The 57671-nt window shown below is 56.7% G+C and carries 49 protein-coding genes and 7 pseudogenes (2 of these 56 only partly in view); 17 read left to right on the top strand and 39 right to left on the bottom strand.

Annotated elements, in window-relative coordinates:
- The 4 genes from psiB to HA50_RS27745 all read right to left on the bottom strand — a co-directional run.
- Window positions 1-185: the 5' end (the start) of a conjugation system SOS inhibitor PsiB gene (gene psiB / locus HA50_RS27760; RefSeq protein ID WP_158087460.1), read on the bottom strand. The gene continues 310 nt to the left of window position 1, outside the view; only the first 185 of its 495 coding nucleotides appear in the window; it begins with the start codon at window positions 183-185; the stop codon falls past the left edge of the window.
- 46 nt (window positions 186-231) lie between these two features.
- Window positions 232-2175, bottom strand: a complete 1944-nt coding sequence (locus HA50_RS27755) for a ParB/RepB/Spo0J family partition protein (protein WP_084880007.1) — start codon at window positions 2173-2175, stop codon at window positions 232-234.
- A 71-nt stretch (window positions 2176-2246) separates the two neighbouring features.
- Complete coding sequence (ssb, locus tag HA50_RS27750) at window positions 2247-2795, bottom strand: single-stranded DNA-binding protein (RefSeq protein ID WP_084880005.1); 549 nt, start codon at window positions 2793-2795, stop codon at window positions 2247-2249.
- A complete protein-coding gene (locus HA50_RS27745) occupies window positions 2776-3063 on the bottom strand; it encodes a hypothetical protein (protein WP_420851476.1) in 288 nt (95 codons plus the stop codon). Before HA50_RS27745 ends, ssb begins: the two co-directional genes overlap by 20 nt.
- A gap of 65 nt (window positions 3064-3128) precedes the next feature.
- On the opposite strand from HA50_RS27745, the gene HA50_RS31585 reads away from it, so the two are divergent.
- Window positions 3129-3290: a hypothetical protein gene (locus HA50_RS31585; protein ID WP_167379261.1), complete on the top strand. Its 162-nt coding sequence runs from the start codon at window positions 3129-3131 to the stop codon at window positions 3288-3290.
- A 331-nt stretch (window positions 3291-3621) separates the two neighbouring features.
- On the opposite strand, the gene HA50_RS32245 is transcribed toward HA50_RS31585, so the two are convergent.
- From HA50_RS32245 to HA50_RS27700, 9 genes are all read right to left on the bottom strand, one after another.
- Window positions 3622-3732, bottom strand: a complete 111-nt coding sequence (locus HA50_RS32245; protein ID WP_084880002.1) for a polymorphic toxin type 17 domain-containing protein — start codon at window positions 3730-3732, stop codon at window positions 3622-3624.
- An 18-nt stretch (window positions 3733-3750) separates the two neighbouring features.
- Window positions 3751-4023: a YrhB domain-containing protein gene (locus HA50_RS27735; RefSeq protein ID WP_084879999.1), complete on the bottom strand. Its 273-nt coding sequence runs from the start codon at window positions 4021-4023 to the stop codon at window positions 3751-3753.
- Window positions 4023-5846: a VENN motif pre-toxin domain-containing protein gene (locus HA50_RS31915; RefSeq protein WP_084879997.1), complete on the bottom strand. Its 1824-nt coding sequence runs from the start codon at window positions 5844-5846 to the stop codon at window positions 4023-4025. The genes HA50_RS27735 and HA50_RS31915 overlap by 1 nt, the downstream gene beginning before the upstream one ends.
- Window positions 5827-5910: a hypothetical protein gene (locus HA50_RS32240; protein WP_420872893.1), complete on the bottom strand. Its 84-nt coding sequence runs from the start codon at window positions 5908-5910 to the stop codon at window positions 5827-5829. Before HA50_RS32240 ends, HA50_RS31915 begins: the two co-directional genes overlap by 20 nt.
- A gap of 327 nt (window positions 5911-6237) precedes the next feature.
- On the bottom strand, window positions 6238-6486 hold the full coding sequence (locus tag HA50_RS27720) for a hypothetical protein (protein ID WP_084879994.1): 249 nt from the start codon (window positions 6484-6486) through the stop codon (window positions 6238-6240).
- Window positions 6487-6596: 110 nt separating this feature from the next.
- Window positions 6597-7019 (bottom strand): hypothetical protein, encoded by a 423-nt coding sequence (locus HA50_RS27715; RefSeq protein ID WP_084879991.1) that lies wholly within the window; start codon window positions 7017-7019, stop codon window positions 6597-6599.
- A gap of 128 nt (window positions 7020-7147) precedes the next feature.
- Window positions 7148-7417 (bottom strand): hypothetical protein, encoded by a 270-nt coding sequence (locus HA50_RS27710; RefSeq protein WP_084879989.1) that lies wholly within the window; start codon window positions 7415-7417, stop codon window positions 7148-7150.
- On the bottom strand, window positions 7407-19166 hold the full coding sequence (locus HA50_RS27705; RefSeq protein WP_158087459.1) for a hemagglutinin repeat-containing protein: 11760 nt from the start codon (window positions 19164-19166) through the stop codon (window positions 7407-7409). Before HA50_RS27705 ends, HA50_RS27710 begins: the two co-directional genes overlap by 11 nt.
- A gap of 12 nt (window positions 19167-19178) precedes the next feature.
- Window positions 19179-20843: a ShlB/FhaC/HecB family hemolysin secretion/activation protein gene (locus tag HA50_RS27700; RefSeq protein ID WP_084879984.1), complete on the bottom strand. Its 1665-nt coding sequence runs from the start codon at window positions 20841-20843 to the stop codon at window positions 19179-19181.
- A 412-nt stretch (window positions 20844-21255) separates the two neighbouring features.
- On the opposite strand from HA50_RS27700, the pseudogene HA50_RS32085 reads away from it, so the two are divergent.
- A pseudogene (locus HA50_RS32085) lies at window positions 21256-21345 on the top strand (DNA polymerase V subunit UmuD); the annotation flags it as partial.
- Window positions 21346-21395: 50 nt separating this feature from the next.
- Here the strand turns inward: HA50_RS32085 and HA50_RS27695 are convergent.
- From HA50_RS27695 to HA50_RS27675, 5 genes and pseudogenes are all read right to left on the bottom strand, one after another.
- Window positions 21396-22295, bottom strand: coding sequence for a Kdo hydroxylase KdoO (locus HA50_RS27695; protein ID WP_084879981.1), 900 nt, complete (start codon window positions 22293-22295; stop codon window positions 21396-21398).
- A gap of 292 nt (window positions 22296-22587) precedes the next feature.
- Window positions 22588-23406, bottom strand: a pseudogene (locus HA50_RS27690) (integrating conjugative element protein); the annotation flags it as partial.
- 11 nt (window positions 23407-23417) lie between these two features.
- Window positions 23418-24389: a TIGR03756 family integrating conjugative element protein gene (locus HA50_RS27685; protein WP_084879978.1), complete on the bottom strand. Its 972-nt coding sequence runs from the start codon at window positions 24387-24389 to the stop codon at window positions 23418-23420.
- Window positions 24386-24793 carry a TIGR03757 family integrating conjugative element protein gene (locus tag HA50_RS27680; RefSeq protein ID WP_084879976.1) on the bottom strand — a complete coding sequence of 136 codons (408 nt, stop codon included), beginning with the start codon at window positions 24791-24793 and terminating at the stop codon, window positions 24386-24388. Before HA50_RS27680 ends, HA50_RS27685 begins: the two co-directional genes overlap by 4 nt.
- A gap of 167 nt (window positions 24794-24960) precedes the next feature.
- On the bottom strand, window positions 24961-27387 hold the full coding sequence (locus HA50_RS27675) for an ATP-binding protein (protein ID WP_084879973.1): 2427 nt from the start codon (window positions 27385-27387) through the stop codon (window positions 24961-24963).
- A 129-nt stretch (window positions 27388-27516) separates the two neighbouring features.
- Here HA50_RS27675 and HA50_RS27670 point away from each other — a divergent pair, with 129 nt between their 5' ends.
- Both HA50_RS27670 and HA50_RS27665 read left to right on the top strand, forming a co-directional pair.
- Window positions 27517-27750 (top strand): PerC family transcriptional regulator, encoded by a 234-nt coding sequence (locus HA50_RS27670; protein WP_084879970.1) that lies wholly within the window; start codon window positions 27517-27519, stop codon window positions 27748-27750.
- 15 nt (window positions 27751-27765) lie between these two features.
- Window positions 27766-28191, top strand: coding sequence for a GNAT family N-acetyltransferase (locus HA50_RS27665; protein ID WP_084879968.1), 426 nt, complete (start codon window positions 27766-27768; stop codon window positions 28189-28191).
- A 96-nt stretch (window positions 28192-28287) separates the two neighbouring features.
- Here HA50_RS27665 and HA50_RS27660 read toward each other — a convergent pair whose 3' ends face one another.
- The 11 genes from HA50_RS27660 to HA50_RS27610 are packed head-to-tail and all read right to left on the bottom strand — an operon-like array spanning window position 28288 to window position 36556.
- Window positions 28288-28692: a hypothetical protein gene (locus HA50_RS27660; protein ID WP_084879965.1), complete on the bottom strand. Its 405-nt coding sequence runs from the start codon at window positions 28690-28692 to the stop codon at window positions 28288-28290.
- Window positions 28689-31502, bottom strand: a complete 2814-nt coding sequence (locus tag HA50_RS27655) for a conjugative transfer ATPase (RefSeq protein WP_084879962.1) — start codon at window positions 31500-31502, stop codon at window positions 28689-28691. The genes HA50_RS27660 and HA50_RS27655 overlap by 4 nt, the downstream gene beginning before the upstream one ends.
- Window positions 31502-31918, bottom strand: coding sequence for a TIGR03751 family conjugal transfer lipoprotein (locus HA50_RS27650; protein ID WP_084879959.1), 417 nt, complete (start codon window positions 31916-31918; stop codon window positions 31502-31504). The genes HA50_RS27655 and HA50_RS27650 overlap by 1 nt, the downstream gene beginning before the upstream one ends.
- Window positions 31911-32165, bottom strand: a complete 255-nt coding sequence (locus HA50_RS27645) for a DUF7446 family protein (protein ID WP_084879956.1) — start codon at window positions 32163-32165, stop codon at window positions 31911-31913. The genes HA50_RS27650 and HA50_RS27645 overlap by 8 nt, the downstream gene beginning before the upstream one ends.
- 10 nt (window positions 32166-32175) lie before the next feature.
- Window positions 32176-33696, bottom strand: coding sequence for a TIGR03752 family integrating conjugative element protein (locus tag HA50_RS27640; RefSeq protein WP_084879953.1), 1521 nt, complete (start codon window positions 33694-33696; stop codon window positions 32176-32178).
- Window positions 33693-34601 (bottom strand): TIGR03749 family integrating conjugative element protein, encoded by a 909-nt coding sequence (locus tag HA50_RS27635; RefSeq protein WP_084879950.1) that lies wholly within the window; start codon window positions 34599-34601, stop codon window positions 33693-33695. Before HA50_RS27635 ends, HA50_RS27640 begins: the two co-directional genes overlap by 4 nt.
- Entirely contained in the window at window positions 34601-35245 is a 645-nt protein-coding gene (locus tag HA50_RS27630) for a PFL_4703 family integrating conjugative element protein (protein WP_084879947.1), read from the bottom strand. Before HA50_RS27630 ends, HA50_RS27635 begins: the two co-directional genes overlap by 1 nt.
- The gene (locus tag HA50_RS27625; RefSeq protein WP_084879945.1) at window positions 35242-35616 is read right to left on the bottom strand and encodes a TIGR03750 family conjugal transfer protein; all 375 of its coding nucleotides are present in this window, start codon (window positions 35614-35616) and stop codon (window positions 35242-35244) included. Before HA50_RS27625 ends, HA50_RS27630 begins: the two co-directional genes overlap by 4 nt.
- Window positions 35617-35625: 9 nt before the next feature.
- Window positions 35626-35991 (bottom strand): TIGR03745 family integrating conjugative element membrane protein, encoded by a 366-nt coding sequence (locus tag HA50_RS27620; protein ID WP_084879942.1) that lies wholly within the window; start codon window positions 35989-35991, stop codon window positions 35626-35628.
- A gap of 11 nt (window positions 35992-36002) precedes the next feature.
- Entirely contained in the window at window positions 36003-36248 is a 246-nt protein-coding gene (locus HA50_RS27615; protein ID WP_084879939.1) for a TIGR03758 family integrating conjugative element protein, read from the bottom strand.
- Window positions 36239-36556, bottom strand: coding sequence for an integrative conjugative element protein, RAQPRD family (locus tag HA50_RS27610; protein ID WP_084879938.1), 318 nt, complete (start codon window positions 36554-36556; stop codon window positions 36239-36241). Before HA50_RS27610 ends, HA50_RS27615 begins: the two co-directional genes overlap by 10 nt.
- A gap of 259 nt (window positions 36557-36815) precedes the next feature.
- On the opposite strand from HA50_RS27610, the gene HA50_RS27605 reads away from it, so the two are divergent.
- Both HA50_RS27605 and HA50_RS27600 read left to right on the top strand, forming a co-directional pair.
- Window positions 36816-37880 (top strand): HNH endonuclease signature motif containing protein, encoded by a 1065-nt coding sequence (locus HA50_RS27605; RefSeq protein WP_084880302.1) that lies wholly within the window; start codon window positions 36816-36818, stop codon window positions 37878-37880.
- Window positions 37881-37889: 9 nt separating this feature from the next.
- Entirely contained in the window at window positions 37890-38396 is a 507-nt protein-coding gene (locus tag HA50_RS27600; RefSeq protein ID WP_084880299.1) for a YrhA family protein, read from the top strand.
- 162 nt (window positions 38397-38558) lie between these two features.
- Here HA50_RS27600 and HA50_RS27595 read toward each other — a convergent pair whose 3' ends face one another.
- From HA50_RS27595 to HA50_RS27550, 10 genes and pseudogenes are all read right to left on the bottom strand, one after another.
- Window positions 38559-39320 carry a TIGR03747 family integrating conjugative element membrane protein gene (locus HA50_RS27595; RefSeq protein WP_084879937.1) on the bottom strand — a complete coding sequence of 254 codons (762 nt, stop codon included), beginning with the start codon at window positions 39318-39320 and terminating at the stop codon, window positions 38559-38561.
- Entirely contained in the window at window positions 39301-41424 is a 2124-nt protein-coding gene (traD, locus tag HA50_RS27590) for a type IV conjugative transfer system coupling protein TraD (protein ID WP_084879936.1), read from the bottom strand. The genes HA50_RS27595 and traD overlap by 20 nt, the downstream gene beginning before the upstream one ends.
- A gap of 128 nt (window positions 41425-41552) precedes the next feature.
- Window positions 41553-41927, bottom strand: coding sequence for a hypothetical protein (locus HA50_RS27585; RefSeq protein WP_084879935.1), 375 nt, complete (start codon window positions 41925-41927; stop codon window positions 41553-41555).
- A gap of 15 nt (window positions 41928-41942) precedes the next feature.
- Window positions 41943-42587, bottom strand: coding sequence for a restriction endonuclease (locus HA50_RS27580; protein WP_084879934.1), 645 nt, complete (start codon window positions 42585-42587; stop codon window positions 41943-41945).
- Window positions 42587-43117, bottom strand: coding sequence for an integrating conjugative element protein (locus HA50_RS27575; RefSeq protein WP_084879933.1), 531 nt, complete (start codon window positions 43115-43117; stop codon window positions 42587-42589). Before HA50_RS27575 ends, HA50_RS27580 begins: the two co-directional genes overlap by 1 nt.
- Window positions 43114-43725: a lysozyme family protein gene (locus HA50_RS27570; protein ID WP_084879932.1), complete on the bottom strand. Its 612-nt coding sequence runs from the start codon at window positions 43723-43725 to the stop codon at window positions 43114-43116. Before HA50_RS27570 ends, HA50_RS27575 begins: the two co-directional genes overlap by 4 nt.
- A complete protein-coding gene (locus HA50_RS27565; protein WP_084879931.1) occupies window positions 43704-44417 on the bottom strand; it encodes a TIGR03759 family integrating conjugative element protein in 714 nt (237 codons plus the stop codon). The genes HA50_RS27570 and HA50_RS27565 overlap by 22 nt, the downstream gene beginning before the upstream one ends.
- Window positions 44418-44434: 17 nt before the next feature.
- On the bottom strand, window positions 44435-45292 hold the full coding sequence (locus tag HA50_RS27560) for a plasmid transfer protein (protein WP_084879930.1): 858 nt from the start codon (window positions 45290-45292) through the stop codon (window positions 44435-44437).
- Window positions 45293-45462: 170 nt separating this feature from the next.
- A pseudogene (locus HA50_RS31910) lies at window positions 45463-45633 on the bottom strand (DapH/DapD/GlmU-related protein); the annotation flags it as partial.
- Between the two features lie 668 nt (window positions 45634-46301).
- Window positions 46302-47435 carry a tyrosine-type recombinase/integrase gene (locus HA50_RS27550; protein ID WP_084879928.1) on the bottom strand — a complete coding sequence of 378 codons (1134 nt, stop codon included), beginning with the start codon at window positions 47433-47435 and terminating at the stop codon, window positions 46302-46304.
- 461 nt (window positions 47436-47896) lie between these two features.
- Here HA50_RS27550 and HA50_RS31310 point away from each other — a divergent pair, with 461 nt between their 5' ends.
- The 11 genes and pseudogenes from HA50_RS31310 to HA50_RS27510 form a co-directional block, all read left to right on the top strand.
- Window positions 47897-48154 (top strand): hypothetical protein, encoded by a 258-nt coding sequence (locus HA50_RS31310; protein WP_139811059.1) that lies wholly within the window; start codon window positions 47897-47899, stop codon window positions 48152-48154.
- 324 nt (window positions 48155-48478) lie between these two features.
- A pseudogene (locus HA50_RS31905) lies at window positions 48479-48643 on the top strand (integrase); the annotation flags it as partial.
- 255 nt (window positions 48644-48898) lie between these two features.
- Window positions 48899-49372, top strand: a complete 474-nt coding sequence (locus tag HA50_RS27545) for a DotD/TraH family lipoprotein (protein ID WP_084879927.1) — start codon at window positions 48899-48901, stop codon at window positions 49370-49372.
- The gene (locus HA50_RS27540; RefSeq protein ID WP_084879926.1) at window positions 49369-50214 is read left to right on the top strand and encodes a type IV secretory system conjugative DNA transfer family protein; all 846 of its coding nucleotides are present in this window, start codon (window positions 49369-49371) and stop codon (window positions 50212-50214) included. The genes HA50_RS27545 and HA50_RS27540 overlap by 4 nt, the downstream gene beginning before the upstream one ends.
- Window positions 50189-51349, top strand: coding sequence for a plasmid transfer ATPase TraJ (gene traJ / locus HA50_RS27535; protein WP_420851477.1), 1161 nt, complete (start codon window positions 50189-50191; stop codon window positions 51347-51349). Before HA50_RS27540 ends, traJ begins: the two co-directional genes overlap by 26 nt.
- A pseudogene (locus HA50_RS27530) lies at window positions 51346-51632 on the top strand (conjugal transfer protein). The gene traJ and the pseudogene HA50_RS27530 overlap by 4 nt, the downstream one beginning before the upstream one ends.
- 155 nt (window positions 51633-51787) lie before the next feature.
- Window positions 51788-53146 (top strand): annotated as a pseudogene (locus HA50_RS32235) (DUF5710 domain-containing protein); the annotation flags it as partial.
- A 979-nt stretch (window positions 53147-54125) separates the two neighbouring features.
- Window positions 54126-55763 carry an LPD7 domain-containing protein gene (locus tag HA50_RS32230; RefSeq protein ID WP_244193697.1) on the top strand — a complete coding sequence of 546 codons (1638 nt, stop codon included), beginning with the start codon at window positions 54126-54128 and terminating at the stop codon, window positions 55761-55763.
- 29 nt (window positions 55764-55792) lie between these two features.
- Entirely contained in the window at window positions 55793-56134 is a 342-nt protein-coding gene (locus HA50_RS27520; protein WP_139811081.1) for a conjugal transfer protein, read from the top strand.
- A 10-nt stretch (window positions 56135-56144) separates the two neighbouring features.
- Entirely contained in the window at window positions 56145-56846 is a 702-nt protein-coding gene (locus HA50_RS27515; protein WP_084879924.1) for a DotI/IcmL/TraM family protein, read from the top strand.
- Between the two features lie 10 nt (window positions 56847-56856).
- Window positions 56857-57671, top strand: a pseudogene (locus tag HA50_RS27510) (DotH/IcmK family type IV secretion protein); it runs 185 nt beyond the window's last position.

Raw genomic sequence — 57671 nt, 5'->3', positions numbered from 1 at the left:
ACCGGGAAAATGCCGCCCAGTTCATCCGAGTATTCACTACTGATATTCCATCCGTATGGTGTTCTGAGGTCCTGCATAACACTGCAGGTCAGTTTCCAGCGCATATCCAGTCCACCAGCGTGATAATCCTCAAAATCGAAGGGTGTCATAGACCTGATAGCATCTGCCGTAATGATTTTATGCACGATCATCTCCTTACTGCCACCCCGAAGTGCGGGGCGGCACGCGTTATCAGTCAGCATCCGCCAGACTGGTCACAGGGTTCGCTTCTGTACCTGCTTCCGTTGAGACAAGCCCCTGCATCCAGACCGGAACCCAGCGGTTATCAGCCATCATCGCTTCCGCCTGTTCAGCCGCATCTCCTTTCTTCATTTTCACCACATTGCTGGCGGCATCCGACAGTCCTGCCTCAGTAAGCGCAGCCTCTATCTGTGACTTTTTAAGAAGGATGAAAAAGTTATCTTTTGTCGGCTGCCACCAGTCGCGCAGATGAAATCCCAGAGAGTTTTCCAGTGCATCCAGCCTACTGTGGCGTGTATAGCTGTATTGACGCGTCTGCACACCGTCAAGGCTACATGCCGTACAGAAACTCATGAGTGACTTCAGCTCGTGTTCACTGATGAGAAATAACGAGGTGGCATCCTTCGTCCAGTCCTCCGGCAGCAATGCTGAAAGACGTTCCTTTTCCTGCATCAGCGCCAGATAAGCCGCACCAGACTTCCCTGAGGGCGCAGTCTCCGTCAGTGTGTGGTGCGAGCATTCGAGACTGACTGTGGCAGGTTTTGCAACCGAGGCATTGCCGAATACGCTCAGACACAGCGTCCAGGTCAGCAGGGCAATCGCCTTCTCCGGTTGCTGCATCAGTGCAGCCTGAACGGCGAGAGTGCGTTCGGACGACATTTTAGTCAGCAGGGGCGCACAGATTTCATCGACGGGTTCGGGCTGCCGGTGATGAGTAACAGGAACAGCAGCTGCCAGCTCTGCAGGATCAGGCTGCTCCCGTTTCTTCACACCACGCTGCACATGCACCTCACCCTGGCACCAGGAGACCACAACGCCGCTCTCCGCTTTCTGTTCCGGCGACCAGCCCCGGACTCTGGCCGCGCATTCAATGGCCGCGACCTCGGATTCGGCAGCATCGTCATGTTCACCATCCTGTGCCTCAATTTCCTCCAGTCGCTGCCGCTCCCTGTCTGTATATACTGAAGCTGGCGTATCCTGGATGCGGTAAATCTTCGCGTCATCACCATAGTGGCTGATTGCACTCATACGCGCTGTACACCATCCCCAGCCCTCCGCTTCAAGAAACCCGTCAGCTACATACTGAAGTTTCCCGAGCAATGCGGTATCGAGGACCAGCGCATCAACAAAGCCTCCCTGTTCATCACTGAACAGATCCGTTCTGATCTCACTGTGGCTGAATGCAGTTTCACCCACAAAGCGGAATTTAGCGCAGTCTGTAGACACTTCCCCCGAGAGGATCAGCGAGCGGATTACGCGGACTTCCGGTACACCATTCCAGGCAGACTCGCAGGCCGCGTCATAAACTCTCAGCTGATCGGTGTGATCACTGACCAGTGCGAGCGCCTGGCAGTGCTCCGACGTAATTTCCCCTTTTGCCAGTGACTCAAGAATGGCAGGAGCCAGTCCGCCCAGCTTCAGCATGCGCTGAACATGGCGGACACTGTATCCCAGCAGATCACCGATCTGTGCGGGTGTTTTCCCTTCTGTGGCGAGTTCCCGGAAGCCCGTAATCTGGTCATACGGGTGCATTTCCTTACGCCTGCCGTTTTCGGTCAGGGAAGCGACGCGCGCCAGCTCCCGTGGGATAACCTTGTAAGCAACCCATTCATGTTCCGGGTCCACTTTACCTTCAGCAACCAGCAGCCCTATGGCTCTGGTACGCCCTCCCCCCGCGATAACCTCCAGTTGCCCGTCACTGCATTCAACCACGATCAGATTCTGCAGCAGGCCAACAGCCAGGATCGTATCTGCATAACCCCGGATTTCCTCATCGGTATGTGGGATCCTGCGGGTGTTAATTTCCCCGATAAACAACTGCGTGTAACGGGCATAGCGCACCTCGGTATTTTCAAGGGCGCTAACCAGTGCATCAGAGACAACCTCATCTGTTTTTCTGCGTGTATTTTTCTTCGCTGATTTTGAAAGTGACATTGTTGATTCCTCACAAAGATGAATGGCGATCAGACCCTGGCGACATGACTACGCCGCCAGGGATGGAGTTATCAGAACGGGATCCCGTCAAGTTCATCCTGTGACGGCCAGTCACCCTGCGGATTCAGTGGCAGCGGAGCAGGTTGCGCAGCGGCATTTCTGCCCTTTCCGCGTGTTTTCTTCCTGGCAGGTGCTGCAGGAGTTGCCTGACCCGCAGGTTTTGGGGAAGCAGCAGGCTGGCTGGCCTTTTCATCGTTCTGGCTGTTCTCCCGACGACTACCCAGCAGTTGCAGGGTACCGTTGTGCCCGATGATGACTTCAGTGGCATAACGGACAATCCCATTGCTGTCTGACCAGTTGCGGGTGCGCAGCTGACCCTCCAGATAGACCTGAACTCCCTTACGCAGATACTCGCCGGCGATATCGGCCAGCTTTCCGAACACCACCACACGATGCCATTCGGTATGTTCCCGGATTTCTCCACTCTGCTTATCACGCCAGGTTTCAGCCGTTGCCAGGGAAAGCTGGGCAACCGTACCGCCATTCGGCAGATAACGAATTTCAGGATCCTGCCCCAGGAAACCAACCAGAATCACTTTGTTAATTCCACGTACTGTCATGATGAATCTCCTTAATCAGATGCGCTTTCGTCTTTAAAACCTCATCATCCGTTGAGTTTCCGGAGCTGCGGTTTTGACGTTTTGCGGGTACCGGCTTTTCGGTTCCCTCTGGTACTGTCATCACCCGTTTGAGAACCTTCGCCGCAGGGGCGTAAACCGGCACCGGCGGAGGCAGACGTCCGGGGCGCGGGGAAAAAATTTTCCGGTCTGGAGCCTGCGGAATGCCGGACAATATTTTCAACGCGTTCACTTCACCCTGGACGGCCACGACGACTGTGCCTGTCTCAGCCCCGGCGACAGGGACTTAAACGGGGGAAAGGCAACGGAGGAAGAATGAGCAGGGACTCGCCGCAACGACGTAAAGCGCAGTCGCGAAACGGCGTTGCACCTTACAGCCCGGCAGGGTTGTCGCCGGGATGCAGGGAGCGCAGGCAACGGCGCGACAGAGCGGCGCATCTGGTACAGATGCTGTTAGCGATAAGGGTTGGTCAGTAATGAAAACCAGGCATATTTCTGCTGATCGGCTGGGACAGGAATCAGTGCTCGTACCAGGCACTGCCTGAGATGAGAACTGAGCGTAACATCCGAAATAACGTGACCTACAGCTCGCAGATAAAAAGGGGATTCTGTTATTTAAAAGGGTGCAGTTCGACATGTTGACCATTGTTGGCAGAAAGCCACCGTCGTACTGCTCAGTCGGTTTCTGGCTGCTTTTATAGCCGCAGCTGAGGTGCAGCTGGCATGGTAATACCAGCAGGTAGTACAGTCATGGGAAACGGTGCATACAGATTTCCGCAATGCCAAATTTAACAAGACTGCTGCTTTGTTAACCTAACTGAGCTTTACCTGTTCGTGATAACTGAACAACCCATTCAAATTCCTGGGTTGCTGTGCGGGATGGTCTCTTCACCCATACATTCCCGAATTTGGGAAGAATGTATCCAAATCGCGTAGATTATTTATTTTTTAGATCTTCATAATCCTTCAGATATTTCTCTAATGGATAAGCGGTTCCTAAACAATGAACATCACCATTATCTTTATCAACTATAAATGGTGAATTTCCTGCCAGCTGCGAGGAAAACTCACCTGTTTCAAGATATTTTCTTGATTCGTAGCAAAAAAAACAGCCCTCAGAGAATCGACCGTGAAGTGTAATAACAACGGGTATGTCATAATCTTTAAGATAGGCTAAGGCCTTATCCATTGCATTTTGGTAGTTAATCATTAATTTGTCCTCAGCAACTGAAATGATTGAAATTGACTAAGGTCTGCAGGTTTTCCAGTTTGACCATCCAAATATCTAACTGTGCCATTTTGATTGACAACATTAAAAACGTGTCCTGGCTGCCCTGCCCCATACGATCCAAAAACAATACCCCTGGCGCCAGAACCAGCAGAGTCCATTTGTTGCGTAATCATATCTGATGAAGAAACATATTGAAATTTCGACCCATATTGCTGTTCTAAAACTGATAATGGAACACCTTTAGTAGAGTTTATAGGTAAGGCAGATGCAGGATTACCAGGATTGACATTTTTGATGCTCCCTGCGGTTTCTTCAGCAGAACTTGGGCTGGCTGAAGCTTTCACACCTGGCATCAGCCCTGTATCAATAGCCTTGCCGCTACCTATACCCGTAAGACCACCGCTGATGTATATCGCACCAAGCTGATAGCCCACTGCTGTTTTCGCCGCTTCCTCACTCATTCCCATACGGACATAGCTGGCAACCATACCGTTATACAGCTGCTGTGTCTGCCTAGCTTCGGGGCTGGTTCCATCCAGCAGAGCCTGGATCTGCTGAAAACCCGCCTGCGCTTCCTTCGGATTCTGATAAGTTGCCTGTTTATCCAGTGCATCCTGGCGGGCCGCTGTACAGGCTGAGTCTGCTCCACCCAGACAGGCATTTATGAGCGCCTGGCTGGTTTCTGCGTCCTTACGGTTAAGTGCATCACGTTCCTGCTTTTCTTCCGGAGTCAGGTTCTGCTTGAGGTTAAGATAGGTCTGAAGGCTCTTCTCTGAGCTGCTCAGATAGTTATTTTCAACCGCATTTTTCCCGGCTACGGCACCCGTTCCTGCACCCAGCGTCGAACCCGATGCCAGACCACCTGCCAGCCCCGCCGCAATCTGGCTCAATGCGCTGACCGTCTGTTTCTGACTTTCGGTGAGGTTGGCCGGATCCTGTCCAGGATACATCGACTTCACTATGGCCCTGGCTATCAGCTCACCACCGGCCGCGCCGGCGGCACCTGCAGCGGCACTGTTCCCCGCCAGCTGCGCCAGCACCGCCCCCGCCACCGCATGGGCCATGGTGTTCGCCACCACGTTGACATCCTTTGTGCCGTCGGCGTAATAGGTAGTCGTCTTCTGTTTGATTTCGTTGGCGATATACGGTGCCATCGCCCCGCTGGCTGCTGCACCAATATTTCCGGCGCTCAGCCCGCCCAGCGCCCCGGCCACCGCGCTCGCCACCATCGAGTAGGTCCCGCCGGTGCCCCAGTCTGCCGCCACCACCTTGTACGCCGGGTCAGCCAGTACTTTATCGTGCAGCTCTGCCTGCGACAGTGTGGCGTAATTCGGGTTCTCCTTAAGCAGGCGGTCCGACACTTCTTTTTCTGCCGCGTCAAGTTTGTAGGCGCTGACGTCCCCCGCCACCTTTCCGGACAGTTCCTGTACGCCCTGGGCGAACGCCATCTGGTTTTCGACTTTCTCTTTGTCGAAAATCTTGTCGATATGCCCGTTGGCGCTGTCGGTGTCACGGCTCAGCCCCGCCACGTCCTGGGTCTGGTTCTGCGTATAGCGCACCGTTATCGTGCCGTCAGCCACCGCGGAACGGGTGGTGCCGGAGGCGCTGCCCGACATATTCACCAGCGCCGGTAAAGCGGAGGCGGTGGATTGCTCTCCCGGCTTCTGGGTGCTGTCAAAGCTGCCGCTGAAACCGAACGAGGCGCTGCTGGCGTGGTACTCGGCATGGTTACCGATGCTGTCCCAGCCAAGAGTGCCGGTGGAGAAGGTGTTATTAGCTGCATCAGCCGTGGAGGCAATCACCGCCCACGCTCCAGCCGGATGATGAGTTGCTGCTCTTCTGGTCGGTGTTATTGCTGGCCGCTATCAGGTTCAGATCGTGAGCGGCTACCAGGGTGACATTGGTGAAAGCATTTTTTTTCTAAGACGCTAGAGTCCTTGGAATGTGTAAGCGCTTGACACAAAACGTGTCTAGGAACCATTGCTTACGTTTTCTCTCGAAGTGCTACTGGACGAAGAGGCTGAGTGCATGCCACGCAAGTGTAGAACAGCGTCATGCTGGATCCGCTGGGCGTTCGAGTCCGGGCAGAAGAACGAGGTGATCACCGGGCCGGGGCAGATGATCATCCGGCTGGCAACTGAAGGGTAACTGACTGATAAAAAAGTAATCCCGGCTCAATAGCCGGGATCTTTTTTAAATTAAGCCAAGGTTTTCAGGCAGTTCTCTAACATATTCTCTTTTATCGCCGGTATATTCTTTAGATATACTTCGAAAAGTGTTAGCCAGATCATTTCTATCCTGCTCCTCCATGAGCTGTAGTTCGGAAGCCATTTGTTCTAAGGCTTCTACAGCCAAGTCAGGATCAAGCAACTCTTCATTTGTAAACTCCAAAAACACAGCAAGATCTGCAATAACTTTCACAAGTTTAATATTGTTATTCATTGACGACTTTTACCTCAATATTTTTAATGCCTAATTCATCGAACATTTTTTGTGCCCGATTCACTTGAGCTTGATTAGGAACTTCCCATCGACCAGTCATCCCATTATTTTTAAGGGCTTCCGACTGACGAACAGGTGGTCGTCTTCTGTTTGATTTCGTTGGCGATATACGGTGCCATCGCCCCGCTGGCTGCGGCACCCAGGTTACCGGCGCTCAGCCCGCCCAGTGCGCCTGCCACCGCGCTCGCCACCATCGAGTAGGTCCCGCCGATGGCCCAGTCTGCCGCCACCTTACCGGCCAGTTCCTGCGCGCCCTGCGCAAACGCCATCTGGTTTTCGACTTTCTCTTTGTCGAATATCTTGTCGATATGCCCGTTGGCGTTGTCGGTGTCACGGCTCAGCCCCGCTACATCCTGCGTCTGGTTTTGCCTGTCCGGCACCGCCGAACGGGTGATATCGGAGGTCCGACATGTTGACCATTGCCGGCAGAAAGCCACCGACGTAATGCTCAGCCGGTTTCTGGCTGCTGCCATAGCTGCAGCTGAGGAGTTCCGGGACCCTCGAACTTAAGCAAGGCCAACTGGCTATACGACGATAAGCTGAAGAGTACTGACAGGCAAAGAAGACCCCGGCTCAATGGCCGGGGTTTTTAGTTTTATATCTAACGATATTGGGCAGGGATGCTCTTTAATTGTTCATCTAAAGACCATCCTGTTGGTTTTTCCTTTTCTCTGAACCAGATAGCACCTTTTTCAATCCATTTCTCTCGATATTTTTTTAAGGCGTTAAGATTCATATCTTCATAACCAAATTCAACACCGCAACAATCACATATTTCATAGCTAGGAGTTAAACCATCGCTTCCCCAAGGAGGTTCTAGTTGTTTAGCACCACACACCCTACATATATTCAGTTCATTACTATTGTGCATTGAAGTAATCCATATTTGTTTTAAATCCATGTTCGGCAGGATCTGGCCTAAACATCGTTTTTGGCACTCCATCCGCCGTTTTTACAGCAAAAGTATTTGTTTTAGGATTATAGAATACCGTATCACCGTTTGGCCGTACTTTCGACAAAGTTCCTTCCGGTGGATTATTCACAAAGTCATGAGTTGCATCGACATATTGCTTTGCGTTCTGTAACTCCGGGAACTCTACTTTATGTTTATCCCAATGCCCATAAGCGTTTGAGACAGGGTCGTCCTTTTTGGTTTCCGTCCAAATTTGAGTATCTTTATCTTTTCCACTGGTCTGAGCATCATTGCTACGCCCATTCTCCTCATCCTCCGGTCCCCAGCCCCCAGGCGTTCCTGAACCACTCCCGCCCAGCTCCGCTTTCTCTTCATCACTCAGATTTGCACCAACGTTAGGGGCTGACTCACCGTCTTTATCCCCGTTAAGCGCATCTGCGATGGCTGCTCCAGCCGCTGCACCGGCACCTGCCGCAGCCATCCCTGCCCCACCCATCACCGGCTTACTCATATCAAGCGGGTTACTCAGGCAGGTTACCGTGCTGCACAGCGCATTATTCTCAACCGCATTCTTCCCGGCCACAGCCCCGGTCCCTGCACCCAGCGCTGAATCCGATGCCATCCCCCCGGCCAGTCCTGCCGCAATCTGGCTCAGTGCGCTGACTGTCTGTTTCTGGCTCTCAGTCAGGTCTTTCGCGTCGGTATTCGGGTACATCGATTTCACAATCGCATTCGCAATCAGCTCACCGCTGGCCGCGCCGGCGGCACCTGCTGCAGCGCTGTTCCCCGCCAGCTGCGCCAGCACCGCCCCCGCCACCGCATGGGCCATGGTGTTCGCCACCACGTTGACATCCTTTGTGCCGTCGGCGTAATAGGTGGTCGTCTTCTGTTTGATTTCGTTGGCAATATACGGTGCCATCGCCCCGCTGGCTGCGGCACCCAGGTTACCGGCGCTCAGCCCGCCCAGTGCGCCTGCCACCGCGCTCGCCACCATCGAGTAGGTCCCGCCGGTGCCCCAGTCTGCCGCCACCGCCTTGTAGGCCGGGTCAGCCAGCACCTTATCGTGCAGCTCTGCCTGCGACAGTGTGGCGTCATTCGGGTTCTCCTTAAGCAGGCGGTCCGACACTTCTTTTTCTGCCGCGTCCAGTTTGTAGGCGCTGACGTCCCCCGCCACCTTACCGGCCAGTTCCTGTACGCCCTGGGCGAACGCCATCTGGTTTTCGACCTTCTCCTTGTCGAAAATCTTGTCGATATGCCCGTTGGCGCTGTCGGTATCACGGCTCAGCCCTGCCACGTCCTGGGTCTGGTTCTGCGTATCGCGCACCGTTATCGTGCCGTCAGCCACCGCCGAACGGGTGGTGCCGGAGGCGCTGCCCGACATATTCACCAGCGCCGGTAACGCGGAGGCGGTGGATTGCTCTCCCGGTTTCTGGCGGCTGTCAAAGCTGCCGCTGAAGCCGAACGAGGCGCTGCTGGCGTGGTACTCCGCATGGTTACCGATGCTGTCCCAGCCGAGGGTGCCGGTGGAGAAGGTGTTATTGGCCGCATCGGCGGTAGAGGCAATCACCGCCCCGTTAAGCTGGGTATGATTACCGGTGAAAATGTCATAGCCGCCGTTCCCGGCAAACAGGCCGCTCTGGTCACCGACGCTGGCGTATTCGCTGTTGATTTTGCTGGTGCTGGCACTCACCCCCACCGAACCGCTCGGGGTGCCGAAGGTCACGCTGAAGCCGCCGCTGGCGCTCTGCTGTTTACTCTGGTAGTTATCGATATCCTGCAGGCTGGTTATCGTCAGATTATTGCCCGTATCCGCGACGATGCGGTTGCCCAGCGCCTGTGCGCCGGCGAGCAGCGTGTCGTTGCCGCTGCTGAGCGCCAGGGTGTCGCTGGCGTTAACGCGGCTGTTGACGTATTCGGTGCTGTTGCCGTTTTCTGACCCACTGGCCACATAGCCGCTGGCCTGCACGCCAATTCCGATCTTCTGACCATAGGAAATATGCCCCCCGACGCTCCAGCCAGACGAGGAGTTGCTGCTCTTCTGGTCGGTGTTATTGCTGGCCGCTATCAGGTTCAGGTCATGGGCAGCGGCCAGCGTCACGTTGCTGCCGGTGATGCCGCTGCCCGCCATGTTCAGGTCGCCACTGCTGCCATTCGCCCCTGTGGCGATTACGCTGACGTCACCGCCGCCGCTAAGAGAACTGCCGCTGACGGTGTTGCTGCTGTAATCCGAGCTGGACTGGCTTTTGCTGGCCCCGACGCTGAGTGAAATCGTGATCCCGGCGTCTTTCAGGTCACCTTTAGCCAGCGCGGTGGCGGACTGCGTTGCTCCTTTCCCCAGCGCCCAGCCGGTCTCCAGCATCTTCACGGCATCCAATGCCTTCAGGCGGTCATTCCCGGCCTCGCTGGCTTCCTTCGCCTGCGATCCCAGGGTCAATAGCGCATCAGTAATCGGGCTGCTGATCTGTAACGTCAGGCCGCTCTGCTTCTGCTCATACGACTGATGACGCGTCAGGGTATCGTTACCCGGATCGATGGTGACGGATCCGCCCACCAGGGTGACATTCTGCTTCGCGATGACATCAGAACCGGCGACATGGGCATCATTACCGGCAACCAGCGTGACGTTGCCGCCGGTGCTGCCGACCGCGCTGGCGCTCTGACTCTGGGTGGTGCCGTCCTGCTTCAGCTGCTGACGGGAAGAGGCACTGCCAAAGGTCACACCGAGGCCGCCCCCGCTGAACATGCCGCTTTTCTTCGTTTCGCTCAGACGGTAGCTACTCTGTTCTTCTGTGGCGGCGGTGATGCTGAGGTCATGACCGGCTTTCAGGCCGGTATCGCTCTCGCCCACCACCGAAGATCCTTTCACCGTCAGGTCGTTACCGGCCACGATTGAGACCTGGTCGCCACTCAGCTGTGAGGCTTTCTCCGTGGTGGAACTGTCCTCCGCAATGGTATGCGTGGTTTTTTTACTGAAAAGGCTCTTTTTGGTTTTGGTCGCTTCATCGTACGAATAATCACTCTCCGTCGCGGTGGTGATATTCACATCATGTCCGGCGTTCAGGGCAAGGTCGCCCGTGGCGTTAACCTGCGCGGCCCGGGTGGTGATATCCCGTCCGGCAGCGATGCGGGTGCTTCCGCCGCTGGCAAGCTCCGTGCCTTCCTGCGCGACGTCCTGCCGGATACTGACGCTCTGATGGCCGTGGTTTTCGCTGTAAGTGCTGGTCTGCTGCGCGTTCAGATTTACGTCGCGTCCGGCGCTGAGTGACGCATCTCCCGTGGCGGAGAGCTGTGCGGCCTGAGAGTTAAGGTCGCGGCCAGCGCTGAGCGACAGGTCAGCACCGCTGCTGACCACCGTGCGGGTGGCGTTGTTGTTATCGGTTTTATCGCTGCCGCTGGTCTGATGGCTGCTTTTATCCATCGTACTGAGGCTGAGGTCATTACCCGCCGTCAGGCTGGCATCTCCCTGGGCAGCGATCGCGCTGCCAGCCACCGTCAGGTCATGGCCCGCATAGGCTGCCAGATCGCTGCCTGCGCTGACTTCACTCGCCTGGCTGTCGCTGTTCTGGGTGCTGCCGTTCTTCGTGGTTTTACTGGTGCTGAGGGCATTACCACTGATGTTGAGATCGTTCAGCGCCACCAGTTGCAGGTCGCTGCCCGCCGTCAGCTTCGCGCCGGTGTTGTTGATGTCGTTACCGGCACTGATCGACAGCCCTTTGCTGGCGGAGATACTGGCAACATCACCGGTCTGAGTCTGGCTGAAGGTCAGCTGTGAGGTTTTGCCGCTACTGACGGGTGCTGCCGTCCACTGCTGCGCCTGGGTGACGTTATTGATATCACCGCTGACCGAAGCCAGCGCCACCGTCTGCCCGGCGATTGAGGAACCGATGTTATTGATGTCGCCCAGCGCGCTCAGTTGCAGGCTGCCGCCGGAGCTAATCAGCCCGGCACTGAGGTTATCCAGCGAGGTGCGGCTTTTCGCCGCCAGCTGGGTTTGCGCCTGCAGGGTACTGCCGCTGTTTACGATATGCCCGGCTTCGAGGTTCACGGTGTTACCGGCAATCACGCTGCCATCCGCGACGGTAGTGTCATCCGGGGACAGGTACAGTTTCGGGACCAGCACCGTCTGGCCGTTTACCGTGGTTTTTTCCCACCAGACGATACTTTTCGTCAGCCCGGCGACCTGATCCGGCGTCAGGCTGACGCCGAACTGCAGCCCCAGTCCCTGCTGCTGTTCCGCGGCATTGTCGAGCAGATACTGCATCTGCGCCAGGTCAGAGCCGGTGCCGCCGACATAGCGCTGTCCGGTCTGGCTGAGCACCGCGTTGCTGACATAGCGGGTATCAAAGGCGGCATCGCCGAGGAATTTATAGTCGGTGTCCGGTGCCAGATTCAGACGGTTCAGCAGATACGACGAGCCAAGAAACTGTGCCGGATCGGTATACACAGCCGCAGTTTCCGTCCGGGGCGTCGTACCGGGGGTGCCGACTGGTACCACAGGCGCGGTCACCTGAACCGAAGGATTTATGTTCTGTAAAACAGGGGTTGTCACCTGAGCCGTTTCAGCGGAAGAATCCAGCGTCAGTCCCGTGCCGGCCGGGGTGGATTTCTGCTCCAGGGTTGAGACAGCCGTTGCCGGTTTTGCCAGGTAATCATTCAGCGCATTAAACAGCGACGGATCGGTTTTCCCCACGCTGCCGAGCTGCGGGTTGGTGGTGATCAGATACGGGCTGGAAGGGTCCTGACTCGCCACAAACAGGCCATTGTTGCCGGTGGGCAGCGGGTAAGCGGTCAGGGCCGCGCCCTGGTTGCCGATTTGCTGCAGGGCATTGCTGACGGAACTGTTCCACTGCACTGACCCCACGACCAGATTGTTATCTGCTGCCAGCTGCTGGCTCTGCGTGCCGCTGACCGGCTGCAGGGCAGTAGTGCCGTTCAGGGTGGGTGCGCTGAGGGTATGCGTTAATCCGCCCGCGTTGGCCGTGGTGGTGGTATTGCTGATGTTATTGCTGAAGCTGGCGTTAACCGCGCCACCGGCCTGAATGACGGCGCGATATCCTTCGCCCGTGGTGGTGGTTTCATATTCCGGGGTGCCGGTCAGGTAGTAATCAAAACTGGCGTTATACGCCGTGCCCTGATAAACCTTACTGCCCTGCTGAGTGTCGAATGAGTAAGTCAGGTACTCCTGCTGCACCGAGGGTTGCCAGGACTGGTTATTCAGCTCGCTACCGGACAGCGAAATATCCTGCCCGGCCAGCAGGTTACCGGCGAGGTTATCCAGCGTATCGGCCGCCACGCTGAGGTTGTGGCTGGCAGCGATACGCCCTGCGCCACCGCTGGCCGTAACCGTAACCGTTGAGGTGCCGACCAGATAACGCTTCTCCAGCCCGCTATCCACCGGTTTGACATAGTTGCGGGTGACATTGACGCCGTTGTTCTTGCCGTCACTGCCCTCATGCGTGGTGACAGAGTAGGCTTCCAGTTCACCCGGCGCAAAATCGGCGTTGTAGAGCTTTATTTTGACCGGACTGCCCGCTGCCGGGCTGTCTGCTGCCTCCGTGGTGCCGGACGCCTCCAGCCCGTCACGCTGATTCAGCAGATGCCCGGTGTTAATGGTGATATCGCCGTTGGTGGTTTCGATATTGCCGGAGTTATTCACCACCTCCGTGCTGGCGTTGCCCGCCGCGTCTTTCTGCATCCACAGGCTGTTGCCCGCCAGGATATCGCCACGATCATTGTGCAGCTGGTCGGCCAGCAGCTGCATGTTATTTCCCGCGTACAGCAGCGCGTTGTTATACAGCTGACCCGGTGCCGACATCAGGACGTTCCCCGCCGCACCGACAAAACCGTAGTTGCTGAGCTGCCCCTGGCTGGTCAGACGAATATCTCCGCCCGACTGCACGCTGCCGCTGTCATTCAGGGTGATACTGGCGGCATCCACACCAACCGTTCCATTGCCGCCCTGCAGCTGGCCGTTGTTGACCATATTGCCGCTGGCGCTGAGCTGGATACCGTTGCCCTGCAGGGTGCCGAGCACGTTCAGATCACCCAGGGTGCTCAGACTCAGGGTCTGCCCGGCGGCCAGGGTGCCGGTCTGGGTGAAACCCGAGGCCAGCTGTAACGTCATATTCCCCAGCGCCAGCAGGCTGCCGGACTGATTCAGCTCAGGCGTGTTCAGCGTCAGGTCTCCGGCGCTGAACAGGTTGCCGCCTGCCTGGTTGTCGGTGTTGCCGAGATCCAGCGCGAGTAACTGGCTGCCAAACAGGGTGCCGCTGTTATGCAGCGCGTTCGCCGTCAGGTGCAGACGGTCGCCCTGCAGCTGTCCCTGATTACTGGCCTGGTCCACATTCAGCGTGCTGTCACCCTGGCCGGTCAGCGTGCCGCTGTTGTTCAGGCTGCTGCCGGTGAGCGTCAGCCCCTGCGCCTGCAGGACACCGCTGTTGGTCAGCACCGGCGCAGCAAGCGTCAGGCGATCGCCGGTCAGCAGGGTTCCCTGGTTGTTGAGGTTGCCGGAGAACGTCAGCTGACTTACGCCATCGCCCTGCACCTGCCCCTGGTTCAGCAGCGATTGTGCGCCCAGACTCAGGTTGCCCTGGCTGCGCAGCGTGCCGCCATTCAGATTGCTGACCGCGCCCTGGAGAGTCCCGGTCAGGTTTTGCTGCCCCTGCATCTGCCCGGCATTGGTCAGGCTCCCGGCGTTCAGGGTCAGGTTTTCGGCCTGAACCGTGCCGCTGTTGGTGATACCGGTCGCCGTCAGCGTGCCGGTGCCGCCGCTGAGCAGCGCGCCGCCCTGCTGATTCTGCAACTGGCCGCTGAGCGTGGCGGTCAGTGCACTGACCCCGGTCACTTTGCCGCTGCTGATCAGCGTGTCTCCCTGCAGGCGCAGGTTGTCCGCTGCCCAGTTGCCCTGATTATTCAGGCTGGCCGCCTGCAGGACAGCCAGGCCGCTGGACACAATGCTGCCCTGCGCCTGAGTATTGAGCGCGCCGCTCAGGCTGAGATCGGCGAGCGTGGTCGTCTGGATAGTTCCGTTAAGATCCAGCTGGCCGGCATGCAGCGTGGTGCTGTCCGCCTGCCAGCTGCCGTTGCTGGTCACGTTCCCGGCGGTGACGTTCAGCGCCCCCCGGGTCAGCATGCTGCCGGAGGTGGCGTTAGTCAGATCCTGCTGCAACTGCGCCGTCAGCGCCTGCAGGCCAATCAGGTTGCCGCTGTTCTTCGCATCGGTGCCATTCAGCGCCAGCGTGTTGCCCTGAATCTGTCCCTGGTTGGACAGATGCGTGACATTGACCGTGCCTGTTTTTTCACTCAGCAGCTTACCGCTGTTGTCCAGCGTGGCGGCCCCTGTCGTGATATCACCGGATGACAGCAGGCTGCCGGTGTTGCTGAGAACGCCCTGCACCTGCGCATTCAGCCCGGCAGTGCCCAGCAGCGTGCCGCCGTTGGTCAGGCTGTTGCCGCTCAGGTTAAGCTGCCCGGCCTGCAGACGGCCCAGGTTTTGCGTATTACCGGCATGGACATCAAGCGTCCCGGCTGACAGCAGCTGCCCCGGGGCACCGTTACTCAGGGTGTCGGCACTGAACGTGGCGCTGCCGGTGCCCTGCAGTAACCCGTTATTGGTAATGTTGCCAGCCGTGACGCCCAGGATCTGCGTCGCCAGCGTCCCGTTATTGATGACCTCTGGCGTGGTCAGTTGTGCATTCCCGGACGCGGCGATCACCCCGGTCTGCTGGTTAGTCAGGCTGTTGCTGGCGCTGATGCCCAGATCGCGGGTGGAAATGGTCCCCTGATTGACCAGCGTCTGGCCTTCCAGGTTCATCTGGTTCTGCGCCATCAGGCTGCCCTGCTGCTGCAGGGTATCGGCCTGAATATGCAGGCCGTCATCGGCGGTAATTGCCCCGCTGTTTGTCAGCTCACCGGCATGAATGTCTACCTTATCGGCTCCGAGCGCGGCGGCGCTGGTCAGCGTGCCCGCCTGCAGCGTGAGCGTACCCGGCGTGACCAGCCTGCCGCCGAGATCGGCTGTTCCGGCCGCCGTGATCCCCAGCCGGGTTTTCCCCTGTGTCTGGGACGCCCCGCCGGTGGTCAGCTGCTGAGCGTCCAGCGCCATGCTGCCATCGGCGGAGAGGAAACCGTTAAGGCTGGCGCTGGCGGCACTGACGCTGACATCCCCGCTGCTGCTCTGCACTGAACCGGCCCGGCTGGTCAGTGATGTTGCGTTAATGTCTGCGCCCTGCGTCCCGCTCAGGCTGCCGCCCAGCTCCGCCTGTGCCGTTTGCAGTGTCAGTCTGCCATCGGCAAGCAGCGTACTTGCGTCACCTGTCGTGACGCTGTCACGCACGTTCAGCGCCAGATTGCCGCTGGTGCCGGTCAGCCCCTGGTTACTGAGCTGGTTCAGCGTCAGCGTCTGGTCAGCGCCGGACTGTGCCGTGCCGTTATTGCTGAAGACATCACCGGTCAGCTGCTGGGTGCCAAGCGACTGCAACAGGCCATTATTGGTTAGTGTGGCAAAGCTGAACTGCCCGTTGCGATTCGCCGCCAGCGTGCCGTTGTTGCTGAAATTCCCGGAGGTGAAGTTCAGGTCACGCCCGGCAATCAGGCTGCCGGACCACTGGCCGTTGTTCGTGACGGTGGCCTGCACATCATTCTGTGCCGAGGTTTTACCGCCCTGCGCCGCATTCAGCACATCGGCACTGAGGGTAAGATTGTTGCCCGCGCTGGTGGTGCCATCGAGCTGTAGCTGGCTGGCAGTTAACTGCATATCGCCGGTTGAGGACAGCGCACCACTGCCGGTTACCTGCAGCGCATTTCCGCTGGCGTTGAGCGTCTGCCCCTCCAGCGCCCCTGCCAGAGTGGCGGTGTGGGCGGCTGCGAGTGATAACGCCTGGTCGCTGTGCACGCTGCCCTGCGAGCCGACGGTAAAGTCAGTCGCCTTCAGGTCTGCGTTCCCGCCAGCAGACAGCTGCCCGTTGAGCGTCTGCTGTGCCGCACTGAGCTGAATATCGCCGAGGCTGGTGATCTGTGAATCCTGCCCGGCCTGCAGGGTATCCGTATTCAGCGTCAGGCCGTTTTTACCGGTCAGCGCACCGCTGACGGAAGCCTTCCCGCCGTCAATGCTCAGACGATCGCCCGCGAACAGCGACCCCGCTTCCCCCTGAGTCAGCTGATCGGCAATCTGCAACCCCAGTCCCTGCTGTGAACCGACCAGCCCCTGGTTATCGAGCGTGCGGGTGGTGATATGCTGCGCGCCGCCCGACTGCATTTTGCCGCTGTTGCTTAGCGCGTCTGCGTTCAGCGTCTGCGTGCCCTGCGCCTGAATCAGCCCGCTGTTGGTCAGCTGCTGCGCAGTTAGCTGCGTATCGCCGGCGGCGGCAAGCTGACCGTTGCTGGTAAAACCGCTGGCATCCAGTCCCAGATTGCCGCCCGCCGTCAGGCTGCCGTTCCACACGCCATTGTTCCCGGCGCTGACCTGCGCATTACCGGTCGCGTATGTCTGTGCGCCGCTGCCGGAACTGAGCGAACCACTTACCAGATGCAGGTTTTGCCCGGCGCGCAGGTTACCGTTCAGCAGGGTGCTGCCGGTGGCCCGGAGATCCGCATCCGTGCCTGACTGCAGCTGTGAACCGGCAGCCGTGGTCAGCTGCCCGAAACGTCCGGTCAGCGCGCCGTCACCGGAGATCAACCCGCCCAGCTGCGCGCTGTCGGCGGTCAGGCTCAGGTCACCCGCGCTGGCCAGGGAGAAATCATCAGTGGTGCTGAGGGAACCAAAACTGAACTGGCTGTTCTGCTGCCCGCTGATGGTGCCCGCCAGTGTCGCCTGCCCGGCGTTGATCCCCAGCGCACCCCGGGCCGCGATCACGCCATTGGTACCCTGCGTCAGCGTCTGGTCGGCCGTCAGCTGCAGTGCACCGTCCGCACCGAGGGTGCCGTTGTTGTCCAGGGTGCCCGCCTGAATCTGCTGCGTCCCCGCCGCCTGCATCTTCCCGCTGTTATTCAGCGTCGTTGCCTGCGTCGTCTGCGTCTGTGCCTGCAGCGTGCCGGTGTTAGTCAGGGTATCGCTGAGGATGTGCTGTGCCCCGTTCGAAAGCAGGGTTCCGCTGTTGTCCAGCGTTGTGGCGTTAGCTGTCTGGGTTTGTGCCTGAAGTGTACCGCTGTTATGCAGGCTGCCGGCCCGGATGTCCTGTGTGCCGGTTGCCAGCATTTTCCCGCTGTTATCCAGCGTTGTGGCGTTAGCTGTCTGGGTTTGCGCCTGAAGTGTGCCACTGTTATGCAGGGTGCCGGTCCGGATGTCCTGTGCTCCACCTGCCAGCATGTCCCCACTGTTGTCCAGCGTTGTGGTCTGAACTGCCTGGCTCTGCGCCTGCAGCGTACCGCTGTTATTCAGGGTGCCGGATTGTATTTGCAGCGCTCCGGTTGCCAGCAGGGTTCCGCTGTTATCCAGCGCTGTAGCCTGAACCGTTTGCGTCTGTGCCTGGAACATGCCGGTATTGGTCAGGTGCTGAGTCGTCAGATTTGCATTCCCGCTGGCGGCGAACAGCCCGTTGTTCGTGAGGTCCCCGGCGTTCAGTTGCAGATCTTTCTCCGCCGTCAGGCTGCCCTGCCACTGCCCGTTATTACCCGCCGTCGCGCTGATGTTGCCTGCCCCCGTCACCCGGGCGCGAGTGCCCGAGGTCAGTTGCCCGGCGGCCAGCGTCATGTTGCCTCCGCTGCTCAGCTGGCTGTCCTGCACGGCAAGCTGTCCCTGGCTGCTGAGGCTCAGGTCACCGCCCGATTGCTGGGTGCCCTGCAGAGCAATGGATTGACCACTGGCGGAAAGCTTGCCTGCTGAACTGGCGTTGGCCAGCGTCAGTTTTCCGCTGGCGTCGATTTGCATATCGCCGACCGAAGCATTCAGGTTACCGAGATTGACGCCGACACCCTGCTCACTGGAGACCAGGTGAATACGATTGGCATACATGCCGCCCAGTGCACCGGTATCCACCGCCACTGAGGGCGCCGGGCCTGTTCCGGCAATTGCCGTGACAGAACCATCCGCCCCGACCCGGTTGGCCCCGGCAGTGACTGACAGATCCTTCGCATAGATCCCGGCATTGATCTGTGTAGCGCGGGCGACAATCGACACCGCATCCGCACGGCTGCCGTCCAGACCCTGGCCTTCGATCGTCACCGAACCCTGGGTCACCTCCAGCGCGGCCAGATTGCCGCTGGCATCCAGCTGCGGTTTACCGGTGGTCAGCGTCACGTTCGGGGTATTGATAAAGCCGCAGCCGTTACAGGTAATGCCATAGGGGTTGGCGACCATCACGCTGGCGGCTTTCCCCGCCACTTCGGTATAACCCTGCAGCTGAGAACGGCTGGCACCGGTCACTTCGTTGATGATGGCCTGGGCTTCATGTCCGGCGGTCAGATTTGGGTTGTTCTGGATCAGGCCGCCGAGCTGGGTCTGTGTGAGCTGGCCGGTGGCGTTGTTGAGGATCAGCCCCTCAGAACCGACGTTGTACTGCTGATACTGATTATGGGAGACGCCCGCCTGATTAGGGGTGGCGATATTAACCACCGGCACACCATTACCTGCCGCGTCCATCTGCGTACCGGGTGTCACGGGCGTGATGGCCGCCGCCGCGGCCGGCAGCATTGGCTGCACCGCAATCAGGTAGCAGACCAGATAACTCAGGGCGCGGCGGGAACGGGAGACAGGCTGGCGATCGTCCATAATCATGACCTCTTAGAAAACCAGCCCGATACGGGCATAGATACTGACGTGATCCGGATGCAGATAACCGGGATAACTCAGCGGGATGCCGAGCGTGTACTGGGTGTAGAAGTATTTATTGCGGGTGCTGAGGCCCACCGCACTGCCCCACAGCGTGCCGGTGGATTCGCGGTCCTGCGCATCACTTTTCAGCCAGCCGCCATCGACGGCGGCCAGGGCGCTGATTTCGCCCATCACCGGCAGGGTAAACAGGCTGTAATTCAGTTCATTGCGCAGGTAGCCACCGCTGTCGCCGGACAGATACTGTTCTTTAAAGCCGCGCACCGAACTTTCACCACCGATTGTCAGGCGTTCGCTGCCGTACAGCCGGTCCGGTGACCACTGGGCGTAAAGGCTGCTGAGCCACCAGAGTTTGCTGGTCACCGGGCGCTGGAAGCTGGCACTGATGCTCCATTTGCGGAACTCCGCTTTGGGTAAATCACCGGTTTTACCCGCGTCGCTTTCAGCCTCAAACCACGGCATACCCCGGCTGAACGTCGGATTCAGGGTGGCGATACCACCGAAGATTTTCTGGGTATGGTTGATACCGAACTGGATGCTGGTGATTTTGCGGCTGCTGCTTTCCAGAAGTGTGTCGTTGAGGTAGTTACGACTGGAATAATGGTTCAGTCCGAGCTGCACGCCGGTTTTGATATCGCCATTGCGGAACAACACCCAGGAGCCATTGAGGCGATGCGCAATGTTGTCGCCCGAGCTGAACCAGGTGAAGCCGTTATTCACGAAGTTGCTGTGGTAGTTGCTCCAGCTGTAGCTGTAATCCAGCAGGCCATAGCCATAAGGTACGCTGACCCCGGTCTGCAGGTTCTGTGCGTCACGCCAGTCACTGAAGGCACTGCTGCGTCCGCCGCTGACAAACCAGCGATCCGCCAGACCCAGCAGGTTATTCCCCACCAGTGAAGCAGTGAGCTGGCCGACGCCGGTACTCTTCTGCCCGCTGTTATCAAAGCCGAGTGACGCGCTGAGGGGAAATTCCGGATGTTCGGTCAGGTTCACCACCGAATAACCCACTCTGGGGGACGGCAGAATTTCAATCTGTACCGGGGTGCTGCGCACGCGGTTAATCTGCTCCATACCCTGCTCAATATCACGCAGGTTGAGGATCCGGCCCTCAAGACCGGGAAAGGCCATCGCCAGCATTAACGGATGTTTACCGTCGAGACGGATGGCATCTAATTTCCCTTCCAGTACCGGAATAATTAACTGCCCCTGCGACAGGTCCTGCTCGCTGATAAATGCCCGGCTGGTGATATAGCCGCGCTGCATATACCAGTCAGAAATGTCATGCACCAGCGAATTAATTTTTGCCAGATTCAGACACTGATTAATATAAGATGCGGTGAGTGCCTGTTGCTGTCGGGTTGATATCAGCGTGGTATTGCGGATCTCAATATGGTGAACAGGAAAACAGGGGCCAGCCTGGCCTGAAGCCGCCGCTGACGTGCTCTGCGGCGACACGGCCTGCGACAGTGCATCGCGCTGCTGCTGGTCCTGTTGCAGACGTTGCTGCTGCTGAGTCTGAATAAAATCACGGTCGCCGGGTGTTAATGGTGCGGCTACACTGTTTACAGATATCAGCATGACGCCCAGCGCCAGCCACTTCCCTGTTTTTGCCATCATCGTCGAAAGGTTTAATTAATCTGATTGTAAAGTTTGTGTAAGCAAGGAGAAGCAGAATAACACTTAAACAATCAGTTTATTCCTGGTCTGCCGGGAAAAACGATAAAGCGGGAAATATTTGAGTTACCGATAAACAGAGCATCAGGTTAAGGCAAATATTCAGATGTAATGCTTGTTGTGGGGATATCTTAATGAATCCAGAGGATGAAGGCTGGCAAATCAGATAAGCCAGACCGATACAATCTTCTCCCCGAGGTGGCCATTTTTAGCAGAACTCATCAGACTGAGAGGTTGTCTGCTGAGTCATGGTTCTAACCTAGCCGATAAAACAACCATATCCTGTCCTCAGTAACACCCATGTCAGATTAAATTCCCTTCCCTGACAATCTCTTCCTGAAAAGTAGTTTAACCAGACTTGATCGATTTACTCGTTCAACGGCCCAGCGCGACTTATTTCATTAAGCTCAGTAGTGATTCGATGATTGACGACAGGATCACTGATTCCGGCGAATGGCCAATTATGGCCGAAACAAGTCGGAATCAGCGGTCAAATTAAATCAACGGTTTATGCAGTAAAGACTCTAGTATCTTCAGTGGTGCATTCTTTGGTTCCTGCATGGCGTCCACCGGCAAAAGGAAAGTTTGTTCCAGCATAAATTGTCCGCCCATAGCGGCATGCGGCGTCCCATCTGAAAAACAGATCCAACTGCTACCGGAAGGAAATTCGATCGCAACCTGGGGACCGTTCTTCTGATAATCAGCATCGGCTTTCATTGCATCGTGAAGTTGCAGCATTAAATGGTCGTAGTGACTACGCAGGCTTTTGGTTATCCCGAATGTGTATTGCAGCCTGCTGAGTAACGGAGAGTAACCTTTCAGGCGCGGTAGAAATCGTTGTGCAAGTGTCGGGAACGTTTCCCCGACCCGCCACGAACGATTTTCTGCTGTGGGGTTAATATTAGTGAAGATACGCAGAATACGTTCGCCGTAATTAGGCCGCGAAGGGAACGCATCTACGTGCAAGCGACGGTCGTCTTTACGCCATGAGGTGTTTTGCGTCCATTCTTTTACCGGATGCAGACGCAGGCTATTAGTAGGACTATGTAGTTTTTGCTGATATTCGGGAAGGATCGCCGCAATCAACTGAAGACAAGCCTGATAATGCCGCTGCAGGAGTAGACTAATAGCTGGCTCGTGTATCGCCGTCGCCACCCCGGCAAGTTTATTTTTTAGCGGTTGGTAGCTAATGTTTTTACGTTTCGGATCAACCAATGCCGGGTCAAGTAATAGCATCTCCTCATCTGTCAGCGAAAAACTAAGGTTGGGTAAGAAGATGACTTTACCTTTCTCAAGTGCATCAACGGCCGACATCGAGGACTCTGTATCGCTGCTCCAATGACCAAGAGGTAGTGAATAAATAGCATTATCATAATTAGTTGTTATTTCTGACATAGTTAGATCCTTGCTCATTTAGCACACACAAATTACACCATTTTAAAATGCGCGTTTATAAATTAGTGCGATTTGAAATCAGATTAAGTTTTCATCTACACCCAGAACATTTGTCCCAATGTTTTTGGGCATTAAAGATATCAATTCAAATTTATTTGAGGGATCTCTTCTTTACGCATCAGGTCTCGTTACGTACCTTTTATGTAGAGTTTGGTAGCATTGACCTGCCCACAGTTAAAAACGATTTTCCTCAAGTCTTCAGTCTACATTCTATTCCCTTACTAGCTAGCTAGACTTTTACCACCGCAGCGGCCGCATCATCGGACGACGGCCAGCGCTGACAGACGGTGCCGTTGCAACTGGCGGAACCCACGCTGCTGTTGCTGGTCACTGGCAGGCTGTTCATCATGTTATAACCGGCTTTCGCCAGGTCACGGGTGGGCTGGATGGCCTGCTGCCCCTTGCCACCACGCTTCTGGCCGCCGACCCAGGTCACACCGTCTTCACCAGTGGCCTTCTGCAGCTGCTGGTCACTGGAGACCGCATCCCCGCCGCTTGAAGCCACAATATCCTTGTACTCCTCGGATACAGCAGCCTGCTGCCACTTGCTGCCCAGCGTGTAATCGGCCAGTTTTTTTGACATATTCTGGCAATTTAGCAACGCTTTGTCGTAGCTGAGCCCCGCCTGCAGCACCCCGTTGGTGAGCATTTCATACAGCCCCGGGTTGGCACGCTGTATGGCCATTGCCGGCATGCTCATGACCGCGCCGGTCGCGCCCTGAATCACATTGCCCATCAGGTCCTTAAAGCCGCTGGTGATACCGTTGAGCTGGTTGCCTACGGTGGTTTTCAGGTCGAAGTTGCCGCACATGAGGTCACTGCTCCAGCCGCCGTTCAGCCCTAAACGCGACATGTTGCTGCGACTTGGCGGCGGGGAAATCACCGAACCGCCACCAATGGAATAAAAAAGACCGTCATTGATGGCACCGCTCACCGAGGCACCCTCCGACGAGAGCGACGTATCGACGGCCAGAGCCGGCAGGGAGATAACAGAGAGAAGCGCGAACGCCGCCAGGGGGCGGCGCAGTCGCCGCAGATGATGCTGTTTCATCAGAAAAATCCTCAGGAGAAATCGGTGCTGTAAAGGAAGGTCTGGCCACGTCGCTTGCAGCAACTGTAGGGCTGCCAGAGTGCCCAGGCGTAGTTGCCGTCTTCGGCCGTCTGTCCGCCGGTGTCGGGGAATACCGCGCAGCTCTGCGACAGCTCAGGTGAAAGGCGCTGCCACTTGTGATTTTTTGTACCGGTGTTTTCCTGCACGGGTTCGGGTGGCCAGTAACCCGGCGAACGCTGGCCGGAGAGCGGGTTGTAGACATGTAACTGCCCTTCACGGGTGATGATGTCAGCCACCCGCTGTACCACGACGGCTGCCGATTTGTAGCTGTCGGTCTGGGTGACAAAGCCGCTGCGGGGGTAAACGTTGCCCCACATATCGCCGCCGGTCGTGCTGCCGATTTCACGCTGACCGGGGATAAGCGCCTCCGGGTAGAGTGATTCCGGCACGCCGGTGCGCCAGGCCAGAGCATCGAGAGCGCTTGTGAAGTAAGGCATAAATGGCGTGGCGGCACTGTCGCACGAATAACCCGGCACCATCCCGCCGATGAGTCTGGTGGCCGGATGACCATAAGCATCACCATAGTAAAAGTGCAGGTTCTGCTTGCGTTCACCCGGGGCTTTCATCTCCTGACGGCCGCCGCCGGTGGTCACACCTGCAGCGCCACCGAGCAGCGTGCTTTCGGTACTGTCGGCCAGGCTACTGACAGCCGACATCTCGGTCCACGGATTGGCACCCGGGCTGAGGTAGGCCGAGACCACGGCTTCCGGAATAAAATGGGTGACCTTCACGGAAGTTTTCACCGAGCAGCCGAACGGGGTGCATAAAAGCCAGTAACAGATACCGCTGATGCGCCAGCTGATACAGTCCGGGCTGGCGGCACTGGAGAGCAGGCTGGCGGTATTGACGCTGGCCATCGTGCCCGTACAGACCATTAACGTGGCCAGCGCCAGCCGGCTCGGACGGGAGAAAGTCATTTTCACTGTGCGGTCTCCTTCCATACGTTCAGCTTCTGTGTGGCCACACCGACGTCGGAGGTGCCGTAAACCACCCACTTATCGTCAAACACCACGGCGGGATATTTCTCAAGGCCCAGCGACCAGGCGCGCGTGAGGCCGACATAGGCCCCGGCAAGGTCCTGCTGGCGCCGTTGAAAATCCGGTGAACTGATAACGGCACGCGCCTGCTGTTCAGCCTGCGCCGGGTCAGCTGTCAGCGGCCCGAACAGTTGCGCCTGCAGCTGGTCAGGTGCATCCAGCAGAATGACGGTCACGTCAGGACCGGGGTTGCCCGGGACAGGGTGGGTACTGTCGGTATAAATGACGGTGCCGGCCCGGACGCCGGCGGTAAGGAAAAGTGCTGCGAGGCAGCAGACAGGTAATTTCATGGAGAACACTCCCTGAGTGAATAACCCGCTCAGGGTGCGTTCAATGACGGGGCCGGTCAGTAATTAACTCTGAGCCCGGTGCTGATAATTTATTAACCGGGTTTCCTGGTTGACAGAATGCAGAATCTGCACCATCAGGCCGGTTGACAAATCCGGGATTCTGCACCTCAGGATGGCTGACCAGTGTCGCTGTCGCGCCGCCATTCCAGATAATCCAGCGCCTGCATAAACCCGGCCGCTGCCGCATTACGCTCAATGCTCCATCGTGTTTCGCCTTCCTGCATATACGGAAGCCAGTCTGCCGGGACCTTTTTCTCAAGTGGCTGATCAAAGTCCTGTTCATACAGATTATCAGCCTCACTGTATGACCGTGTATTTCTGGCATACCACTGGTCACTGTTTTCCCAGGCCTGCATGGACCAGGCTGCCAGTTCCTCCTCTTCTGAAACGGTCATATAAGCAAGAAACTCCACAACCCTGTCATTCAGATTTTCCTCAGTCGCCCCGGGTAAAATGGACAGATAATGCAATTTAAGGGACGCCAGCCACATCTGCTCGTCAGCTTCAGCCGCCCGTTGCTCATCCGTCAGCATGTTGGACGCGTCTTCCTCTGAAGCGTACCATTCTTCCAGAGCCTTCTGTTCCCGTAACCGCTCAGCCTGATTTTTCCGCGTCTGCTCAATTCCTTCCGCCACCACGCTGTTCCAGTCAGTCTCCGCCGGTGCTGCAGTGCCCGCACCGTTCAGTTGCTGGTTGAGAAAACTGAGCCGTGACGCATCTTCCGGCTCTGGCGGTGCGCTGACAGCGGCCTCAATGCCTTCATGGCTGATGACGCCCGGGAGTCCTTTTTTCTCCCGGCCGGTGCTGGCGCGCTCGGCCAGCCAGCGCTCCCGCCAGGCCGTACCTGTGGCACGTTTTCCCTCCGCCTCCAGACTGGTGGTGTACTTCATCAGCCAGACGTGCATATAGCGCTGACGGTCGGGGGCACACAGGGTACTGATATCATGGAAGCGCTGGTAGAAGGCTTCATCGTGGCCACAGTCCAGGCTGTCACCCTCATGCGCCACCTCGTGCTCCGTCAGGCTGAACAGCAGGCTGGCGGTACGCAGCGCATCAGACTTCAGCCTGCGCACGATATCAATGTTGTAGGCAATATAGGTCTCACCGTCCGTCCAGGCATCGGCCGACGTGGACTCGCCCAGCAAGATCTGGAAGCGTTTTCCGCCGTAAGAACGCGACTGATAACCCGCCTCGCCGCCCGAACAGACGGCAGCATACTGGGCCAGGCACCAGCGCAACGCTGTCCATGCCCGTCGGGTTTCCTTATCCAGTTGTATCTCACTGACCATTTGCGTGCGATCGATAAAGTTTGCACTCAGGGTCTCAAAGTCAACCAGCGCCAGCCCGGACTGCCAGCCCGTGCCCCAGCGCTGTTGTCGGGGTAACTGTTCCCGGTACGCCATCAGGTTGGTGCGGATGCGGTTCAGACATTCCATGAACTCATCCGGTTCATGGCAGCCAAAGCGTGTCAGTGTGACGGGATGAACTACCGGCGCAATACCAGCCCGGGCAATGATTTCGCCCTGCGGAACATCCCGTGCATAACGCGCGAGGGTGAAGCAGTTTTTGTCTGTTGCCGCAGGGTAGTAGCGGCACTTGCGGATGAAATGCTCAAGTGTGACGTGCCGCTTTCCCGGCAGCAGGGTGATGACCTCTTCACCGTTCATCAGTTTCTGCAGGTCCCCTTCTCCTGATAGCAGCGCCCGGGCCGTTTTCTCCCGCCTCGCTTCGGTTTTACGATGCTGTCCCTGATTGTCAGAGAAGCTCGCGGCAAGCTCACCAAACCGGTCGGCCACGGTTTTCCAGACCGGGCAGGTCTTGCGGAGGATTTCGGTGCGGGAAACGTTCAGCGCGAGGGGTTTTTTACTGACAATCATTCCCCCCACGCCCCAGAGATGACCGGGATCGTGCCGCACCAGTACGCCCTGGTTGTAAACCGACACGGCCCCTTCCTCCCGAAGGCGATACCAGGCCGCATCGTCTTCTGCATCCCATTTTTCCAGGGCCGGATTACGGGTAATAATGGTTCCATTGAGATGCACCGTGACGGGCGTATAACGTACCAGGTCGCGGATTTCCTGGAGGCAGGACATACGTTCCTGGCTGGTCAGCGGCTCATACCACTCACCGCTGATGACACACCCTTGCTCCGCCAGCGCCAGTTCTTCCAGGTCATAGTGATACCCCATTTCGCGCGTATCAACGGACATCTGCCATCGCTGCGAACGCCAGAGCGTCCGGGCATGTGCCATAATCTGCCCACGTCCAAGCCGGAAACGACCGTAAGTGGCATCGCCTTCCTGGTGCGGGGTGCCGAATCGGCCAAAGTAGCGCTTAACATCGTCGTATGATGCAAAACCCCGGCCATCGTCCCTGCAGGAGAAGCCTTCGGGGGTAATATCGATAATCACCGCGCCGGCACCGGCATCGACGCTGTTCATGATGAGTTCAATCACGGCCTTGCCGATGGAACCGGCCTGACTGTAGATGATGTGGTGGATAATCTGCGGATCAAGTTCAAAGGGATAGCGCATCGGGAAGACTCCGTCATGTGGGTTCAGGTGTCATTTTCTGAAAGTGCGCTAAGTGTTAAATAAAGAACTGTGATTGCGTCTGTGGAAGAATAACCGGCAACGTTCAGGCAGCCAGGCCGGTGGAGAAATATGGAACTGAAAGACAGTATTGCTGAATTACTGGAAAGCCGTGGTCAATGGCGCCGGGCCGCCCGTCGGTGGCTGACAGTAATGGACGGTGTGATAGATGATGTCGAACGCGAAGCGATTGTACGTCGGCGGGAACACTGTATTGATATGGGTGCGAATACCCCGCCGGACGGGCGACGTAGTGAAACACGTCGCCTGTATAAAATCCAGAGTCGCTACAACGATGGCTACTGACAGTTGAGGGTATAAATGAAAGCTATGCATATTGATGTTTCCGATGCGATCTCTACAGAGGATTTTCGCGTCATTGAAAACGGACTAAACCACTATAATGATGACATCACAGGCTTTAATGATCGCCAGCCGCTGTCGGTGATTGTCAGAGACAGCAATACCGGCAACGCCCTCGGCGGCATAACGGGTCGTTCTTCCCTAGGCCTCCTGTTTATCGATTTGGTCTGGCTGGCACCGGAACTGCGTTCTCAGGGACTGGGAAAAGAACTCCTGTCTCGTTTCGAAATTGAGGGGAAAAAACGGGGATGCATTGCGGCCGTACTCTATACCATCAGTTTTCAGGCCCCTGATTTTTACAAAAAGAATGGATGGGAGGTCTTTGGCGAAGTCAGTTGCAAACCCGATGGCACGAGTCGCGTTTTTATGAAGAAAACACTGTGAAAATGTACATTAACGCGGGCTCTTTGCCGCCCGCACCCGCAGCCTGCGTGTTTGTCAGACAGCAGACAGCGCTGTCCGACAAACACGCAGGTCCTGTTAACTGCAGATTTCCCCGCCAGTGACTCTGTCAATCTCCTTCAGCACCCACAACAGGTCGGTGGCGTCAGACACACAGACATTCCAGCGCAGACTATTTCTGAATTCAGCCTCACCAGGCCAAAGGGTATTGCCGGTCACGGTGATCAGAATATCCAGTTTTTTTTCATTTACATCAGTCAGGTGTACCGCCACGCAACTACGCCGCCCGATGCGATGCGGATAGACAGAAATCAGAACCGGCTTATCAAGACGTTTCATAATTTCGTACTGCAGTACCTCCAGCGATACACTGTCGGACTGGCCGATGGTGGCCGTTCCCTGAGGCGGGACAGTAAAAATGACAGAAGCAATCAGCGCTTTGTCAGGAACAACGACTGGCGGCGCCATAGTCAATTTTTTCATGGATTCTCCTGTGCTACAGCGATACCGCGTCTTTCATCCATACTGCGTGCGACATGAAAAGCAGCTTCCAGCTCGCTGCAGTGCAGTCGTTCCATAATCTCCCGCCGCCTGGCTTTTTCATCCTTCTCAGTCTGACCCAGCGCCAGATAAAGGCTCGGTGTGACAGCCCGGAAGAGTGCCTTAACTTTCCTTGATACAATAATACCCTCAGTATAAACATTGGGGACTTTGGTCGCTGAAAGCAGCATGGCCTTTTGCTCATCGGTCAGCGTTTTAAAACGGCTGACGTTTTCCACCTCATCAGGCGGCATTACGAGCAATATCCACCATTCGGCCATGTTGAGCATTTTTTTTGCTGTTTCAGGGAAGTCCGCCAGGTTCTGCGTGAAGATCCACAACCACGCACCGAGCTTACGCCACATTTTTGAAATTTTAGTCGCGTAGGGTCCCAGCAGTGGGTTGGCCGTCACAACGTGGCCCTCATCTATTGCCACAATAATTTCCCGGTCGCTGTACTGATCACGCTCGGCGATATTGTTGATACTGTTAAGCAGGGAAACCACCGCGACAGCCATCTGTGCCTCATAACCTTCACGGGCCAGCGTACCAAGATCAACGATGGTCACGTCAGCCTCCGGCCACGGCGTGCCAGGACGGTTGAACAACTCCCCTTCAAAACCCTCAGTGAACATTCGCAACGCCTCAGACATTTCTTCCGCCCGGGCCCGCCGCGCGGCCGTACGTTTTTCCCGGCCGTCCGCTCCCACACCGGCATCCCTGGCGATATTCTGCAGAGCGAACATCAGGTCTTCCGGCAACATCTGCCGCTCCGCATCGAAAGCGGTCCGGGCGGCGATCATAATGGCCTCACGTATCATCCCGCGATCGGCGCGCGTCATCCTCTGCTCCTCGGCCGCCTCACCGCCTGTTATCATCAGACGTGCCGCAATCTCCATCTCGCCCAGCACGTCACGCTCTTCATCCTTATCCTCATCATCATCAATATCCGGAAGGGCATCTTCACTGATGATGAGTTCATCCGGTTTTGCCTGCATCAGCAGATGTGAATCCCCGAATGGAGCAAGCGAGATGGCCTTTCCGGGTTTAATGCTGACGCGATGCACGGTGAGTCCCAGCGAGCTACAGTAATCACCAAACAGCCCGAAGCTGTTACCGGCTTCGAGCAGAAAAATACGAGGACGGTAGATAGCCATCATCTGCGCCAGCTTGACGAGAGCCGTTGCGGACTTGCCAGCCCCTGTCGGACCAAACAATAAAAGATGCGCGTTCTGCGTCCGGTCATTTTTGTTGAGGGGATCAACAGAGAGCGGTCCGCCGCCCCGATTAAAAAAAGTGAATCCCGGGTTGCCGGTGCCGGTATCACGTCCGTAAACCGGTGCCAGGCAGGCAAAGTGCTGCACGAACATCAGACGGGTATACCAGTTGTGCCGGTCCTGCGTCGGGTTAAAACACATCGGCAGGGCACGCATATAGGTGCTGAGCGGGCCAATATCGTGCTCCGGGTTAACCGGCTCCAGCCCACAGTTGAGCAGTTTGCTGCTGAGATCGAGATAGCGTCTGTCCAGTGAAGGAAGATCACGGGCTTTAATCAACAGGGTAATGGCAGCACGGTAAAGTTTGTGTTTATTACCCAGGTAGGTGCGAGCGGTGGCTGCGTCTTCACGCGCGCGCAGCGAGTCCACGTTTTCCCCCATTGAGTCGCGGCTCAGGCGGGCAAAGTTCTCCTCCAGCTTATCCTGCGGCTGAATAACCAGCGTCAGGGTGAGCACCGTCCCTTCCGGCAGCAGATCCATTATGGCGTTGATGTTATCCCCGCGCCGGACCTCGCCGGTCAGATGCCCCGTGGTGGGCGCGCTGCGCAGGCGAGCCACCGGCACCGCCTTGTGCGCCACGTCATCAAACCACCATACGCCTTTCTCACCGTCACTGCGGGGGCGGGTAAACCACAAACTTTCGCTGAAATCATTCAGTAACGGCAATTCGCCCGGAGCATCGTCAGTATGCTTCGCACACCGGTAAAGCGTGGCCTTATCCACCCAGGTTGGTTCAGGGTTAAACCAGCGCAGCAGCCAGCTGTGGATCTGCTCGCCGTTCTGCCGCTGGCACTGAATGCCTGCACCACTCAATGCGGAAGTCAGGCGATCGCAGACCTGTTTAAGCAGCACTTCGGGTGCCATCGGATCACGATACGGGGATTCAACCCAGCGGTATATGACCATGCGCGTACGTCGGACCTGACCGCGCCACGGCGCACCGGTGACGGCATCATCAAGAAACAGCCCTTTTTCAGTCGCCACATTCTGAAGGTGACGAGCCTGCTCCTGAAGCCAGGCCTCTGTGAATGCCGTTCCCTGTGCCCACGGCTTCACATATCCGCGGATTTTATCCATATAAGCTGACAGGTCTGAATCATCCTGACAGTAGAACTGCACTACCCACTGATGTGCGTCCAGCTCCGGCAGGCTGTCCTGCAAGGCATTTTCCACCACGTCACGAATTTCATCGAGCCGTGAATCCGGACGCCCCTCGGTGCCCACCGGAATAATTTCGTAAACAGCCCCGACCGACACGCCGTCATCAAGGAGAATGCACTGATGTTCCGGGAGATATTCGCCCCACGGGATATGGTCGATAATGGATGGCGCTGTGTCATAGAGCTTCGCTTCATCTCTGCGGGTCAGGCGCCCTTCGCGCGTAAGGGGCTCATGACCGTTAACGGAAAACGGCCCGTCACCGTACTGGTGTGCTTCCTGAATTTCAGCCCTGCGGCGGAAAAGTGAAAAAGCCATTACAAATCCTCCGTGCGCTCGCCGGGCAACGCGTACTGCACCTGGCTGTAGAAGGGGAAGACCGTACTGTAGCCGGGCACCGGCGTATTGCCGTCGGCCAGATGCGGGAAGACGTACATCACCAGGTCTGGATTGGGCAGCCGCGGAAACGTCTGCTGGATTTCGTTCTCCTGGGTGCGGCTGTAGCTGTCCCGAGTTTGCTGTGAAATAACACGCTCACTGTCAGTGACCGGACGGCGCAGGGTGGTCCGACTTTCACCGGTTGCATGGGTTGCAGATGCACCATCATTCCACAGCTCCAGCATGGTGCTGTCACCTGGTGGCAGCATCTCATCTTTTGACGTGCTGCAGCCGGTCAGCAACATAATCAACGTGCAGCCTGAAAGCAGGACAGAAAAGGATTTACCGCTACGCATCGGGCACCTCCGCCCCTTCCGGGTCAGTAACATAAGCTGACAGACGCAGCACGCGCCCGTCCGGGAGCGGAAAAAGCATGTCATTATTTTCCCGGGCAAGTTTCTGGCCGACGGAATACATGGCCCAGTCCGTCACGTCGTGAGGCTGCCCCTCCCATTTTCCGTTATCTTTTCTGACCGGACCGGCATACAGCCTTCCGCTGAGCGGGGAATACCCCACCCGGTATTCGAAATCAGTGTCTTGCATCAGTTTCCCCTCAGTCCATACCCGTGCCGCTGCCGGCAAGGCTGAAATCGTATTTAACCCTGCGGCCTTTTTCTTCGTAATCGATGGCCAGTTGGCGCGTGATATGCAGAGCCACTGTCTGCCCCGGTGGGACATAGATTGCGTCAAACGTCTGGCCATAGCGGGCTTTCACCCAGTCAATCGTCTCCCGCATGCCGCCGGAAAGTGCCTTACCCAGCACTGCCTGACCGGCATCACCGGTCAGCGTCGAGGTCACGCCACCATAACCGTTGGTCTGGGTGGTATTCTGGTTCTGTGCAAAGGCATCGCCAGCGGCACCGGCAGCAGCCAGTCCCGCGATGGTGGGCAGATAGGTCGAGGCATTGCTTTTGCGCGTGCCAGATATACAGGGAATACCGTTATCGTCTGAGATCCAGCCGATGCTGCTGTTATTTCCGTTCGCGTTACCGCTGTTCTGGTTGCCGCCACTGTTCTGGCCATCCGACGAGGGGAGTGTCCGTACCGTGCCGTCGGTGAAGACAAAGGTAATACTGGTGATGGACCCGCGCACGCATGACAGCGTCCAGTCCCCCGTTGCCGTGCCGGAAACAATGGCCCCCTGCACGTCGGGCAGCTCGATGCCGTTTGCCGTCAGGTTGTCTTTGCCAATCATTACTTTGAAGGGATAGGGGTCAGTCACTTTGCCATCAACGGGGATACGCCCCAGCAGCGCGGTCATGGCACGGCTCCCGACAAGTGTGGAGTTCTCAGGCAGGGTGTACACCGGGTCAGTTGCCTTCTGTGCATCCGTGAGCTGAGTCTGCACCGCTGCGGCAGTTTTCCCTGCAACCTGTTTACCTGTCTCACCCGCTTCGCTGAACGATGTGGCAAAGGAAAATCCGGTGGCGTTATTCTTATTGCTGTCGGTCACCGGCCGGCCGCTGGCATCCACGGAGACACCGTCTTTAGGCTCAACCCACTGCAGGCCATCAGAGGAAGACGATACGCCGGAAGTACTGCTGTTCAGCCCGCTGTCATAGCCAAGCCCGATCGGAATATCACTGCCGGCGCTGCTGCTTTTTCCGGATTCCGTGCCGGCACCGCCATTCTGCAACTGATCCATCAGCCGTTTGACCTGCGTGCTGAGATCAGTGACCTGCGCGCTCAGTTGCTGACGCTTCTGCGCCTCCTCAGAGCGGGCATTGCTTACTGCCTGATTAATCTGCGTGTCCACATTGCTGTTGGTTGTTTTCAGGGCTTTATTTTCGTCACTGAGCTTTTTGTTATCATCCGCGAGCGCATCGAGACGGTCCTGCACTTTGCGGAAATTGCCCACCACCGTGCGCAGTGTGTCCTGTGGGGTGTCTCCTTCAATACCCAGCGCTTTGAGGTCTTCCGGGGACAGGTCCTTAAGCGCAACATTGTTGGCATTATGAGGCGCAGCCGACTGATTTCCGCCCCCTGAGCAGGATTTCACGCCCACCACCACCGCACTGGCCAGTACCACCGGAACGGCGACTTTCACGAGAAGATTTGAGGAGGGTGCCTTCATTTTTTCGCTCTCCGTTTACGTCCGTCAGCGGGCTGCAGCGAGGGTGGCTCTGCAATGAAGGCCCCCTCCGGGCGACCAGCCGTCACCAGATAGAGGACGGTTGTATCCTCGGGTGTGCCCGCACGCCCCAGCCAGCGATGCTGAAACGTTGCCGTTACGAACTGGCCTTCCAGCACTCGGGGATCAAGAATGACCTTACCTGCAGAACGGTTGCGGACCTGCAGCGCGACGACGCTACTGCCCTGCAGACTCCAGGCTGCCATCGGCGTGACGGTGACCGGTTCAGCAGGCATCAGTGTGGTGATGACGGAAGGCAGCTTCAGTGACACCGGGCTGATACCCGGCACCGGTTCAACCGTACGCAGCGGACCGTACATATTCTGAGCCGCATAGCGGGTCAGGAGCACCGGCAGCGGTGCATTCAGTTTCGCGGGCTTACGGTCCGGCTTTGTGGTTTCCGTATCAGCCTGTTGAGCATTGCGGCCGGTACTGTCCCCGTCGCTGCTGACGGACTGTTTATCGCTGGCGGTTGCAGTGGCCACTTCGCCGTCATAGACAATTTTTACTGGTTCACGCGTGGTTTTACCCGGTGCGGCTGATACATCCAACAGGATAAGTTCCCCGTTTTCTTTGTTCTGCAACTCAAGCCGCGTCACCGGAAACGCTTCGCTGGCATCGAGATACACCGCGCCGCCGGTACTCTGAATACGCAGCTTAGAGTTGAGCGACGGGGGAAATCCTACCCTGACATTTTTATTCACAAAAACGATACGCTCCTGGCCCACTGTCAGGGGAACCTGTAAGGGGATTCGCTCCCACTTCATCAGCTCAACAGCGTCAGCCGCCCCCGACAGGGCCAGTCCGGCGAGCAGGACCAGACAGCATTTTTTTAACTGAATCTTCATCACTTTTTCTCCGGCTCAGGCATCGTAACGGCCTCCAGCCGTTGCGGCGTGGCCGCATAACAATCCAGAGCAAGTCCGAAGGGATTGCGCTCGGGGTCACCTTCCCAGCGCACCACCTTGAGGGGATAACGGACCAGCGCACGTTTTACCGGCTCAGTGTGGTAATACTCATCTGCCACCAGATCGAGCTGCGCAACCCAATGGTCCTGATCGATAATGGTGACGCTGCGACTGCTGTAACCCCTTCTTGGGATCTCATACACCACGCGCACGCGGTCCCGGAGTTCGTCGCTGTTTTTACGCATCTCCGCGTCTTTGTTCAGAAAGTCCTGGCAGGACGGTGTCAAGTAAGGACTCATCTGCGCAATTTTCGCCGGGTAGTCCACCTCGCCATTTTTGGGCCAGGAATTAAGCTGCTGAAAAATGTAGAAGGCAAAACTGTAAACGGTTGACGGTGGCACCTCCCACCATTTACGCGTGCTGCCGGAACGCAGATCCGGCGGATTATGGATGGTAAGTTCAGAGGGTGCGCGCATCCAGCCGATACCGGCCATCAGCATGCCGGCAAACAGCAGCGCACAGGCAATGCGCAGGGAGAATATGTGGTTATCACGCGCGGTCATACCGTTGCGAAAGCGACTCATGGCTGACCTCCGCGTTTTATCGCTGTGGTACGTTTCATTTCCCACGCCCGGCTGTTGAGGATCATGGTTCGGGAGAGGCCGGTGCGGCAGCGGATTTCCTCCAGGCGTTGCCAGATGTAGTTCTCCGGCTTACCGCGCTTGTAACCCGCAATCCAGCCGCCACCGAAGAAGATGACGAACAACGGCATCAGCAGCATGCAGGTGGGAAAAGCCAGCCAGCCGATAAAGGGCACCAGTGCCAGCGGCACCGCCAGTGGTATACCGGCAATAACGCCGGTGATGGCCGCCAGCAGGAATTCACCGGAGGTGAAGCCTTTCCATACCACTGGGGGGTTATTCAGCCGGTCAGGCAGGAAGTCAATGACGGCCATGTTCTCTCCTTACAGGATGTCAGAGGCTTTGGTCGCCAGATAAATAACAATAAGGATAAGAATGATGCCGACCACCCCGTAGAGCAGAAATTCCGTCCAGGAGCCTTTGCCCTTGCGGATATCATGGAAAGACGTGATAACAGCATGCGCCACGGCCAGAAATGCGCCCACGCAGATAATCAGGCCGAGCGCGAGACCACCCATTTTGGCGTACCCCATCATGGTGTTATACGTCCCGCCACCGCCACCTGTCGTGGGTTGTTCAACACTGGGGAGATCGGCCAGCGCATGACCTGTAATAAACAGCCCGCTCAGCATCAGATGCTTTGCACGGGCGAATGTGGCGCGATAAAGCCTGAGTAACATGGATTTCATTGGATTGTCCTTTAGTGGAAAAAAAGAAACAGCATTGCCAGGTAAAGCACGACCAGCCTGACGGCAAGCTCATTGAACTGACGGAACGTCACGGATTTCGACACAACTCCGCGATAGGCCTGCACCAGAGCCCAGGCGCTGAAAAGGAGAATGACGACCGCGAGCGTACCGAGTACCAGTGTGTTCAACTGCGAAGGCGTCAGGCTGCTGCCGGTGCCGGCGCTCCAGCCGTTAAGTTGTGCACCGTTCATCGCCATGCCGGTTCCTGTGCACGGTACTGCCCGGTAACGGAAGACGACGGTGACGCTGGCTGCGCGCGTGAGGGTTCCAGGTAGGTCGAGATCCCCTGTTTCATGGTGGAGATATCGCGCGTCGCCTGCTGGTAATCGAAGTAAAAACGGGCATCCTGAGTCTGGTTCGCCACCACGCGGGCGCGGTCCAGCCCGGCCTGCACCTGGTCGAGCTGGCGCATGACCAGCGCGAGCTCGTCTTTCTCGGAAGCGTGGCACTGCAGCGCGGGCAGTGCTGCCATCAGCAGTGCTGTGAGGATTCTGGTGTGAGGCATTCTGCGGCTCTCCGGTTAACTTGTCGTCGGGAGAGTGGCGCAAAGCGGCGGGGCTTACAGCAGGAAATTCTTTATGGGTCAGCGAAAATTAATACCGGAAGCCCCTGACATATGATCAGAACAAAACAGAACGGCCTGACGCTTATCGCGACGTTCTCTTTTCCCGGAATATCCACCCCGGGGACATCAGGCTGGTTTTGCCGTTTTATTACGTATGGATAATAATCAGACGTGTAATGACAAGACTAAAGGGATGTTTATGCTTCATCACTGTGTGGCAAAATCACTGGATGACCTCTGGCTTGAGGATATTCCACACATTATCCATCCGGATACGGCGGTACGAGACCTCGGGGATACCGCACGGGAAAACCGAATCTTTCAGGAGTGGAATTTGCCGCAGGGATACAACCTGTTTGTCAGCCGGTATCACCAGTTCCACTTTCAGCGCCCCTGGATGGCATATCGTGACACACTGGACGACATCAGGTCCGGAAAGGTCGTTCTGCTGAGAAAAAATATGCCCGGCCATGCCATCAATGGCGTGTTAACTTCTTCCGGGAACCTCCGCAGTGACCTGCCCCTGTTCCTTCATTCGCGGCTCAGCTACCTCATCTCACATCAACTGAAACGACCGGCTTGGTACGTTCGCCCGTCAGCGCCAGTGCAGCATGCTCAGACAGCAAAAACTATCAATAGTAAAGCCGCCGGTCGGCTTCTGGCCGCTGGCGGTATCTACAATGGAAACGTTGAGGGTTTCCGAAAAACGGCTGAACAGCTCGGTGGCGATGCCATAAAGGGATATGACCAGGTACTTAACGAAACAACCTCAGGCATGATGGTTGCTGCGGCATCAATTCTGGTCGTCAGGAACCCGATGTCGGCAGAGGAACTCACCAGTTATCTGGGAAAGTATAAGAAAGCCCACGTACTGCTGGATGATATGAACGTCACCCAGCTTAACTACCTTCGTCGTGACCGCGCCGAGTACAACGCGCTACGCGGGCAATTCAACAGTACTGTACGTCCCGGTTTCCTCAAGTCTCTTTCCGATCACCCTGACGCACTGTCAACGTTTGATTCGAACGATATCCTCCGCCTTGCCAACGGAAATGTGCCGTCAGGATGGCAGGTTCACCACAAAATCCCACTTGATGATGGTGGCACTAATAATTTTGATAACCTGATATTGATCCAGAACTCGCCTTATCATTCCGCTCTCTCAAAGACGCAGGCGATCATAACCAAAGACCTCCCTTACAATGCCAGTACTGAGGTTTTGTGGCCTTCGCCGAATGGGGTGATTTACCCGGTAAGGAAGTAAAATATGCCTATGAAAGATACAAAACAGCTGATCGGTGACTTCAATACTCTGATGGTTGCCAGTAACTATCCAGTAGCCAGCCCGGTAGATCAGAACGTAATGGACGACCTGATGCGTAAAGCGCCCCCAGGAGAATGGGGGGCACAGAAAACTTCCGTTTACGAAGATATTCAGAGCCTTATATTAAACCGGAAAGACTATTCTGATATGTTCAAAATCATGGATGGCCTGGAGTTCAACGGCCTGACGCTATACAACTTAGTACAGTCAGAAAACGGTGAACCTCTGTGGTCCAATATCTACGTCCGCAACTTTGAGACGAGAGACAATGAAATCTATGTTGATCCGAATCTCACAGATAAAGTGCTGATTGGTGAAGATGGTATGTCCTTATTCGTTTACAGCCTCAAAGAAGACTGCTTTCAGATCCGTGATAAAGCATCGACAGAATATGTGATTGAGTCTCATGAAAAATTCAGTGATTTTTTAACTGCACTGTTCCAGACAGTTAACTGATTTACTGCAGCATCCGAAACATGACAGGAACGAGCCCGCAGCAGCCAGAGGGAATGTCTGTCGCGATCATGATTCGGAAGGGTTCGCATTGAGCAAAAAAAAGCCCGCACCAGCTGCGGGCTTCCGGGCATAATCCCGAAAACGGTACTACGGGCGACTTTGCTAAAGATATTTTTTAAATGAGCCGGTCACAACTGCCAGCACACCACCGACCAGCAAAGCTGATGGCAGCAACAGCAGATTCGGCCACACCGCAGTTGGCCATGCCAGATAGAGCATGCAGGGGCCATACAGCGCGGGTTTGATAAAGCGTTTGGCATGGTGATAAACAAAGCTCGATTCATACCCCGCGCCATAACGCCGCAGGTCACGCCTTACCAGCCCGTCCACCACGCCCATGATGACAACCAGCGCAAACAACGGCAGGCTGAGAAAGAGGATCATCACCCGGATGAAGAATATCAGCGTGACCCACACCGTCGCCTGAAGATAAACACCCAGCCAGCTAACAAGCGTGGCACCGATTCCGTTCAGCGCCGGGATCAGTCCGCTGCCTTTTTCACTCAGTGACTTAAATGACTGCAGCCAGCCACTGAACCCGCTGTCCACAAACAGCCACTGCCAGGCAACGTGCACCCACCGGCTGACTGTCTCAACCGGTGCGGCCATCAGCAGACTGCGGGTGTACCCTTCCGAGAGCCAGTGGCTTTCTGCAACCATCACCTGATAGCTGTGGGCGGCTCCTTCTTCCGGCCACAACAGCGCGATACAGACATACTCGATCAGCAGGCTGACCAGTAATGAACCAAGCAACACACCGATAAGGCCCATCGGAAAATCCCAGAGTAGCAAGCCAATCGGACCGGACTGTCGCTGTCGGGCCGGCGCGCTACGTTGCCCGTTTTCACTGTCCTGCTGTGGCATCCGGCCCTCCTGCATACGTCATGTCCCCACCGGTCCACCAAGTTTCACCGGTGTGGTAGTTTTTCTCCATGCTGTCAGCCAGATGCTTCAGGCTGGCCGGCATATGCGGATCATTATTATCCGCCGGCAGCGGCATCCGGATTTTCCACAACCGCCCGCCCTCCAGCAGTGCAAAGGCCTGGCCTTTCGGCAGGTTGATGATATCGGCGGGCCGTACCATCGGCACCTTCACCAGACTCACCTGGTCGTTAACATTGCTGTTAAAGTCTGTGCCTTCACCAGGGCGGGAGACATCGGTGACGCCGGAGGTCAGCGTTTTCTGGTAAACGTCCACTTCCGGGAGCTGATCGGTGAGCAGCATGGCAGTGTTCTTCTCGCGCACGCGCAGCATCACCAGGGTGTTGAAGTTACCCACCACCTGATTTGCTTTGGCCGTACTGCCGATGCGGGCCTCGATGTCAGAAAGCGTCTGGGTGTAGGCGGTCACCTGAAAACCGGCACCACCGCCTTTGTTGATGAGCGGGATGAATTCATCCCCCATCAGCTCGTTAAACTCGTCGCAGTGAAGGTTGATGGCCACCTTTGCGGATATCCCTTCTTCCTCATCACCGAGACCGAACTTATAAATGTGGCCCCCCTCAGACACGAGGTCTGCGAACATGCTGTTACCAACTGCGGCCGCCACCACCGGGTCAGAAAGCGCATCGAGCCCCACATACACCACACCGCGGGACTTGATAATGTTGTGCCAGTCCAGTATCGGACGCGGATCGTCCAGGTCGGTGTAATCGGGGGCAAGAAGCGCGGCCGTTTTGCCGGTGGTGAGCTTCTCCAGCAGCGGCAGAAGGGATGCGACGATTTTATCGAAGTAGGTGCGGTCGTACTGCACCGCGCTGCGCAGGCCATCCAGCACCGGGTCCCAGAGTTTTTTCCCCTCCGGGCTGCCGAGCACCTGCTCTGACACCCATATTTTCGCGCCGTTGGGCCGTCCCTGCAGGTGACGCGGCAGGTCCTTATCGCTGGCCCCGATCCCGCTCTGCATCATGGCCTCAGCCATCTCCAGCAACTGCGGGGCCTTTTCGCTCAGCAGGTTATCCACGTAGGTCTCATACAGTTCACCGATGTTGGTGACATAGCGCAGGATGAGGCCGTAGTCCGGGCGCTGTCCGAGGGCGACCAGCGCGCGCGTGATGATGTTGACGAACCGCCAGGCAAATTCACGGAAGGCCGCGGAGTTGCCTTCACCCGAGAGCTGACCAGCCACGCGGGATGCCACCTCAGAAATACGGCTGAACCGTCCGACGGCGTTATAGCGTGCACTGATATCGGGCCAGCCGAGGTGAAACACCCAGAAGTTATCCTGACGCCCCGCGCGGTGCGACTCTGCGTACATTCTCCGGAGCAGGTCCGCGTCCCCTTTGGGATCAAACACGATGACCACCTCATGCTCACCGGCAGCATTTGTGCGGCGGATATCCTGGGTGATAAGCAACTCCGCCAGTCGGGTCTTGCCTACACGGGTAGTACCGATAACCAGCATATGTCCGACGCGTTCGCCAAGATCAAACGTGACGGTTGTTTCATCGGGTTCAACCCCGTGATAAACCGGGCTGCCGCCTACCGGTGGCAGCGGACGGAAGGGGTTGAGCGCCGAATCCGTGCGGGTCAGCCGGCACAGCCAGGGGAGGCTGTACTCCATCTTTTTTTCCATCTCGCGCGCCATGCGGTACAGCACGGAGGGCTGCACATAGATTTCGCACTCCGGGCGCCGAGCCTCCATCAGCCGCTGGGTATGACGCGCAGACCACTGGAAACCTTTCCCCAGAAACAGATGGCGCCGGCTGACCGGGATCTGTTCGCTGGTCAGCACATAACGGGGAAGACGGCGTATATTCTGTCGGTAGCGCAGGATTTTCATGCCCTGTCGGGTGCGCTTCAGGGCCAGAACGCCAAAACCGGCAGCAGTCACCCAGCTGACGGAAGGCGCAAGCGCAACCGCCCAGGGGGCGGTAAGGCAGATACAGGTCGCACTGGCGGCCACGGTGGCAGAATACAGTTCCACGGCCGGTCGCAGCAGGGACTCCATAACATAACGATCGCTCATCTACGCCCCCTGCCGGTCAACCGGCTGAAAGATCCGGGACGTTTCGCCGCGGTATCCCATCTGCCGATAACATTTCCCGCCCGGAGCGGCAGATTGGCATCCGTTCTCGCCAGAAAATCGCACATTGCTTACCTCCCTTTGCCCTGAGCCGCGTTATCCGGCCAGAAATCAGGCAGAACCGTAAAACGGCGAATCAGGTAAACCAGCTCAAACAGCGCACCGGCAAAGTACAGAGGGGCATACGCACGGGGCAGCAGGTGCATCACCCGCAGGATGCCCTGCGCCAGCACATCCGGGGTAAACGACGGGCTGATAAAAACGGCCATCGGAATGGTGACCAGCACCGCCAGCACCATGCAGCAGAAGATAATCAGTGGACGCAGAACAAATATCCTGATCAAAAACTGTGAGATAGCACAAAAAACAATCCACGCCGTTTTTGCCCCGTGAGAAGTGAGCAGGTCGCAAATAAGTCCGGGAAGGGAATACAGAATTTTGCGCATGGTAATGTTCCTTTTTTAATCGCGGATAATGGGAGATGACGTCGGTTCTTTCCGGTAATGTTGTCGGATGATCGGGCTGTATTGTGGTCTGTTCAGTGTGTCCATCCAGCGCCGGTCACCGGCCAGCAGCCAGAGCAGGCGCTGCCCGCTGATGAGCATGATGCCGTTATAATGGCGAAAGGCTTCCCGGCTGACCTCGCCGGTCCGGCCGGTGTGGACGAACAGTCCCGGGCACCCCTCGCGCTCTGACAGCAACCCAAATGCAGAAACGTGCGCAGCACTGATGGTGGCACTGTACCGTTTGGCCTGAATCAGCCAGCGACGACCGTTAATCCAGACCTGACCGTCAGATCCGTTATCACCGCTGTATCGGTCGTTACGCTGTATGCGCAGGCCCTGCCGCGAAAGCGCCGTCAGCAGCATCTCCTCAAAAACATACGGATTCATCTTACGCAGCCAGGCTATCCTGGCCGCCTCGTCGCGCAGCTGCGGCAGGCGAAGCAGTGCCCGTGCGGCCTGTTTCTGATAGCGACGATGGCGGCGCTGGCTGACTGTGCGCGGTCTTAATACGATGATCGCCAGCACTACCACCGCCGCCATTGCCAGGACAAACAGCCCCCTGTGCTGGTTCAGTAACTCAGCGATGAGGGATACCGGCATCACTGGGATATCCCCGTTGCGGTGATGAGAGCGGGATAATGCGTCAGTGCCAGCCGCCGGGCCAGGTCACCGCCGCTGACAGGCACCATTGCCACCCCCGGTGCCAGCTGACGCAGTGCGTTTAATCCCTGCTCATCCCTGACACTGATAACCATACCGGTTGCCTGCATGCGGCTGAGCGTAGTGGCGTGGTGCGTGAGCCACTGACGGGAGGACACATCATCACCCAGCACAAATACCGGCGGCATACCGGGCAGATTCAGCGGTCGGGCGACGACAGGGCCTGGTGACATTTCAGGCGTGCTGACCGGTAGCATGTCGGACAGGGAAAGCGATGCCGGCGGCGGTGGGAGAACGGGCGACCCCGTTACAGACTGACCCGGACCGGCATTGATGGCATCAAAGAACGGGGCCGTGGACTCGCCCCCCAGGTCACCCACCACGGTCAGTACTGCCCCCGCACTAAATGCAGTGACCAGCAGGCCGGAAAAGAAAGTGAAAATAACGGTCTGACGGAGAGATGTTTTCATTGTGGTTCAATCCAGTTAAGGGGAGAACGGGCAAGTGCCATAGGCTGTTCACTGCGGGCCGGCATATCGGCCACGGCTATCTGACTCAGCTTGCGGCGAACGATGGCCATGTAGGTCGCTGCATGCTGTCCGCCTGCCGGGTGGTGATAGCAGCCAGCCGCCTGCAGCCAGCTGCCGGGGCGGGCGTCATAGCATGCCCGCAGAATACGTGCAGCTGCACGTAGATTGATGTAGGGGTCAAATGCATCACGATAGGTTGCGAAAAAATGTCCGTTCCAGCCCAGGTTAACCTGGGCCACACCGACATCAATATTCTTCAGCGGCCAGCGCTGCATAAACCCGAGCAGCGCCGAGAAGGCCTCTTCACGCGTGCCGTAATGGTAACCCTTACCTGCCACGTTAATGGTCCAGGGCCATGGCTTTGCCCCCCAGGCGGTTTTGCGCGTGCTTTCGGCCATTGCCAGCGAATACAGCGACTCAGCTGGCACCCGCTCAGCAGCGGCAATCTGCCGGTAAGCATCAGGAATAATCTGCAGGTCTGTGGCGCCGGACGCCGCTGTTGCAAACAGAATTCCGGCACTCATCATCAGAATGCTGCGAGTTGCCATCCGTTTTCCCCCTGCTGCAGAATGACCGGCATCAGGCCCTGACCGTAACGCAACCACAGGCCACCGTCGTGGTTTAGCGTTATCTGGCGGCTGCGGACTTTTTCCACCGGGATGTTGTGACGGATGGCCCAGGCGCGGATGGCCTCGTCGCTGTTTCCGCCGACCAGATAAATATCGACGGGTCGGTCGTCGGCGAGCACGGCTGCCAGACGCGCATCGCAACGCGAGCAGTTCTCTTTCACAAACAGGGCGAGACGCCCTTGTGTGTCGTGCGCGATGCCCGCTGCATTGCTGCCCATATTGACGGCTAGCGTCTCCGGATAGAGTCGCAGCCAGGCGGCATTGACTTCACGCTGGAACGCCATCTCCTTCTCTGCCCGGGCATACTCATGCTTCACCCAGAGCTCTGCCAGACGTTTTCGTTCTGCGCTGTTGTCGGTTTCCACACCCAGTGCCGTCAACGGATCAAGGCCCGGTGACATAATGCCGCGATCCCCCTTCATCAGGCTCTGATAACGGCTCCAGTCGCTGTCAGACAGTCCCCACTGCTGCGCCTGCTGCTGAGAACTCAGTACGCCGGTGGATGTCTCCTGCAATGAGGACAGGCTGCTCTGCGCGGAGGGAGTCTGAACTGTGGCAGCGGAGGTCATGAGCGGCACCAGAAACAGTGAGACCATCAGTGTTTTTTTCATCAAAGCGTTATCTCCATTTATTCAACCTGAATCCGGCGCTCGCTGCCGTTTACAAGAAAGACAGCAGCACTGGTGCCCTCCGTTGAGCGCAGCGTCCAGCCCAGCATGGCATCCCCCGGTGAGAGCAGACGCATAGCCGATATCTGCGAGACACCGCGGGGAATGACGACGGCGAAAGTCTGACCGCCACGGCGTTCAATGCCGGTCAACACAAACGGTGCAGCCAGCGTCACCGTGCGCCTGGCTGACCGGTCAGTCTTTTTTGTAGCGGCAGCCACCCGGGGGTTCACTGCGCCTGTGTTGACCCGGGGTTTTTCAGGCTCCGGCGTTTTCTGCGTCAGTTCCACCTTTCGGTTAAGCTCATCAAGTACGGTACGGGACTGCTGTACATCGTGTTCAAGAGAACCTACGCGTGTCTGCAGTTGATTAACTGCCTGGTTGTTGCTGTTGCCGGCTTCCTGAAGCTGACTGACCGCGCTCTTAAGCCTGGTTTGCTGTTCTCCGGCTGACTCCATAGCCGCAGGCAGTGATGCAAGCGTGGAAACCTGCTTTTCAAGCGCTTTCAGGCGTTCCTCCATCGCTGACACATTAGAGGTGAGCTGACCTATCTGGCCGCTGCGAAATGCAGCATCAAGTGTGTTGACGCGGATGGTCAGATCGGACATCGCGCGCCCCATGACAATCAGCGCAATAAGTGAACCGGTGAGGATCAGGGTGAGGATGACGATACCGGCGGTACGTAAAAGTTTTCGGACGTTAAAGGGAAATCGCTGACGCGGTGAACCTGCAGCGCCAGGCAGGGCTTCACGGGGAATTTCCTGATGATCAGGCGTTTCCGGAAGCAATTCCCCGGGCGAGGCATGACTGAGTGACATACTGGGATTCCTTATGGCTGCACAGCAGAACGGCCATAAGGTGCTAAAACACGGCATGAATGGCGATGATTAACTCATCAGCCATTTTTTAAAATTATTCCGGGAAGGGAAACAGGGGATTGGGCATTTGAATAATGAACAATTACAACTTATGACGCTAAGTCAAATTATCAAATAATGTCTCTTATTTTTCTGGCAGGTACACCTGCATAAACACAATCCGGTGGAATATTATCCTTAACAAGACTTCCTGCACCTATAACTGCATTATCACCAATAGTCACTCCGGGAAGAATAGTTACTCCAGCCCCGAGCCAGACATTTCTACCCAGAGTGATAGGTTTAATAATCCTGTCAGAATGTCTTGCATCAGGTTCAACGTGGTGAGTACTGGTACAAAAAACACAACGAGGCCCAATCATAGATTTCTCTCCGATACTGACGCCTCCCTCAGAAATAAACAGTACATCAGAATTGATAAATACCCTGTCTGAAACGGTGATAGCAGGGTTATCGAAGGTGAACGGGGGAACAACAGTCACACCAGCCCCAATGTTCACACCTGATTTTCTAAGTAAATTAATGATTCTGGAATTATCAGTCATTGTGCGCGTTCTAGATGATGCCTTACGCGGCGTAAGAGGTTTAAAAAACATTCGACCACCAAAAGGATGTAAGAAAGTTAACGGCCAATAACATCTATTTCGGCGCAGGCAGTTTTTTCTTTAATTTGCTGTGGGCTGCTTTAATGATGACACAGTAGACCAGCGCACAGGATTAACCAGTCAGGCCGAATCAGTTCATACCCAAACCGTCACTGAATTTTCTTACCCTTAGCAACATCGCATTGATGGGCTGAAATAACAGGCTCATCAATGTGCCGTAGCGAGCGAATTACCGCAGGAAGGTGGAGCGCTGGAAGGCCCGGAGCGACACTTCCGGAAAAAATCGCGACCAGAGTCTCCCGGGCACGGTATCAAATACAGGATCAATAACACAAAGTCCTGGGTTAAGCCCCGTTATCAGTGTCTGCCAGCTCTCCCCCTTTCTGGAAAGGATTAATCAGTACGCGACGTGGATCCCGCACGCCAATTTCACCAGGTGGCGGAAGCCTTTTACCGGCTCGCGCTGCCAGTGCCTGTATTCTCAGAAGGCCTGATGCTGCATTTAACAGGGCTTCGTCACGATTAGTTGCTGTAATAGCTGGATGCTCCAGGTCACTGAACTGCACCCGGAAGAGGCCATCGGATTCTGAAATCTCTGCCGGGTAGGGAACAAATAACGTTGCCAGCTTCTGTGCCTGACGGCGTCGGGCATCCAGTTTGCTGACCAGCTGAGAAGCCCGCAGGTGTGTATAACGTTTCAACATATTCATACTTTTATGGCCTGAGATCGCCGCTACCTCCATGACATTCAATGTCCCGAGCTCAAACAATCGGCTGACCGCTTCATGACGCAAATCGTGAAAATGGAGATCATGTATTTCCAGCTCAGCCAGAAGAACCCGCCATGCGCTTTTAAAACCGTTTGAGGTGTAATCAAAAACCGGCCCCGTCACCGGCCCCGCAAACTCCTTCAAAACCTGCCTTGCTTTCCATGACAAAGGCACATCACGGGCGGTGCCATTTTTCGTTAACGGCAGGTGAGCAATGCCCAGATGAAGATCCACATATTCCCAGCGCAGGGACAGAATTTCCCCCTGACGCATGGCTGTTTCCAGAGCCAGATGAAAAATAGCCAGCAATTGTGGATTTTTGCTGCGTAGGGCACGGATAATCCGGCGCTCTTCCGGGGAGGTCAGACGTCGCGTGCGTCCTGGAGACGCTGTTGGTTTGCGGACGTGTTCAACGGGATTGTGTGAACAGGTCCCCCATTCTATGCGTGCGAGATTATAAAGCGATGAAAGCAGTGCCAGCTCAAGCCTTACGGTATTGGGACTCACCACACGTCCTGTACGGTCGCTTACCGTATTCAGCCTCGTATCACGGTAATCAGCGATATCCACGGAGCTAATCTCATCCATGCACTTCATCGACAGCGCTGAACGTTTAATAACGTTGATACGATAAAACTCCTGAAGATGACCACGTTTATGGACAGAGACAGCACTGAAATATTTATCCAGTGCTTTTCCAAGTGCCATTTTTTTATTCGGTTTCTGACCGCCATCATACCCCCCTGAAAAAAAAGGAAAGATATCACATTGCTGCCAGACATCACTGTCAATCCGGTGTGTGGACCAGTAATTCAGTGAATGAGAAGAATATCATTGCGGCCTCAGCAAATATGACCCGCTTCGCAGGTGTCACAGCAACATGTCCGGCCCCCAAAAAACTGACCGGTGGTGGTGGAAATTGTGTCAGTCCAAGTGGGCAGGGTTCGGTGTGGTTAGTAACCTCTGTTCCGACAAGTGACTCATCCTGGTATGTCTATTGCGATTCAACCAAAGAACAGACGATTCAGGTCACAAGTTATGCGGTTTGTGAGTGAAATTCTTCACACTGTCAATCCGGTGTGTGGCGGGGAAATATCAGTAACGGTAGCTATAGCTATGTAGGAACCTTTGACTCGCAGTACAACGGATACAATTCAGGAGCAACAACGATGACCGTCTATGCTCAGGGCGGTAATTCCATTGTTTCACGCTCAGTAAAAGATGGGGCGTGCGTAAACACATGGAATTTATCAGGAATCGTTAATGGGGTAACAGTGTCTTACGGTAATGATAACAACCCTGAATGGTCAAAATCTGGCTCAATCACTTTTGAAGTTCCTGCGAATACGGCTTACACAATATTATCTACCCCTCTGCCATCAGAGGGGTGCTCTCCAGGCCGTTTTGGTGTTAATCAGTATCAGTAAAGGCCCATTGCCTGTTTTCAGGGCAGGCTGCAGGCAATCACAATGTGCAAAAATGCGTCTCGAAATACGTATCCCAGGGCACAAACATGTACGACTGCCCCGTCATATAGGCATTGTCCGTTGCACCGGCCGGGCAGTTACATCCACCTGTAACGGGGTTTGCCTGACAAAGCACCTGGATATCCGGCACAAGTGAGCCGTCTGACGAGTACCTGCGGAGAACATACTGACCGCCTCCGGGGGCCGGGGTTTTCCACACACCGGATTGACAGTGATGTCTGGCAGCAATGTGATATCTTTCCGTTTTTTTTTCAGGGGGGTATGATGGCGGTCAGAAACCGAATAAAAAAAATGGCACTTGGAAAAGCACTGGATAAATATTTCAGTGCTGTCTCTGTCCATAAACGTGGTCATCTTCAGGAGTTTTATCGTATCAACGTTATTAAACGTTCAGCGCTGTCGATGAAGTGCATGGATGAGCTAGCTAGCTAGATTAATGGGGGCTGAACGCCCGTCACGGATGAGGTAAAGGCTCAATCTTTCTGGATGAGCATTATACTTTTTATACTTCTCCCCTGCTCCTCACTCTGCCCGCCCGGTGACTGCCGGCCGGGCTTGTCATTTCTGCTTGCTGTACTGCAGTGACGTCATGCTTCTGTCATTGCCCCCGAAATATCGTCACTAAATTTGTTCCCCTCCGTACTTCACTGTCTGCCGGCAACACTGCCCGGTAAGGTAATTATCATGAATCATTATATATTTCCTGGCATGCTGGCTGTCTGCCTACTTGTCGGCTGCCAGTCGTATTACCACACCCCGACCACACAGCCTACCGATGCAGCCGATCGCTACGGTGCAGCATCATCCGTTGCGGTCACCCGCCATATGCAATACCGGATGTGGGACAGAGGGATTTGGTCATCAGCTCAGCCAGGACCCTCTGCTGTCCGGATCATTCGGGCTAACAGTGACAGCGTGTCCTTCGACTGGGAGGGCGATGCAGTGGAACTGCTGACTGAACTGGCCCGCTCGCGTGGCCTGCAGTTTAATTACAGCGGGGTCCGCCTGCCGTTGCCCGTCACGCTGCATGTACAGAATATGACCTTCGCCAATGTCCTGCGCCTGATTGAATCCCAGACGGCATGGCGTGCAACTCTTCATCAATATCCGGGTCTGCTGCAACTCACCTTTATGCAGGAGGAGAGCCGCAGAAAATGAAAATCCTCCTTACTGCTTTTCTTGTGGCCATCTCCCTGACCGGATGCGCAGCCACCCGGACACCGGCACCTTCCGGTGCAGGCAATCCGCCGCCAGATATGCAGGCCTGGCTCAACCCGGAACGGCAGCGACCGGAGGGGTTATCAGAGACCCGCTGGCAGATGCTTACCGATGCAGGCAAAACGCTGGGTTTTCGGGGAGGTAAAGCACAGCGCGCCTGGGAATTGACTCAGGCTCTGAATGCCCGCGAATCCACGCTGAACGCACTCTATGATTTTCGACCATTAATCAGTCCGGAAGGCTGGTTACCCCCGGTTATCGATGAGGCACAGGATGTGGCGCACATTACGCCTGATCAAATCAGGACCTCGTCAAAAGTCTGGACCATTATCCGCCCGGAACGGTTTGTCAGTAACCCGCCAGGCTGGCGCAACTGGCTGCTCAGGGGGCTTGCGACCACTGCCACTCCTGGCTCGGAAGGTCTGGTCGTTCCGGAAGACAGTGCCCAGCGACAGGTCTGGGAAGATGCCCTGCGCGAGGGCTGGCAGGAAGGCCGGGACAACGCGGATATGACGCTGGAGGCCAACATGAACCAGCTCACCCGCGACTACCGAGGCATGATGCTGTATTCCCTCCTCTGGCGTCAGGGCATGATTTCACGGCCGGAAGTCAGCGATCAGCAACAGACTGTGACCGGCACCGGGCAGAAACTGGTGACTGGCGATCGCATCCGCCGCCTCAAAACACACGCCGCGTTTGAACTGCAAAAGTCGCGCTGGCGTCCTGCCGTTAATACACAAAAAACAGGAGCCTCCAGTGATCCAGTCAGGCCTGCCCGATAAGTTTGGGATTTTTCCATTTAGCAGCGCGTTTACCGCTGATGAGTTCAGGACCTTTTTTGCCTGGTGCTCGAAGCACAGTGTCAGTGATGTCGATCTGGTCGGTGGCTCACCGGTGTCAGTAAGTCGTCATGCCCGCCGTGTCCGCTGCTCGGCGTCTGTATTACCTAACACTTTGCTGGGTAATATGCTGGACGATCTGCTCGGACTTGAAATCAAGCCCCGTGTTCAGGGAGGCACGCCGGCTGACCGGGCTGTGCAGATTGACGGGGACTCTCACGGCCGTTACGGGCTGGACAGGGGAGAACGTGTGCGCCTGCGTACCCATGTCATCCAGGGCACCTCCGCGCGCGAGGATCGGGCACTGTCCGTCACAATGCGGGTCATCCCCCAAGCCATTCCCGACTTTCTCAACATGGGGATTGAGCCTGACCTGGCCGCCGCCATGCTGCCGGACAGTGGTCTCGGTTTTATCTGTGGCCAGACCGGCTCCGGAAAATCCACTCTGCAGGCGGCGCTGTATCGTTACTGTCAGAACACGCAGCCGGACCGAAAAATCGTGACCTACGAAGATCCGGTCGAATATATCCTGGGCAGAACGGAAGATCTTCTTCCGCCGCATCAGGCCCAGCTGGGGCGTGATGTGGCCAGTTTTGCGGAGGGACTGCGCTCTGCGGTCCGTCGAAACCCGGAACTGATCGGAATTGGGGAAATCAGGGATACTGAAACCGCTGAAGCCGCCGTGCAGGCAGGCGAGACCGGTCACCTCTGTCTTGGCACCATGCACACCAAATCGCCGGGTGACACAATCCCGCGTCTGCTGGGGCTGTTTCCCTCGCAGATCCGTGATGCAATGGCCTGGGCGTTACTGGGTATCATGCGATTCATCGTGAACCAGGTCCTGATCCCGACCACGGACGGCAAACGACGTGCCCTGCGAGAGTACATCATATTTGATGATGCACTTTGCCATCAGTTACAGGATCTGCCTCATGAAAAATGGGGGGTTCATATAAATGGCATTATTTTTCATGAAAAACGCCGTATCGTCGACCAGGTACGTGAACTGTATCTCCGGGGTGAGGTGGCCCGCAATGAAGCTTCACGTTTTCTGACTGCCCGGGAGCTTGCTGCATGAAACGAGAAGGATTCTGGCGCTACGCCACCCCAGCCGTCAGCGTCTTCGGCATTCCACTTCCCTTTCTGTTGATCTACCTTGCCTGGTTCCGCTGGCCCTACAAGCTGACGTTTTACATCTGCAGCGGGATCCTGGTTTTTTTATGGCACTGAATTTCTTCGGCTGGGGCCTGCGAACCATGCTTCGTCGCCTGGCCAGTACCCTTCGGGGAAAAACCGCCTCCGGTCGCCCATGGTGGTATCGCCACTTTGTGGAAACCACCCGTGACTGGACTGGCCTCTGAGCACATGAAAGGCGCCATACACCGCCCTTACACAGCATCTGGTTTCCGGACATGCCATCCGTCACGCCCTGAACCACCAGTCCCGAATTAGCCCGCTCCCTGCAACGCAGCACCTGCACTGAAACCTCCTTTTTCCCCATACAGGAAATGTGACCATGAAAAAAAGTCACCGCACCTGGCTTGCCGTTCCTCCTGAAGAGAAGGACGAAGCCAGTAAGGCCCATCCGCGTCTCGAAAATGGCCAGAACGCTATTGTCTGGGATATCGAGCACAGGCTCTGGTATGCCCGTCCGGGCGTGGAACTGAATAATTTTGAACGATGGTTGCCCCGCCCCCATGATATGTCGATGAACTCTGACGATCCTGTCACTGAGTTTGCGCAGAAGCTGGAAGACGCCGGACTGGTCCTCAAAGGTCTGCCGGTGATGGACGGAACCTGGCAGCGTGTTCCAACAAAAAATGACAAGAAGGGAAGCAAAAGCGGTGCCTATCGGGGTTTTCTCGATGGCCGGCCTGCCGGGAGTTACCGCGATTACCGCAGCGCCGATGAAAAGCCCATACCATGGGTGTATTCCGGTGGGATTGACATGGACCCACTTGCCCGTCTTCACCTGCGGGCGCACGCACAGCAGACCCGGGAAGACAACGCCCGTGAACTGGAGCAGCAGTATAGCCGCCAGGCCGGTTACGCCACCCGCTACGTATCCCGACTCCCACAGGCTACCACTGCCCCCTACCTGACGCGTAAAGGTGTGGATGCCGCGCCGGGCGTGCGCATCACCCCCAAAGGGGAACTGGTTATCCCATTCAGTAACGCACAGGGGCAGATACGGTCCTACCAGCGGATCCCTGAGACCGGCGGGAAAGATGCCCGCATCCTGAAAGACAGTGAAAAAACCGGAAACTGGTTTGCCATGGGTACACCCGTTAACGGTCAGCCGCTGCTGTTCGCCGAAGGCTATGCCACGGCCGCCTCCCTGCATGAAGCCTCCGGTCTGCCGGTACTGATGACCATCGATGCCGGCAATATGATTGCCGTGGCGCAAAATGCCCGGGCCGTCTGGCCTGACAGTCCCTTTATTTTCTGCGCCGATAACGACCATCAACTGAAGAATCCCCGGACAGGCGAACCGGAGAACAAAGGCATTATCAGTGCGATGAAAGCCGCCGAACTGACGAACGGAGAGGTTATCGTGCCGGCCTTCACGCTTGCCGAACTGGACCAGAAGCTCACCGACTTTAACGATCTCGATGTCAGCCGTGGCCGGGCGGTGTTCCATGAGGAAATCAACATTCAGTTGATTTCTGCGGGCGTGGAAACACCGTTCAGCGCGGAACCTCATATCCGCGAGGCGCTCGCTCGCGCGGGCATCACATCCCCCTCAGTTCAGGAGACCATCATGGAAAACGAAGAAAACCCGGGCGCCACACCGGCATCCGGTCTTGAGCGTTCGACTCAGCCATCGCCGCCGGAAGCCCTCCCCGCCCTGGCGACGGAACAGGGACAGCAGGCCGTGCAGGATTATGCACGCCTCCAGAACCTGGAACTCGATGCGGCGACCCTGCTACAGAACGCGGAGGCAGATCCGGCCTATAAGGCTGGTCTGACAGCACTGTTTGAACAGCAGGGCCAGGAGCTGAAAGCTAATGGGCGTAATATTGATACTGCCACATTTGTAGAAACAGCCCTGCGCAATCTCGCCACGGAAGCACAGTTCGATACACGCTATGCGGAACAGATTGCTGATGAGGCGGCCTCCGCGCCGTCATCTCCGGAGATCACCACACAGGCGGCAGCGGTGGCTGCAGCAGGGGAAGCCGTAACCGCCAGCCCTGAGCCATTAACCGCCCGACAGGAGCCGGAACAACAGGCCGCCAGCGATCTTGCCCGTTTTATCCGTTCAGAGATCGACGCAGCCACCCTGTTGCAGAACGCAGATGCCGACCCCGCCTACCGTGCTGGTCTGCTGGCCATGTTCGAACAGACCGGCCGTGACCTGCAGGCGCAGGGCCACGATATCGACATTGCCACATATGCGGAAAAAACCCTGCGGGACCTTACCGGGGAGATCCGAATGGGTGAGCCTGTTGCGACATCCTCCCCGGTCACGTCTGAGCCCGTGGTGCCAGGTCAGGAGAACAGCACTGAACAGGCTGCCGTAACCGGTCAGGAAGCCGGTCGCTCCGGGGAACACCCCGGTGATACACCTCAGGCATCATTACAGACACCGTCAGTGTCTGAGGCGGTCACCTCACCGCAGGTGGATGACACCGTTCCGGTCATCGACCTCAGCGCTCTGGCCACGAATGCCGGGGACGACAGGGAGCCGGAGACGCCCTTCATTGATATGAGTGCGTTCGCGAAGGAAAAACCGGATCCGACCCGCCCGGCAGGCAAAGAATCACAGTCACAGGAACAAGCGACCACTCAGTCTGCTGAAAAGAAAGAAGCCACAGCAGAAGCGGGCGGCCCTGCAGAAGAGACTGACGGCATTGTCGTGGGGCCCCCGCCGGCCGGAGGCTCCACAGAAGGAAGATCTTGAGAAAATCATCAAAGCCCTGACGTGGGAAGAGCAGCGTGATAACACCCTGCTGTACCGGCTTGATGGTGAGGATGCGTTCCGCGACCTCGGGAACCGGCTGGAGATGTGCAACGGAGCCAGCCAGGACGATCGTAAGGTGCTGGCAGCGCTGGCCGTCGCCGCAAAATTCTACGGCGGCGTGATTGAACTCACCGGCAGCCCTGAGTTTAAGGAAAAGGCCATGCGGCTCATCATTGAGCATGACCTCGATATCCGCATGAAAATTCCGGCCCAGCGGGCACAGCTCGAAGAGATGCGTAAAAAGATGGGCGCCTCGCAGGATGCCGTGGTCCCTCATCAGCCGACTCCGGACCTGAATCGCCACACCCAGGACGCTCCCCCGCAGGCGGCTGCGGACCAGACCACAAAAGCCGCACAGGAGAAGAGCCCTGATTCCCCACAACAGCCTCAGGTGCCGGTACCACCGAAACCGACTGCGCCGGGCAATACACCGCAGCAGGCAGAGAAGCCGCCCGCCCCGATACCGCCAGCTCCGGGTGAGGGACCGGCACCTTCAGCCCCTGTCTCTCCGGATGCAAACACCATTAAGGTGCCGGAGATACCGGAGGAGCCTGCCCCATCAGCACTCTCACCTGGCCAGAGCGTAACGGCCGTACTGAAAAATTACGGCGAAGCGATGTATGAAAACACGGAGCAGCGCGGCAAAAGCTTCTTTATCGAACTGGAAAATCGCGGGGGCAGCCATACTTACTGGGGACAGGACCTGCGCCGGCTCGTTGAACACCACAAGGCCGGCGACGTGGTGACCCTGACCCTGAATGGCCGTGACAGCTGGACCGTGCCGGGTGAAGAGAAAGAGCGGGTGAAAAATAACTGGTCCCTTGTGGCCACGTCCACCGGTATCGCCGTTGCCCACGACCGTCCGGAACAGGGACAGCGACTGCAATCCTTCCCGATCGACACGTTCGGCAAACTCACGCAGCAAATCCGCCAGGCCTGGCCGGACCATATGGCTGACCTGAAACTTCCACCCCGCTTTGAAGACCGCCTTTTCTGGCTCGGGGAAGATCGTCATCCCGTGATGGCTCCGCAGAATACGACAGGTGCCACAGCGCCTGAACAGGCGGCGCCAGCGAATATCACGCCGATTATGGCCTCCATGGATAGTCAGTCAAAACAAATGGATCTGCTGCTGATTCAGTCCGCCGGTGAGCATCTTCAGGGTGTGGTCCGCCTTAATGGTGCCCTCTATCCGGCGCTGGCCACCCCTACTGCAGATAACACCCAGCTGGTCATTAATGCCGTCACTGATCAGGGGCTACGCTTTGCCGGTTATGGGCAGGCAGTAAATTTCGAACCGGACGGTACCACGCGTGCCGCTCCTCAACTGATGACGTTTCACCTGAAAGGCCGGGAGGAGGACGCGCCACTTCCCGCCCGACTCTACACACCGGAAAAACAGGATGATGCCCTGTTTCAGCGTCTGGGGTTTGAGCAGACGTGGAAACAGTGGGATGACGCCCGAAAGCCGGAGGGCAGACAGGAAAAAACGCTTCATCAGGAACACTCCCACAGCCCCGGCCGCTGAGCCGATAAGGAGAGAGAATGCGATATACCATGCTTAAAGCCGGACTCCTGTCCGGCTTCGTGCTTTTTTCTGCCGCCACAACGGCTGCCACGACCTGCCGGGCGGGAAATGCCGCCCAGGCGGGTAGCCAGGCCGGTTATGAGCGGGCCAGGACAGCCGCGACGGCCTGGTCGCAGCGGGAAAACAATGTCTCATCCTCCCTGCAGTCCTGTCTGTCCCGTATCAAAAAAATCACGGTCACTGTCCCGGAGTTCCCGAGCCTTGATGAGGTGCTGTCAAAACTCGAGAACGAAATCTGCGACGCGGCCGTGGACAAAGTGAACGATCAGATCCCCGGGAATATCGACCCCTGGAAAAACTACACCTCCTGATGTAACGCCTATGACAAACCAGACACAATCTACCCCCCCGGTAAAAAGGGGGGGCCTTTCCCCTGCTTCCGATCCACTGAAAAACGCAGTTTCGATGATGGAAACAGCAGAGCAGCGGCAGAACAACGTACCGAAGCTTGTGCAGTCCAATCTCACGATGAGTACTGCCCTGGTGATCAGTATCATCATCAATGCAGTCCTGATCTTTGCGATATTCCAGAAAGAACGGGATTACTTTGCTACCGACAACGGGCGACTGGTGCGGCTGGCACCAACCAGTGAACCGGCATGGAGCCAGGATGATGCCACTGCATTCGGCAGTCAGGCACTGACACGAGCATTCAACCTAGATTTTGTGCATTACCGCGGGCAGGTTTCTTCTGTCGCGCCTCTTTTTTCAGAAGACGGGCACGCGAGCTATATCCAGGCCCTTATGGCATCCAACATTCTGGATGCCCTGCGCAAGGATCGCATGAATTTGACGGCTACCGTGGGCGCCGGCGTGGTCGTCCGCCGCGGCCGTCTTAATGACGGCACCTGGTTCTGGACAATTCAGTACCCGGTACGTATGCGCCTTGTTGGCCAGACCAGCAGCCGTCCGGAGCAGCCTTTCACCTTTGAAATCACTATCCAGCGGGTTGATCCAGGACTGAAACCAGTCGGGATGGAAATCCGCCAGATGATCTCGCGTGATGCACCCCGCAATCTCTGAGGGCCCCCCAATGAAACTCCGTTATCTCCTTACCACCTTAATCCTGAGTGGTCCGGCTCTTGCTGCCACAGCAAACGATACAGGCTGGCAACAGGCCCGGACGCCTCCTTCCTCTGCCCTCAGCCCGGCGCCGTCTCCGGCCGCCCCACCGGGTAGCGGACGGCGGAATACCGACGTGCCAGCCACCCAAATCAGTGGTGACCTCCCGGCTCCCGGGCAGACATCCCCTCAGGTGGAGGAAGCGGCCAGTCTGGATTCGCCACTCTCGCCGGATGAAATCCGGGCCCTGCGCCTGCGGTTAACGGATACAGAACGTTCAGTCAGCGCGCCAGTGATCAGTGTGGTGCCACGCATCAGTTCACTCACGCTGAATCTGTCACCAGGCGCCAGTATCCCGCTGGTCCGTACGGCAATGAATAACCAGAGTGTGGTCACTCTGACAGACATCAGCGGTGCGCCATGGCCGCAATCTGAAGCACCACTGAATGCCAGTCCAGGTAACTTCGATGTGCAGTACAGCAAGGGGAGTAACATGCTGACCATCACCCCGCTGCGCCCGGTGGGCCGCCGGCAATATTTCGGTCTACCTGAAAGGCCTCGATGTCCCCGTCATCATCAACGTGACCAGTGGCGAAACGGATACCCGGACAGCGAGCCAGGAAATTGACAGCCGTCTGGATTTACGTGTGCCACGTCTGGGGCCGGGGACAGCGGCACCCGGTGCGCCGATCGACAAAATTGCCCTTCATGATGCGACGCTGCAGGCCTTCCTCGACGGTATTCCACCCAAAGAAGCCCACCGTCTGAAATTTCAGGGGAGTGTGC

Source organism: Pantoea cypripedii (assembly GCF_002095535.1).
Taxonomy (GTDB): domain Bacteria; phylum Pseudomonadota; class Gammaproteobacteria; order Enterobacterales; family Enterobacteriaceae; genus Pantoea; species Pantoea cypripedii.
The sequence above is the reverse complement of the archived record's forward strand: the minus strand, read 5'-3'. Positions and strand labels throughout refer to the sequence as shown.

What these genes read in the sequence shown, in the direction of transcription:
- HA50_RS27755 (WP_084880007.1), bottom strand. Translation starts at nt 2,175, where the DNA reads ATGTCACTTTCAAAATCAGCGAAGAAAAATACACGCAGAAAAACAGAT.
- ssb (WP_084880005.1), bottom strand. Translation starts at nt 2,795, where the DNA reads ATGACAGTACGTGGAATTAACAAAGTGATTCTGGTTGGTTTCCTGGGG.
- HA50_RS31585 (WP_167379261.1), top strand. Translation starts at nt 3,129, where the DNA reads ATGAGCAGGGACTCGCCGCAACGACGTAAAGCGCAGTCGCGAAACGGC.
- HA50_RS27735 (WP_084879999.1), bottom strand. Translation starts at nt 4,023, where the DNA reads ATGATTAACTACCAAAATGCAATGGATAAGGCCTTAGCCTATCTTAAA.
- HA50_RS27720 (WP_084879994.1), bottom strand. Translation starts at nt 6,486, where the DNA reads ATGAATAACAATATTAAACTTGTGAAAGTTATTGCAGATCTTGCTGTG.
- HA50_RS27715 (WP_084879991.1), bottom strand. Translation starts at nt 7,019, where the DNA reads ATGGCAGCAGCCAGAAACCGGCTGAGCATTACGTCGGTGGCTTTCTGC.
- HA50_RS27710 (WP_084879989.1), bottom strand. Translation starts at nt 7,417, where the DNA reads ATGCACAATAGTAATGAACTGAATATATGTAGGGTGTGTGGTGCTAAA.
- HA50_RS27705 (WP_158087459.1), bottom strand. Translation starts at nt 19,166, where the DNA reads ATGGACGATCGCCAGCCTGTCTCCCGTTCCCGCCGCGCCCTGAGTTAT.
- HA50_RS27700 (WP_084879984.1), bottom strand. Translation starts at nt 20,843, where the DNA reads ATGATGGCAAAAACAGGGAAGTGGCTGGCGCTGGGCGTCATGCTGATA.
- HA50_RS27695 (WP_084879981.1), bottom strand. Translation starts at nt 22,295, where the DNA reads ATGTCAGAAATAACAACTAATTATGATAATGCTATTTATTCACTACCT.
- HA50_RS27680 (WP_084879976.1), bottom strand. Translation starts at nt 24,793, where the DNA reads ATGAAATTACCTGTCTGCTGCCTCGCAGCACTTTTCCTTACCGCCGGC.
- HA50_RS27675 (WP_084879973.1), bottom strand. Translation starts at nt 27,387, where the DNA reads ATGCGCTATCCCTTTGAACTTGATCCGCAGATTATCCACCACATCATC.
- HA50_RS27670 (WP_084879970.1), top strand. Translation starts at nt 27,517, where the DNA reads ATGGAACTGAAAGACAGTATTGCTGAATTACTGGAAAGCCGTGGTCAA.
- HA50_RS27665 (WP_084879968.1), top strand. Translation starts at nt 27,766, where the DNA reads ATGAAAGCTATGCATATTGATGTTTCCGATGCGATCTCTACAGAGGAT.
- HA50_RS27660 (WP_084879965.1), bottom strand. Translation starts at nt 28,692, where the DNA reads ATGAAAAAATTGACTATGGCGCCGCCAGTCGTTGTTCCTGACAAAGCG.
- HA50_RS27655 (WP_084879962.1), bottom strand. Translation starts at nt 31,502, where the DNA reads ATGGCTTTTTCACTTTTCCGCCGCAGGGCTGAAATTCAGGAAGCACAC.
- HA50_RS27650 (WP_084879959.1), bottom strand. Translation starts at nt 31,918, where the DNA reads ATGCGTAGCGGTAAATCCTTTTCTGTCCTGCTTTCAGGCTGCACGTTG.
- HA50_RS27645 (WP_084879956.1), bottom strand. Translation starts at nt 32,165, where the DNA reads ATGCAAGACACTGATTTCGAATACCGGGTGGGGTATTCCCCGCTCAGC.
- HA50_RS27640 (WP_084879953.1), bottom strand. Translation starts at nt 33,696, where the DNA reads ATGAAGGCACCCTCCTCAAATCTTCTCGTGAAAGTCGCCGTTCCGGTG.
- HA50_RS27635 (WP_084879950.1), bottom strand. Translation starts at nt 34,601, where the DNA reads ATGAAGATTCAGTTAAAAAAATGCTGTCTGGTCCTGCTCGCCGGACTG.
- HA50_RS27630 (WP_084879947.1), bottom strand. Translation starts at nt 35,245, where the DNA reads ATGAGTCGCTTTCGCAACGGTATGACCGCGCGTGATAACCACATATTC.
- HA50_RS27625 (WP_084879945.1), bottom strand. Translation starts at nt 35,616, where the DNA reads ATGGCCGTCATTGACTTCCTGCCTGACCGGCTGAATAACCCCCCAGTG.
- HA50_RS27620 (WP_084879942.1), bottom strand. Translation starts at nt 35,991, where the DNA reads ATGAAATCCATGTTACTCAGGCTTTATCGCGCCACATTCGCCCGTGCA.
- HA50_RS27615 (WP_084879939.1), bottom strand. Translation starts at nt 36,248, where the DNA reads ATGGCGATGAACGGTGCACAACTTAACGGCTGGAGCGCCGGCACCGGC.
- HA50_RS27610 (WP_084879938.1), bottom strand. Translation starts at nt 36,556, where the DNA reads ATGCCTCACACCAGAATCCTCACAGCACTGCTGATGGCAGCACTGCCC.
- HA50_RS27605 (WP_084880302.1), top strand. Translation starts at nt 36,816, where the DNA reads ATGCTTCATCACTGTGTGGCAAAATCACTGGATGACCTCTGGCTTGAG.
- HA50_RS27600 (WP_084880299.1), top strand. Translation starts at nt 37,890, where the DNA reads ATGAAAGATACAAAACAGCTGATCGGTGACTTCAATACTCTGATGGTT.
- HA50_RS27595 (WP_084879937.1), bottom strand. Translation starts at nt 39,320, where the DNA reads ATGCCACAGCAGGACAGTGAAAACGGGCAACGTAGCGCGCCGGCCCGA.
- traD (WP_084879936.1), bottom strand. Translation starts at nt 41,424, where the DNA reads ATGAGCGATCGTTATGTTATGGAGTCCCTGCTGCGACCGGCCGTGGAA.
- HA50_RS27585 (WP_084879935.1), bottom strand. Translation starts at nt 41,927, where the DNA reads ATGCGCAAAATTCTGTATTCCCTTCCCGGACTTATTTGCGACCTGCTC.
- HA50_RS27580 (WP_084879934.1), bottom strand. Translation starts at nt 42,587, where the DNA reads ATGCCGGTATCCCTCATCGCTGAGTTACTGAACCAGCACAGGGGGCTG.
- HA50_RS27575 (WP_084879933.1), bottom strand. Translation starts at nt 43,117, where the DNA reads ATGAAAACATCTCTCCGTCAGACCGTTATTTTCACTTTCTTTTCCGGC.
- HA50_RS27570 (WP_084879932.1), bottom strand. Translation starts at nt 43,725, where the DNA reads ATGGCAACTCGCAGCATTCTGATGATGAGTGCCGGAATTCTGTTTGCA.
- HA50_RS27565 (WP_084879931.1), bottom strand. Translation starts at nt 44,417, where the DNA reads ATGAAAAAAACACTGATGGTCTCACTGTTTCTGGTGCCGCTCATGACC.
- HA50_RS27560 (WP_084879930.1), bottom strand. Translation starts at nt 45,292, where the DNA reads ATGTCACTCAGTCATGCCTCGCCCGGGGAATTGCTTCCGGAAACGCCT.
- HA50_RS27550 (WP_084879928.1), bottom strand. Translation starts at nt 47,435, where the DNA reads ATGGCACTTGGAAAAGCACTGGATAAATATTTCAGTGCTGTCTCTGTC.
- HA50_RS31310 (WP_139811059.1), top strand. Translation starts at nt 47,897, where the DNA reads ATGACCGTCTATGCTCAGGGCGGTAATTCCATTGTTTCACGCTCAGTA.
- HA50_RS27545 (WP_084879927.1), top strand. Translation starts at nt 48,899, where the DNA reads ATGAATCATTATATATTTCCTGGCATGCTGGCTGTCTGCCTACTTGTC.
- HA50_RS27540 (WP_084879926.1), top strand. Translation starts at nt 49,369, where the DNA reads ATGAAAATCCTCCTTACTGCTTTTCTTGTGGCCATCTCCCTGACCGGA.
- HA50_RS27520 (WP_139811081.1), top strand. Translation starts at nt 55,793, where the DNA reads ATGCTTAAAGCCGGACTCCTGTCCGGCTTCGTGCTTTTTTCTGCCGCC.
- HA50_RS27515 (WP_084879924.1), top strand. Translation starts at nt 56,145, where the DNA reads ATGACAAACCAGACACAATCTACCCCCCCGGTAAAAAGGGGGGGCCTT.